Source organism: Streptomyces sp. NPDC060002, assembly GCF_042737245.1.
GTDB lineage: Bacteria > Actinomycetota > Actinomycetes > Streptomycetales > Streptomycetaceae > Streptomyces.
The window spans coordinates 30,096-81,232 of sequence record NZ_JBHWUW010000041.1; the positions used below are offsets into that span (position 1 = coordinate 30,096).

Sequence of the window (51,137 nt, forward strand, 5' to 3'; positions counted from 1 at the left end):
CCTGTGGGGTGGTTTGTTTTTTTTTTAAAATACACCCCGTTATTGGTTGTCGGCCGCCCGGGGGGGGGGGGCCCCCCCCCCCCCCCCCGCCCCCCTCGTGTCGTACCGCTCAGCGGAAGACCACCGTGCGGTTGCCGTGCACCATGACGCGGCTCTCGCTGTGCCACTTCACCGCGTGCGCGAGCACCTGCGCCTCCACGTCCCGGCCGACCGTGACCAGGTCGCCGGGGTCGAGCGAGTGGTCCACCCTGACCACGTCCTGCTCGATGATCTGCCCCTCGTCCAGGTCCGGGGTGACGTAGTGGGCCGTCGCGCCGACGAGCTTCACGCCACGGTCGTAGGCCTGGTCGTAGGGTCGCGCGCCCTTGAAGCTGGGGAGGAAGGAGTGGTGGATGTTGATGGCGTGACCCTCGAGCTGCTTGCAGAGGTCGTCGGAGAGGATCTGCATGTAGCGGGCCAGCACCACCAGGTCGACGTCCAGCTCCCTCACCAGCTCCAGCAGGCGCGCCTCGGCCTCGGCCTTGGTGTCCTTGGTGACGGGGATGTGGTGGAAGGGGATGCCGTACGTCTGCGCAAGACCCTCGAAGTCCCGGTGGTTGGACACGATCGCCGGGATCTCGATGTTGAGTGCGCCGGTGCTTCGGCGGAACAGCAGATCGTTGAGGCAGTGACCGAATCTGGACACCATGATCAGCGTCCGGGTCGGCGTCGACGCCTCACTCAGGGTCCAGGTGATGCGATACGCCTCGGCGACGGGACCGAACCGGTAACGCAGTGTTTTCACATTCGCGTCCGGATCGGAGACGTCGAAGTGAACCCTCATGAAGAAACGGCCCTGGAGCCGGTCGTCGAACTGCTGGCTTTCCAGGATGTTGCCCGAGTTCCTGACGAGGAAGCCGCTCACTGCGTGGACCAGTCCGGCACTGTCGGGACACGAGAGGGTGAGGACGTACTCGCGGTCGGGCTCCGGTCGAGGGTACTCAGGGGGCACAGCGACCTCCGTCGGTGCGTATTGCACAACATGGTGAGCGATACGCAACATGGTCGACTCGACGCCGCTCGGGGTCAAGGGCGGCCGCACAAGTACCCGCATGGCGAAATCGTCATCCGCCAACCCCTTGACGCAGGTCTGTGGCGTTCGTCAAGGTGTTCCACCACAAGCAATTGAATGCATGATGCGCAACGCATTTCGGCTGAAGGGCATTGGCGCGTGGCAGACCTGTATGTGGCTGGGGAATGGCGGGACCCGTCGGCCGGTGGGTCCCGGGAGATCCGCTGTCCCGCTGACGGCTCCCTCACCGCGACCGTCTCGGAGGGGACGCGTCCCGACACCGAGGCGGCGATCGCCGCCGCCCGCCGCGCCTTCGACGAGGGACCCTGGCCGCGCACCTCGGAGCGGGAGCGCGGCGCGCTGCTGCTGCGCACCGCCGACCTCGTCGAGCGCGATGCCAAGGAGTTCGCCCGCGCGGAGTCGCTGGACACCGGGAAACGCCTGGTGGAGAGCGAGTACGACATCGCCGACGTCGTCGCCTGCCTCCGCTACTACGGCGGGATCGGCGGCACCGACGCCGGCCGGGTGATCGACACCGGCCGCGACGACGCCGTCAGCCGCGTCGTCTACGAGCCGATCGGCGTGTGCGGGCTGATCACCCCCTGGAACTACCCGCTGCTGCAGGCGAGTTGGAAGGTCGCCCCGGCCCTCCTGGCCGGCAACACGATCGTCCTTAAGCCCAGTGAGCTCACCCCCTCCACCTCGATCCTGCTGATGAGGGCGCTGGCGGAGGCCGGGCTCCCGGCCGGCGCCGCCAACCTCGTGCTGGGCGCCGGGCCCGAGGTCGGCGCCGCGCTCTCCGAGGACCCGGCCGTCGACATGGTCTCCTTCACCGGTGGCCTGGAGACCGGCAGACGGATCATGGCCACCGCCGCGGCGACCGTGAAGAAGGTCGCGCTGGAACTCGGTGGCAAGAACCCCAACGTGATCTTCGCCGACGCCGACTTCGAGACGGCCGTGGACTTCGCTCTCACGGCCGTCTTCCTGCATTCCGGGCAGGTCTGCTCGGCCGGCGCCCGGCTGATCGTGGAGGACTCGCTGCACGACCGGCTCGTCGACGAGGTCGTCCGCCGCGCCCGGCGGATCCGCCTCGGCGGGCCCTTCGACCCCGAGGCCGAGACCGGGGCGCTGATCTCCGCCCAGCACCGGGAGAAGGTCGAGGAGTACGTCGCGGCGGGCCTCGCCGAGGGCGCCGTGCTGCGCTGCGGCGGTGAACGGCCCGACGACCCGGACCTCGCCGACGGCTTCTACTACCCGCCGACCGTCCTCGACGAGTGCCGGCAGGACATGCGCGTCGTGCACGAGGAGTCCTTCGGGCCCGTGCTCACCGTCGAGCGCTTCACCGACGAGGACGACGCCGTGCGGATCGCCAACGACACCGAGTACGGACTCGCCGGGGCCGTGTGGACGCAGGACGCCGGCAAGGCCCAGCGGGTGGCCCGTCGGCTGCGCCACGGCACGGTGTGGATCAACGACTACCACCCCTACGTGCCGCAGGCGGAATGGGGTGGCTTCGGGCATTCGGGCGTGGGCCGGGAGCTGGGACCGACCGGCCTGAACGAGTACCGAGAGCCCAAACACATCTGGCAGAACATCCAACCCCGGCCGCAACACTGGTTCCGCGGCTGAATGCCGAAGAGAGGTCGATCATGACCCCAACACAGACCGAGGTGCCGCAGCGGCCCGGCGCGCCCCAGGATTCGGACGGTACTCCGGTCATATCCGTGCGCCGGCTGTGGAAGGTGTTCGGGCCGAAGGCCGACCAGGTACCGGACTCGGAGGAGCTGTGCGGCCTCACCCGCCGTGAGCTGATGGACCGTACCGGCTGCACCGCAGCCGTACGCGACGTGAACTTCGACGTCCGCAAGGGCGAGGTGTTCGTCGTCATGGGGCTGTCCGGTTCCGGCAAGTCCACGCTGGTGCGATGTCTGACCCGGCTGATCGAACCCACCGCCGGTGAGCTCGTCTTCGAGGGCGAGGACATCCGCGAAGCGGACGCCAGACGCCTGCGCGACCTGCGGCGCCGCAAGTTCTCCATGGTCTTCCAGCACTTCGGGCTGCTGCCGCACCGCCGGGTCGTCGACAACGTGGCCTTCGGCCTGGAGATCCGCGGCATGAGCAGGGCCGAACGCGGCAAACGGGCCCTGGAGGTCGTCGAACTGGTCGGCCTCTCCGGCTACGAGAACTCCTACCCCGACCAGCTCTCGGGCGGTATGCAGCAACGCGTCGGCCTCGCCCGGGCCCTGGCCGGCAACCCGGACGTGCTCTTCTTCGACGAGCCCTTCTCTGCGCTCGACCCGATGATCCGCCGCGACATGCAGAACGAGGTCATCCGGCTGCACCACGAGGTCGGCAAGACCATGGTGTTCATCACCCACGACCTCTCCGAGGCGCTCAAGCTGGGCGACCGCATCCTGATCATGCGCGACGGCAAGATGGTCCAGTGCGGCACCGGCGACGAGCTGGTCGGCGCCCCGGCCGACGACTACGTAAGCGAGTTCGTCAAGGACGTGCCGCGCGGCGATGTGCTCACCCTGCGGTGGATCATGCGCCCGGCGGAGCCCGACGACGCCCTGGACGGTCCCGAGCTCGGCCCGGACGTCGTGGTGAAGGAGGCCACCCGGGCGGTGCTGGCCGCGGACAGGCCGGTCAAGGTCGTGGAGGACGGCAAGCTGCTCGGCATCGTGGGTGACGAGGAGATCCTCGCGGTGGTCGCCGGGCACGAGGGCGGGGCGTGATGGCCGTCGCCCTGGAGAAGTCGGCACCCCTGGCCGGTGTGCGCAAGGTCCGCCGGCGCACGGTGGTGGCCGCGATCCTGGTGGCATGGCTGCTCCTCTTCGTCGTCCTGCGCGGAAGGCAGACCCTGACCCTGGCGGCGGCGGACCTCACCGGCCTGCACCGGTGGTTCAACGACGTCAACGACTCGATCGGCGCGGACCGCAACTCCAACCCGCTGTTCCTCTACTTCTTCAACGAGATCCGCCTGGTCATCGACAACGTGGTGACCTTCATCCAGCACCTGATCTCACAGCCCTCCGCCGGCCGTCCCCTGCCGCAGATCGGATGGCTCGGCGTCGTCGGCATCGTGGGCTACGTCTCGTGGGCCGTGGGCAACTGGCGGGTCGCCCTGCTGGCCGTGGCGGGCTTCACCTTCCTGGGCCTGCAGGGTCTGTGGCAGGAGAGCATGGACACCCTGTCGCTCACCCTCTCCGCGGTCTTCGTGGCGCTGCTGTTCGCGATCCCGCTGGGCGTGTGGGCGGGGCTGTCCGACCGGGTCAACCGGATCGTGACGCCCTTCCTGGACTTCATGCAGACGATGCCGACCTTCGTCTACCTCGCCCCGCTGACCCTGTTCTTCCTGATCGGCGGGGCCTCGGCCACGATCGCCACCGTGATCTACGCGGCACCGCCCGCGATCCGGATCACCGCGCACGCCATCCGCTCCGTGCCGGAGACCACCGTCGAGGCCGCCGAATCGCTGGGCGCGACACGCGGGCAGGCCCTGCTGAAGGTCCTGCTGCCCATGTCCAAGCGGACCGTGGTGATGGGCGTCAATCAGTCGATCATGGCCGCCCTGGCCATGGTGACCATCGCGGCCCTGATCGACGCGCCCGGCCTCGGCAAGACCGTCGTACAGGCGCTCCAGTCGCTCGACGTGGGAACGGCCTTCAACGCGGGACTCGCCATCGTCGTCATGGCCATCGTCCTCGACCGGGTCACCACCGCGGCCAGTGCCCGCGCGGAGACGGCCCGGGGTTCGAAGAACCGCTTCCTCAAGTGGCGCAGGCCGCTGCTGGGCGCGGGCGCGGTGGCCGCGGCGGTCCTCGTCTATCTGTCGCACACCTATCTGTGGGCGGCGGAGTTCCCCGGCGACGGCGGCACCGGCAGCTCCATCGCGAGCGCGGCGGACACCGCGACCGGCTGGGCGCAGGACAACCTGTCGGGCCTCACCAACGCCTTCCGTGACGGCATCACCAACGGCCTGCTCAACCCGTTCCAGTCGCTGCTCACCGATTCCCCGTGGTGGCTCGTCGGCGCGGTGCTGATCGCGCTGGGGGCCGTGCTCGGCGGCTGGCGGGCCGGGGTCACCACGGCCGTCTGCCTGGTCCTGCTGGTCGGCACCGGCCTGTGGTCGGACGCCATGACGACGCTGGCGTCGACTCTGGTGGCGACAGTGCTGGTCATGCTGCTCGGCATCGTCCTCGGGGTGTGGATGGGGCGCAGCCCGCTTGTGGACCGGCTGCTGCGGCCCACCCTGGACGCGGCGCAGGTCATGCCGCCGTTCGTCTATCTCGTGCCGTTCCTGGCGCTGTTCGGCGCGACCCGCTTCACGGCGATCGTCGCCGCGATCGTCTACGCGGCGCCGGTCGCCATCAAGATCATCGCTGACGGGGTGCGGGCCGTGCCCGAGACCACCGTCGAGGCGGCCACGTCCGCCGGGTGCAACACCTGGCAGATCATCACCAAGGTTCAACTGCCGATGTCACGCGGTGCCCTGACGCTCGCGACCAACCAGGGCCTGATCTACGTGCTGTCGATGGTTGTTGTGGGCGGCCTGGTAGGAGCGGGCGCCCTCGGCTACGACGTCGTGGCCGGCTTCTCACAGGGGCAGCTGTACGGGAAGGGGCTCGCGGCGGGACTCGCCATCGTCCTTCTCGGAGTCATGTTCGACCGGATCACCCAGGCAGCGGCGCGACGCGCGAGCGCTTAAGGAGCACCAGCATGGCAACACAAGTACGACAGTGGAGAACCGGCGTGGCCGGCATAGCCGTCGTGACTGTCATCGGGCTGACCCTCACCGCCTGCGGCGGCGCGAAGGTCGGTGACGACTCCGCGGATTCGGGCGGCTCGGGCAATTGCGGCACCTTCAATCTCGCCGTCAACCCGTGGGTGGGCTACGAGGCGGACGCGGCGGTCGTCGCCTACGTCGCGCAGCACGACCTCGGCTGCACGGTCAACAAGAAGGACCTGAAGGAGGAGATCGCCTGGCAGGGCTTCGGGACGGGCGAGGTCGACGCCGTCCTGGAGAACTGGGGCCACGACGATCTGAAGAAGAAGTACATCACCGACCAGAAGACCGCCGTGGCGGCCGGCTCGACCGGCAACAAGGGCATCATCGGCTGGTACGTGCCGCCGTGGCTGGCCAAGGCGCACCCGGACATCACCGACTGGAAGAACCTCGACAAGTACGCGGCGGACTTCAAGACCTCCGAGTCGGGCGGCAAGGGCCAGTTGCTGGACGGGGACCCGTCGTACGTCACCAACGACGAGGCGCTGGTGAAGAACCTGAAGCTGGACTTCAAGGTGGTGTACGCGGGCAGCGAGACCGCGCTCATCCAGTCCTTCCGCAAGGCCGAGAAGAACAAGGAATGGGTGATCGGCTACTTCTACGAGCCGCAGTGGTTCCTGTCCGAGGTGCCGTTGGTGAAGGTTGATCTGCCCGCGTACACGACGGGATGCGACGCCGACGCGGCGAAGATCGCCTGCGACTATCCCGTGTACGACCTCGACAAGATCGTCAGTGCGAAGTTCGCCAAGTCCGGCAGCCCGGCCTACGACCTGGTCAAGAAGTTCAACTGGACGAACGACGACCAGAACACCGTGGCCAGGTACATCGCGGTGGACAAGCTGTCGCCCGACGCGGCGGCCAAGAAGTGGGTGGACGCCAACCGCGCCAAGGTCGACGCCTGGATCAAGTAACCCACGTCGACGGACGGTCCGAGATGCCCGGCGGGCGGTGTGCACCTGTGTGCGCCGCCCGCCGGGCATCGCCGCGTTTCGGGCGGTTTCCCGACGTCACCGGACCTCTTGACACCCCCTGTCCGCGACAGGCACATTGAGTTGCGCAACCTGAACCATGTTGCGCAGCAAGCAACTCGATTGGTTTTCGATCCGGAGGTGCGGCGATGGCGGGACCCCGAGTGGTGATCATCGGAGCGGGCGTCGTGGGAGCGGCACTCGCGGACGAGATCTCCGCACGCGGCTGGACCGAAGTGACCGTGGTCGACCAGGGCCCGCTCCCCGCGACCGGGGGCTCCACGTCGCACGCCCCGGGCCTGGTCTTCCAGACCAACTCCTCCAAGACCATGACCGAACTGGCCCGCTACACCGTCGAGAAGTTCTGCTCCCTCGACGTCGACGGCAAGCCCTGCTTCCTCCAGGTCGGCGGCCTCGAAGTGGCCACCACTCCCGAGCGCCTCGCGGAACTGCACCGCCGCCACGGCTGGATCACCGCCTGGGGCATCGAGGCGCGCCTGCTGAGCGCCGACGAGTGCGTCGAGCGGCACCCGCTGGTCAACCCGGACAGAGTCCTCGGCGGCCTCCTCATCCCGACGGACGGCATCGCCAAGGCCGTCCTCGCCGTCGAGGCGCAGATCCGCCGGGCCACCGAGCGCGGCGTCACCTTCCTGGCCCGTCACGAGGTGCTCGACGTCCGGCGGAGCGAGGGCCGGGTGACCGGCGTACTCACCGACCGCGGCGAGCTCGCGGCCGACATCGTGGTGTGCTGCGCCGGCATCTGGGGCCCGAAGATCGCCCGCATGGTCGGCATGAACCTCCCGCTGACCCCGCTCGCCCACCAGCTCGCCTGGACCGGACCGGTCCCGGCGCTCGCGGGCCAGACGGAGGAGGCGGTACGGCCGATCCTGCGTCACCAGGACGCCGACCTCTACTACCGCGACCGCTTCGACGGCATCGGCATCGGCTACTACGGCCACCGCCCGATGCCCCTCTCGGCCGACGACATCCTCTCCGTCGACGAGGCCGACGACATGCCGTCCGTCCTCAAGTTCACCGAGGACGACTTCGCCGACGCCTGGACCGAGACCAGGTCCCTGCTCCCCGCCACCCGGGAGGCCAAGGTCGAGGAGGGCATCAACGGCCTGTTCTCCTTCACCACCGACAACTTCCCGCTGCTGGGCGAGTCCCCGGACGTCAAGGGCTTCTGGGTGGCCGAAGCGGTCTGGGTCACCCACTCCGCGGGCGTCGGCCGCGCCATGGCCGAATGGCTCGTCGACGGCTTCTGCTCGTCCTTCGACCTGCACGAGTGCGACGTCAACCGCTTCGAACCGCACCAGCTGTCCCCGGAGTACGTCCTGGCCCGCGACTGCCGCAACTTCGTCGAGGTCTACGACATCCTCCACCCCCTCCAGCCGTCCGGTGACCCACGCCCGATCCGCACGAGCCCCTTCCACGCCCGCCAGCAGGAGCACGGCGCGTTCTTCCTGGAGGCGAACGGCTGGGAGCGCCCCCAGTGGTACGAGGCCAACGCGGGGCTGACCGAGGGCCGCAACATCCCCACCCCCAACGACTGGGCCGCGCAGTACTGGTCACCCATCGTCGGCGCCGAGGCACAGGCCACCCGCGAGACGGTCGCGATGTACGACATGACGGCCCTCAAGCGGCTCGAGGTCAGCGGCCGGGGCGCCGCGGACCTCCTGGAGGGGCTGACCACCGGCAAGGTCGCCAAGTCCGTCGGATCGGTGACCTACACCCTGCTCCTGGACCACGACGGCGGCATCCGCAGCGACGTCACCGTCGCCCGCCTGGCCCACGACCTCTTCCAGGTCGGCGCCAACGGCAACCTGGATCTCGACTGGTTCGCCCGCCGGCTCCCCGCCGACGGCACCGTCCAGGTGCGCGACCTCACCCCCGGCACCTGCTGCATCGGCCTGTGGGGCCCGTTGGCCCGCAAGGTCCTCCAGCCGCTGACCGACGAGGACTTCTCGGGCGACGGCCTCAAGTACTTCCGCGCCAAGCGCGCCCACATCGGTTCGGTGCCGGTCACCGCGATGCGGCTGTCGTACGTCGGTGAACTGGGCTGGGAGCTCTACACCACCGCCGACCAGGGCCTGAAACTGTGGGACACCCTGTGGCGGGCGGCGAAGCCGCTCGGCGGCGTCATCGCCGGCCGCGGCGCCTTCAACAGCCTTCGCCTGGAGAAGGGTTACCGCTCCTTCGGCACCGACATGACGTTCGAGCACGACCCCTACGAGGCCGGTGTCGGCTTCGCCGTCAAGCTCGACAAGGGCGACTTCCTCGGCAAGGCCGCCCTGGAGCGCCGCAAGGACGACGTCCGGCGCAAGCTGACCTGCCTCACCATCGACGACCCACGGTCGGTCGTCCTGGGCAAGGAGCCCGTCTACGACGGCGACCGCGCGGTCGGCTACGTCACCAGCGCGGCTTACGGTTACACGATCGGCAAGGGCATCGCCTACGCCTGGCTCCCCGCGGAACTCGCCGTCCCCGGGACAGCGGTCCATATCGGCTACTTCGACCGGCGCGTCGAGGCGGTCGTGACCGAGGAGCCGCTGTTCGACCCGACGATGTCCCGGCTTCGTGGCTGAGCGGGCCACGCGGCACAGCCGCGTACCCGTGCCCGGAGGCCGCGACCTGACCGCGCCGGCCCACCGGCCCGAGCCCGGCCTCGCCCCGCCCCGTGCCCGCACCCAGGCCCTCGCGGCCGAGCACCCGCTCTCCCCGCACCTCTCGCACGACGGAGACGTCCGATGAGCCCCAGCACCCCCGGCGCCGACCTCCCCGAACACCCCGACCGGCTCTGGCGCAACCCCGAGCCCAAGCGGTCGTACGACGTGATCGTCGTGGGGGGCGGCGGTCACGGCCTGGCCACCGCCCACTACCTGGCGAGGAACCACGGCATCACCAACGTCGCGGTCCTGGAGAAGGGCTGGCTGGGCGGCGGCAACATGGCCCGCAACACCACGATCATCCGCTCCAACTACCTGTGGGACGAGAGCGCCGGCATCTACGAGCACGCCCTCAAACTCTGGGAAGGGCTGGCGGAAGAGCTCGACTACCCGATCCTCTTCTCCCAGCGCGGCGTGCTGAACCTCGCCCACAGCCTCCAGGACGTCCGCGACAGCGTGCGCCGTGTCGAGGCCAACCGGCTCAACGGGGTCGACGCCGAGTGGCTCGACGCCGAGCAGGTCAAAGAGGTCTGCCCGATCGTCAACATCTCACCCGACGTGCGCTACCCGGTCCTCGGCGGCACCTATCAGCCGCGCGCCGGCATCGCCAAGCACGACTACGTCGCCTGGGGGTTCGCCCGTTCCGCGGACGCCGCCGGCATCGACATCATCCAGAACTGCGAGGTCACCGGCCTGGACGTGGCCGGCGGCAGGGTGGTCGGCGTACAGACCACGCGCGGACCCATCGCCGCGGGCAAGGTGGCCCTGTGCTCGGCCGGCCACACCTCGGTCCTCGCCGCCATGGCCGGCATCGAACTCCCCGTCCAGAGCCACCCGTTGCAGGCCCTGGTCTCCGAGCTCCTGGAGCCGGTCCACCCCACGGTGGTGATGTCCAACGCCGTCCACGTGTACGTCAGCCAGGCGCACAAGGGCGAGCTGGTGATGGGCGCCGGCATCGACGCGTACAACTCCTACACCCAGCGCGGCGCGTTCCACATCATCGAGGAGCAGATGTCCGCCGCCCTGGAACTCTTCCCGGTCTTCGCCCGCGCCCATGTGCTGCGCACCTGGGGCGGCATCGTCGACGTCAGCCCGGACGCCTCGCCGATCGTCGGCCTCAGTCCGGTCGGCAACCTCTACCTCAACTGCGGGTGGGGCACGGGCGGTTTCAAGGCCACCCCGGGTGTCGGCTGGGTCTACGCCCACACCATCGCCCACGACACCCCCCACTCCCTCAACGCCCCCTTCTCGCTCGACCGTTTCACCACCGGCGCGCTCGTCGACGAGCACGGCGCGGCCGCGGTGGCCCACTAGGGAGCCGAAGATGCTGCTCATTTCCTGCCCGTGGTGCGGGCCCCGCGACGAGGCCGAGTTCCACTACGGCGGCCAGGCGCACGTGCCCTACCCCGAGGACTGCGCCGCCCTCACCGACGAGGAGTGGGCGCGCTACCTCTTCTTCCGGGACAACCCCAAGGGCCCGTTCGCCGAACGCTGGAGCCACGCGGCGGGCTGCCGCAAGTGGTTCAACGCGGTGCGCGACACGTCGACGAACGAGATCCTGGCGGTGTACCGGCCGGGGGAGACCCGCCCGACCATCACGAAGCCCGACCCGGCTGTCCCACCCCGTCCGGCCGCTTCGGACCCCGGTCCGGCCATTCCAGCCCGTCCGGCGATTGAGGACGAGGCCCCTTCAGGGCCGAACGGGGGTCTGGGGGCGGAGCCCCCAGCAGCGGTCCAGGGGGCGGGCCCCATGGTCTCGGGAAGGGGCGGGGTGGGGGAGACCCCGTCGTTCCGGCTCACGACCGGTGGCCGGATCCACCGCGACGAACCCCTCACCTTCACCTTCGACGGCACCGCCTACCAGGGCTACCGAGGCGACACCCTCGCCTCGGCCCTCCTCGCCAACGGCGTCATCGCGGCAGCGACCAGCATCAGACGAGGCCGCCCCCGAGGCATCTTCTCCGCCGGCGTGGAGGAACCCAACGCCGTCATCCAGATCGAGGAGCCGTTCCCCGAGCCGATGCTCCCCGCGACGACGGTCGAGCTGTACGACGGCCTCGTCGCGACCAGCCTCCCCGGCCAGGGCCGCCTGGCCACCGAACCGGACCCCGCCCGCTACGACGCCGTACACGCCCACTGCGACCTGCTGGTCGTCGGCGCGGGCCCGGCCGGCCTCGCGGCCGCAGCGGCGGCAGCGCGGAGCGGCGCCCGCGTCATCCTCGCCGACGACCAGCCGGAACCCGGCGGGAGTCTGCTCGGCGCCGGCGAACACCTCGGCTGGGTGAAGGCGACGCGGGCACTGCTCGAAGCCGCCCCCGAGGTACGGGTCCTGGCGCGCACCACCGTCTTCGGCCACTACGACGACAACCACCTCCTCGCCGTCGAGCGCCGCACCAACCACCTCGGCGCGCGGGCCCCGGAACACGTCTCCCGCGAGCGCGTCTGGCGGATCCGCGCCCGGCGCGTGGTCCTCGCGACCGGCGCCCACGAGCGCTCGCTGGCGTTCGGCGACAACGACCGCCCCGGCGTGATGCTGGCCGGCTCGGCCCGTACGTACCTCCACCGGTACGCGGTGCTGCCCGGCCGGCGCGCGGTCGTGTTCACCACCAACGACAGCGCCTACGCCGCCGCGCTCGACCTGGCTGTGGCGGGAGCGGACATTGCGGCGATCGTCGACACCCGGTCCGAGCCGGGGGAGTGGGCCGAGCGCGCCCGGTCCGCCGGGATCGAGGTGCTGGCCGGACACGCGGTCACGGACACGGAGGGCGAGGCCCGCCTCACCTCCGTGACGGTCGCCCCGTACGCGGAGTCCGCAGGACACCAAGTAGGTGCCCGGCAAGGGGAGTTCGCTGTCGATCTCCTCCTGGTCTCCGGCGGCTGGAACCCCGTCGCGCATCTGTTCAGCCAGGCGGGCGGCAAGCTCCGCCACGACGACGCACTCGGCACGTTCGTCCCCGACAGCTGCCGTCAGGCGCTGGAGGTCGCGGGCGGTGCGAACGGGGCCTTCGATCTCGCCACGGCCCTCGCGCAGGGCGCGGCGGCCGGCGCCCGGGCGGCCGAGGCGGAAGGCTACCCCGCCGAATCGCCGGCCCTCCCGGCCGTCGCCACCACGCCGTACACCCCGCCCATGCGGGTGTTCGCCGTCCCCAGCTCCACCGGGGCCCCCCGGTTCGTCGACCTCCAGCGCGATGTCACGGTCGACGACCTGGCGCGGTCGACCGGGGCGGGCCTGCGTTCGGTGGAGCACACCAAGCGCTACACCACGGCCGGCACCGCCAACGACCAGGGCAAGACGGGTGGGGCGCTGGCGAGCGGGATCGTCGCCGAACTCCTCGGGGTGGACCTCTCGGCGCTCGGCCTGCCCACGTTCCGTCCGCCCTACACACCCGTCTCCTTCGCCGCCCTCGCCGGCCGCGACCGCGGCGCGCTGTCCGACCCGATCCGCACGACCGCCGTCCACCCGTGGCATGTCGCGCACGGTGCCCTGTTCGAGAACGTCGGCCAGTGGAAGCGGCCCTGGTACTACCCGCGAGGCGGCGAGGACATGGAGGCGGCCGTGCTGCGCGAGTGCGCCGCCGCCCGCGAGAGCGTCGCCTTCATGGACGCCTCCACCCTCGGCAAGATCGACGTCCAGGGCCCGGACGCCGCCGTCCTCCTCGACCGGCTCTACACCAACATGATGAGCACGCTGAAGGTCGGCATGATCCGTTACGGCGTCATGTGCCACCTGGACGGCATGATCTTCGACGACGGAACGGTGATCCGGCTCGCCCAGGACCGCTTCCTGGTCACCACCACCACGGGCAACGCGGCCGCCGTACTGGACTGGATGGAGGAGTGGCTCCAGACCGAGTGGCCCGAACTCCGCGTCCACTGCACCTCGGTCACCGAGCAGTGGGCCACCGTCGCCCTGGTCGGCCCGCGGTCCCGCGAGGTGCTCGGCTCGCTCGCACCCGAACTCGCCGTCGCCAACGAGGACTTCCCGTTCATGGCATGGCGGGACACGACGGTCGCGGGCATCGGGGCGAGGGTGTGCCGGATCAGCTTCTCCGGTGAACTCGCCTACGAGATCAACGTGTCACCGTGGCAGGCGCTCGACCTGTGGGAGGCGCTGTACGAGGCGGGCGCCCCGTACGGCATCACGCCCTACGGCACGGAGACCATGCACGTCCTGCGGGCCGAGAAGGGCTACCCGATCATCGGCCAGGACAGCGACGGCACCGTCACCCCGCAGGACCTCGGGATGGGCTGGGCGGTGTCGAAGAAGAAGCCCGACTTCATCGGCAAGCGCTCGTACGCCCGCGCCGACACCGTCCGCGCCGACCGCAAGCACCTGGTGGGTCTGCTGCCCGAGGATCCGGGGACCTTCCTGCCCGAGGGCACCCACCTGGTCGCCGACAGTGTGCTGCCCGCGCCGCCCGTCCCGACGCTCGGCCATGTCACCTCCAGCTACCGCAGCGCCGCCCTCGGCCGTACCTTCGCGCTCGCCCTGGTCAAGGGCGGCCGGGACCGTATCGGCGAACGTCTCTACGCCCCCGTGGGCGACCGGCTGGTTGCGGTGACGGTCGCAAGCCCCGTCCTCTACGACCCCGAGGGAGCCCGCCGCGATGGCTGACACCGCTCCGACCCAACGGCAGCGCAGCCCGCTGGGGCATGCCGCCGACCGCCTCGCCGCCGCGACGCGCTCCTGCGGGGGCGCGATCCGGCTGGCCGAAGTCCCTTTCCTGGCCCAGCTGAACGTCCGCCTCGACGCCAAGAGCCCGGCGGCGGACGCCCTGGGGCTCGCCCTGGGGCTGCAACTGCCCCTGGAGCCGGACACCGTCGTGCGCGCGGGGGATCTGCGCGCGGTGTGGCTCGGCCCCGACGAGTGGCTGGTGGTGGGCCTGCCCGGCGCCCAGCGGGACCTGGAGAGCCGGATCCGTTCGGCGGCCGGGGACGCGCCCGTCTCCGTCACCGACGTATCCGCCCAGCGCACCACCGTCCTGGTCGGCGGCCCGCGCGCCCGCGACCTGCTGTCCCACGGCTGCCGGTTGGATCTGCACCCGCGCGTCTTCGGCCCCGGCCGGTGCGCCCAGACGACGCTGGCCCGCACCCAGGTCGTCCTGGTGGCACGCGACCAGCCCCGGGCGGGGTTCTGGGTACTGGTGCGCTCCTCCTTCGCCGACCACCTGACGAACTGGCTGCTGGACGCGGCCGTGGAATACAGGTGAACGAGCAGGCGTGAACGCATACGGGTGAACGATCACGGGGGCTGAGCCACCCGGCACGGTGGAGCCGCCGTGCCGGGTCGTCATGCCCTCAGGCATCGGGTGCCTCGTGGACGCGTTCCTCTCCACGAAGGTCTGGAGGACCCGGGTGGCGGCGATCTCCTCGGGCGGCCCGGCGAACGGGTCCCGGTCGAGGACGACCAGGTCGGCGGCCTTGCCGACGCCGATGCTGCCGGTGAGGTCGTCGAGGCAGCTGCACCTCGCGGTCAGGTGACGTAACTTCGGGATTCCTGGATCTTTCTCGCCCTGGCCGACTGATCTGCGGTCTGGGCGAAGGTGAGGGGGCTCGGGTTGGTGGCGTTGGCGGTCGTACGGGAAGGTACGGCTTGCCGTGGCCTAACGAACTCCTTTGCAGGGTCCTACCTTTGAGTCATGGAAACTCGGTATCCCGGACCGCTGGCGGAAGTTGTGGCACCCGTGACAGCCGGATGGCGGCTGCTGTTCGTGCCCAACCGGGCCCGCGAGCTGGCCGTCGCGCTCGGCGCGAGCATCGTGGTCCCGTCGATGGTCGCGGCCCCACTTCTGCTGGCCGCTCTGGTGGGCGCCGTGATCTCGGGGAGCTCACTCCTCTGGGGCGGTTTCTGGGTCCTGCTGGCGCTCATGGTCGTCGCAGTGATCCTGCTCACCGTGGCCATGATGTACGTCACGGTCTCCATGACGGTGCGGTGGGTCGAGCTCCGCCCCCTGGGAACTCCGGCCCAGGTCGTGATCGCCCGATTTCTGCGTTCGTCGACCATGGCGATGGCTGATCTGCAGCGAGTCGTCGTCATCGAGCGACTCAGTCTGGGGCAGCGACAGTCGATCAAGGTGGTGTTGCATACCCGCAGCGAGACGGTGGAGTGCGAACCGGCGACGGCCGCACCGCTCTCTCGGGTCGACGCAGAGACGCTGACCGGCTGGTTGACCGAGCAACTCGGCCGGGTCCAGGTGGCGGTGGAGCGTCAGACGGAGGTCAAGCGGGACTTCCTGCGCCCGGACGAGTGGTGGACCCCGTCCCACGCCGCCGAGCTGTGGCGGGTACCCGTCGGCGAGGTCGACGGCATAGCCGCCCAGCGCGGCGTCGAAGGCTATCGGTACACGCCCCGGGCACACGCGATGTACAGCCCTGGCACTTCGGTCACCGTCTACGACCCGGGCCGGGCCTACGAGGTCGCCGAAGAACTCCGCGCGGAACGAGCCGCCGGCCAGGCCGCCGACAGCACGGCAGCCCCCGGCCCCGCCGAGGACGACGCAACGGATCCCCGCTGACTCGGTCGGGCCGGTACTGACCTGGTTCGGAGACTCTCAGTCGTCCAGGACGACGACGTGCTTGCCCGGCCTGGTGCCGGACTCGAGGTCGGCCTGGGCGGCACGGACCTGTTCCAGGCCGTGGTAGACCTTCGCGACCGGGACGTTGAGCCGTCCTGCGGCGATGGCCTGGAGCTGGTGGGCGAAGACGTCGGCCGGGAGGTCGGCGGCCTCACCGCCGTACGAGGTGAGGCGTACCCCGCCCGGGATCATGAACGGGGAGAAGTCGGGGATCGTCCACTGGCCCGCCAGGGCTCCGGTGAAACAGACGGTGCCGTGCCGGCGGACGGTGCGGAGGGTGTCGGCGAGGACCGAGCAGCCCACCAGTTCCAGTGCGGCGTCGACGCCGTCCGGCAGCAGTTCGCGCACCTGGTCGGCGAGGGTCCCGCTGTCGACGAGGGGATGGTCGACGCCCGCCGCCCGCAGTTCCCCGGCCCGGCCGGGGCTGCGGGTGGTGGACAGCACGGTCGCTCCGAGGTCCTTCGCGATCGTGGCCGCGCTCAGCCCGACCGTGGAGGTGCCGCCGCGGATCAGCAGCGTCTGCCCGGCCTTGAGGTCCAGGCCGCGGGTCAGGGATCCGTAGGCGGTCTGGAACATCTCGGGCAGTGCGCCGACCACGTCCCACGGCAGGGTGGTCTCGAACGGGATGACCTGCGCGACGGGGACGGTCACGTACTGGGCGTACGCGCCGTCGTAGGAGCGGCCCATGCCGCCCATCATCGTGGCCACCTGCTGTCCCGGCCGCAGCCCGCTGTCGTCGTCGGCGTCATCGACCACGCCGACGCCCTCGATGCCGGGAACGCGCGGGTAGGTGACCACCGCGTCCGACTCGCCCTTGCGGGTGAGGACCTCGGACTCATTGACGCCGAACGCCTTCACCTTGATCCGCACCCAGCCGTGCTTGCGTACGGGCACCGGCACATCCTTGATCTCCAGTGCGTCCAGGCCGCCGGGCCGGGTCACGACGACGGCCCGCATCGTCGCCGGTGCGGCGCCGCCGGCTGCTGCTGCTGTCGGTTGGCTCATGCCGAGTTCCTCACTCTGTTCACCCTCTGGTGCGCTGTTTCCGGATCGCCCGGTGACCGTCAGGGGCGGTCGATGCCTTCCCACAGGTCGAGGACCTGCTGGTAGTGGGCGGTGCCCTCGAAGGGAGAGTTGCCGATGGTTTCCGAGGTGGGTTTGTCCGTGACGGCGGGCCACAGGCGGGAGTGCTCACCGGTGGCGAAGTCGAGCACGGTGTCGCGGATACGGGTGTCACGCTCGGCCTGTTCGGCGCTGCGGCCCGGCTGTTCCTGGCCGACCAGGGCGTACATCTCCGTGCCGTGCACCGCGGGCGCGCCCTCGGCGGGCCCGATCATCAGGAGGTGGGCGTTGCCGCCGGCGGCGGCGTGGGCCAGGGCGCCGCGGGCGGCGGGGATCGCGAAGAGGTAGTCCGCCATGACTGCGGCGCGGACCTCGGCCGGGGTACGGCCGCCCTGGTCGTAGGCGTCGACGATCTTCTGGGCGCGGGAGCGGGAAATGCGCCACCCCGCGACCTCGTCGACGACGCGGTCGCGGGTGCCCGGGTCGAACCGGTCGAGGTCGTTCGCCACCCACCAGCCCATGTCGTCACTGGCCATGCTCAGCAGGATGTCGACGTCGCGGTGCGCGCCCGAGGCGAGGACGTCCATGGGGTGAGCGTGCACCACCGCGCCGGGCTGCCCGATGTCCAGGACGACGCCGGTGGCCTTGTTGTCCACCCCGCCGCGGACTCCGAGGTCCGTCGGGAGGACCTTGCGCAGGGCGTCCCGCAGGGAGAGCGGGTCGAGGTCGAGCAGCTTCTCCGGGTTGTCCGCGACGCCGAGTTCGGTAACGAACAGGTGTGCGAGTTCCTCGGCCCACCAGGCCGGGACGGAGCGCGCGGGCCCGCCGGAGAACCCGGCCAGGCGCCGGTACAGGCCGTCGGCAGAAGAGGCGCCGAGCAGTCCGAGGGAGGAGTAGGCGCCGCCGCTGTGGCCGTAGACGGTGACGTTGTCGGGGTCGCCGCCGAAGTGGGCGATGTTCCGCTGGATCCAGGTGAGCGCGGCGATGATGTCCTGGAGGAAGAGGTTGCTGGCCTCGGCGAGCTTCCCGCCGTATTGCGAGAGCGAGAGTGGGCCCAGGGCGCCGAGCCGGTAGTTGACGGACACGCCCACCACGCGCCCCGTCGCGGCGAGACCGGCGGCGTTCGAGGTGATCTGCGTGTTCGCGCCGTACTCGAATCCGCCGCCGTGGATGTACACGGTCACCGGGAGCGCCTTGTCGGCCGGCTGATCGGGAGTCCACACGTTCAGGTTCAGGCAGTCCTCGCCCATCCCGTTGTCCGCTTCGAGCCAGTCGCCGCTGTCGGGCTGGATCGAGACGACGCCCTTGCGGTCGTAGGGGAGGTCCGGATCGAAGTCCGCGACCACGGGGCGGCGGTACCGCTCGGCGGTGGCGTACGGGATTCCCCACCAGGACCGCACTCCGGGTGAGGTCGGAGCCTTGGGAGGGGTGGAGGTCATGACATGTCCTTCCGGCGCGGTTCGGATGTTCCGCGCGGGTGTGCCGACGGTTGGTCGCTCGTGTTGACGCGCTCCCATCGTTCCCTGGGAGCCGACAAATCGCCCGGCGGGTAGCGGTCACCCGATAGTCACCAGGCGACACTTCTCCACTCCTCTCCTTCTCGTAACCCAGGACACAGCGGCAGGCCGACGGCCTACGGTCGTCGCCCCTGGACCCTCGGGGGCACGCCTTCACCGGGCTCGCCCGGTCCACCGGTCAATTCGCCGATATCCGCGCCGCTGTACACCGGCGCCCATACCGTCCAGCCCGAACACTGGGAACGGGGGCGTATGAAAGGGGCTGCGGAGTGGGGCGGGATCCGGGTGCCGACGGCGGGCAGATCTCCATCAGCCCCGACACCTACGGCTGAGCGTGTCGCCCGGCTCGGCTCAGAACGCGTAGCGCACGCGCAGCCAGGGGGCGCGGGCGGCGATCAGCGCACGAAGCCGGTCCACTGCCCGCGCCTTGACGGGGCTCGCGTAGCGGACGTTCAGCGCGCCGTTCTCGGAGCGTTTGGTCTCCTGGAGGTCCGGTCGCCACAGGGCGTCCTCGGCGCGAGGGTGCCAGCCGAGGTTGACCTCGTGCAGTTCCCGGTTGTGCGTCAGCATGATCACCTCGGCTGCGGCCTGCCGCTTCACCCGGTCGGGCAGGACGTCGTCGAGATGCTCGAGGAGTTCCGTCCAGGCCGCTTCCCAGCCGGGGCGGACGACGACGGGGGAGAGGTTGAAGTGCACCTCGTAACCCGCGTCCAGGAAGTCCGCGGCGGCGGCGATCCGCTCGGCGACCGGTGAGGTGCGCACGTCCAGCAGCCGCGAGTCGTCCGGGGGCATGACGGAGAAGCGGATGCGGGTCCGGCCGCGCGGGTCCAGTGCCAGCAGGTCCGGGTTGACGAATTTGGTCGCGAAGGACGCCTTGGCCGTCGGCCACTGCCGGAAGGCGTGGACGAGATCCGCGGTGTTGTCGCAGATCAGAGCGTCCACCGAGCAGTCGCCGTTCTCTCCGATGTCGTACACCCAGGCCTTGGGGTCGCACTGGTTCGGCTCGGGCTTCGGGCCCTGCCGGGCGATGTGCCGGCCGATGTGGGCGATGATCCGGTCGATGTTGGTGAAGACGGTGACCGGGTTGGCGTAACCCTTGCGGCGCGGCACGTAGCAGTAGGCGCAGGCCATCGCGCAGCCGTTGGAGGCGCCCGGAGCGATCCAGTCGGCGGACCGGCCGTTGGGACGCGTCCTCGGCGACTTCCGCTCCCCGAGGACGAGCGTCTCGCCCTTGACGCGCACCCAGCGCGCGACGTTGCCCTCGTTGCCGTGCAGCCCCGGGATGCCCCAGTGGGACTCGACCTCGACCAGCCGCGCCTCGGGAAACCGGGCGATGATCTGCCTGCCGCGCGGGGAGGCGGCGGCCGCGGGTTCGGCGTGGATCTCCCGTACGGGCAGCAGTCGCCGCGCGGCGTCGGAGTCACGGAAGGACGGCCGGCCGGTGTTCGGAGCGGCGGGCCCGGGGTCGAGGGCGTCGAGCCCGAACAGGGCGTCGGAGCCGTCGTCCGGGGCGGCGGACGGGGAGTGCATGTACGTTCCGGTTCGGCTGGAGCGGGACTGAACGGATCAAACGGGTGAATCCTCACCGCCCACCTTACGGCGCACGTCAGCGAGGCGCCGTCCCCCGGGCGTAGGCCGCGAGGCGGTCCGCGAGCGCGACGACGAGGTCCCGCAGTTCGTCGGGGCGCTCGACGGTGAACGGCCGGTCGAGGGAGGCGAGTACCGGCGGCAGCCAGTCGAGTCGTTCCGCCCGCAGTTCGACGAGCAGCCAGCGCTCGGTCGCCGGATCCGCGCCCGCCCCGGACGCGGGATCCTCCACGCTCGCGACGCTCGCGGGAAGCCGGGCGCGGATCTGCTCGACCGTGCCGTGGATCCGCAAGGTCACCTCATGCCGGTACGCCGCCGTGGCGAACCCGGACAGGACACGCTGTGCCGGATCGGGTCCGGCGGGTGCCTCGAACGAGCCGGGCAGCGTCCTCGCGTCGGCGATGCGGTCGAGCCGGAGGGTCCGCTCCTCCCCGATCCCGGGGTCCGTGCCGGTGACGTACCAACGGCCCGCGTGGGCCACCACCCCGTACGGGTGCAGCGTGCGGTCGCTGCGACGGCCGTCGCGGTCGGTGTACCTGATCGAGACCGGCCGGCGATGACGTACCGCGTCGGCGACGGTGAGCAGCACCCCGGCGTCAGGGGTGGCGAACTCGCCGGGCGGTTCCGTGAAGGCGAGGGATTCCAGGACCGTGTCGAGCCGGCGGGCGAGGCGCTCGGGCAGCACGCGCCGGATCTTGGCCGCCGCCGTCTCGCTCGCGGTCGCTGTCGTAGTCAGCCCCGTTCGGCGGCCGGCGACGAGGCCGAGCAGTACGGCGATCGCCTCGTCGTCGCCGAGCATGAGCGGAGGCAGGCGGTGGCCGGGGGCGAGGCGGTAGCCGCCGTAGCGGCCGCGTACCGACTCGACGGGCACGTCGAGGTCGATCAGCTGGTCCACGTACCGCCGCACGGTGCGGCCGTCCACGCCGAGCCGGTCGGCGAGTTCGCGCATGGTCCGGGTGCCGCCCGACTGGAGCAGTTCCAGGAGGGTGAGCACGCGGCCGGTGGGTCGGGACATGTTCCGAGCCTAGCGCGGATAGTGGACCGATTCTGTCCACAATTTGTTCTAGCGTGCGAAGCGCAACGGCTCGGCACACCGCCGCCGCTCCACGCACCAGGGAGAACACCATGGACTTCGTCTCGATCCGGATCATCACCGGTGACGTCGCACGCCTCGTCGAGTTCTACGAGAGGGCCACCGGGGTGCCCGCCACGTGGTTCACCGAGGACTTCGCCGAACTCGAGACCCCCGGCGCCACCCTCGCCATCGCCGGCACCCGTACGGTCCCGCTGTTCGCGCCGGGCTCGTCCCGTCCGGCCGACAACCACAGTGTGATCCTCGAGTTCCTGGTCGACGACGTGGACCGTGTGCACGGGAACCTGACCGGCTTCGTGACCGACTTCGTCAACGAGCCCACCACCATGCCCTGGGGCAACCGGGCGCTGCTGTTCCGCGACCCCGACGGCAACCTCGTCAACTTCTTCACCCCGGTCACCCCGGCGGCGGTCGCGAAGTTCGCCCGGGCCGACCGGGTGGCACGGACCTCGTGAGACGCGCGCCTCGGGGGCGGGGAGGCCCCGGAGCGTCACGCGGTTCCCCGTCTCCCGCAAGCGACCGGACCGTCTCCCGCAAGCGCCGTCTCCCGCAAGCGACCGCGGCCCGCTATTCGGCCGTGACGAACCGCAGCCGGCGGCGGACACGAGGCGGGGCGTTCCTGCGGGCGCGGATCTCCTGGACGACGGCGACGATGACGATCACCGCCCAGGCCACCGTGAACACCCCGGTCTGCTCGTCCGAACCGAGGGCCAGCCAGCCGACTCCCAGGCCGCCCAGCGTCAGGCCGGCGGCCGCCGCGAGGGGCGAGGGGCGTCGGCGGCTCAACGCGCGGACGAGGCAGAGCACGGCGAGGGCGAGGGCCGGAACGGCGAGGATCTCGACGTTGTCGTGCACGGTGTAGTCGTGGCTCACCTCGGCCTGCGCGGGGTCGTACCCGCCGCTGTAGTCGTCCTCGAAGAGCCGGTAGCCGGAGGAGTCGGCCGGCAGCTGGTAGTAGGCGCCGTAGGAGGAGTCGTAGTAGTAGAGGGTGCTGAAGTTGCTCTCCGTGACCGAGGTGTAGCCGTAGTCTTCTACGCCCGCGCCGATCGCGACGCTCGCCATGACCAGGGCCCCGGCCCCCCACCACAGGACGGTCGAGGCGAGCGGAAGCCAGCGGAACAGGGCCAGTCCGAGCACGACGGCGAGCACCCACACACCGACGAGCCCGTCGGACGAGTCACCGTACGTGTCCTGACAGCCGATGCTGACGACACCGGAGGCGACGATCCCCAGCAGGGCGACGATCCTGCCGGACGTGATGGTGAACCGCCGTTCGCCCGGCGCGGGCGACGGACCGCCGCTCGTCGGCGCGGCAGGCGGCGTCCGGGCACCGTCCACCACGCCGGGCACGGCCGAGCCGACCGGACCGCCGGGAGGCGGGACGGCGGGCCTGGGCGGCGTCAGCGCGGTACGCGTCTCCTGCTGTGCCAGCGCCGTGTGCCCGGGACCCACTCTCGAGTCGGCTTTGGCGCGCGCGGGCGGCACGGTGGGCGCGGGCGGCGCGCCGCCCGGGGCCGGGGCGGCGGTCCGTGGGGCCGGCGCGCTCAGCGCGATGAGGGTCGCCGCCAACGCGTCCCGCAGCTCCGCCGCGCTGCCCGGCCGCTGCTCACGGTCCTTCGCCAGGGTCCGCAGCACGAGGTGGTCCACCACGGCCGGGATCTGCGGGCGCAGCCGGGAGGGCGGGACCGGTTCCTCGCTGATGTGCTGGTGCATCACCGCGAAGGGGGAGTCACCGAGGAACGGCGGGCGTCCGGTGAGCAGTTCGTAGAGCAGGCAGCCCGCGGAGTACTGGTCGGAGCGGCCGTCCACCGGCCGGCCCGTGAGCTGCTCGGGGGAGAGGTAGGCGGGGGTGCCCACCGTCATGCCCGTCGCGGTGAGGCGGGTGGTGGTCTCCGCGACGACCTTCGCGATCCCGAAGTCCAGGACCTTGATGCCGCCTTCGGACGTCAGCATGACGTTGGACGGCTTGATGTCGCGGTGGATCAGGCCCTGGGCGTGGCTGTGGGCGAGGGCGTCGGCGATGTCCCTGGCGACCGCCAGCGCCCTGACGACCGTGAACGCGCCGTCCGTCAGAGCGGCGGTCAGAGTGCGCCCCTCGATGAACTCCATGACCAGGAACGGAGTCGTCTCGCCGTCGGTGGCGTCCTCGCCGACGTCGTGCAGCACGGCGACGTTCCGGTGGTTGAGCGAGGCCACGGTGCGCGCCTCCCGGCGGAACCGGACGCGGAACTCCTCGTGCCGGGTGAGCTCCGGCGGCAACACCTTCACCGCGACGGTGCGGCCGAGTTCCCGGTCGGTGGCGCGCCAGACTTCACCCATTCCCCCGCGTCCGACCGCCTCGACCAGTTCGTATCGGTCCGCGAGTACCCGCATGGCTCTGCCCCCCTGGTGGCACAGGGCAGCGCGACAAAAGCTCGGCCGCCCGAAGTTCCGGAACAGCGGCAGACGAAAGGGCGGCACATCCGGAACTCCCCGGTGGCGGCGTGTCCTTCGCTCGACCGCCCGCTCACCCTACTGGCGAAAATCCGCCTATGGGATGTTCGGTACCATCCAGTACAAATGTGCGAAGTGGTTCGTCGGCGAGCCTGTGCCGGGGGCGAGTCGAGGCGGGTGCGTAGCGTCGCGGATCGGGCTCTGTCCTGGCCGACGGTGGCGAGGCCTATGACGTCCCTCGGTCGGCCGCCCGCAGCAGCGGCTTTCCCGTGCACGTGCGCCCGCCCATGAGCCGGTGCGCCTCGGCCGCGTCCGCCAACGGGAACTCGGCGGTGACCGGAAGGCTCACGGTGCCGTCGGAGACCGTGCGGAAGGCGCGCTCGGTGAGGGTGCGCAGTGCCTCGGGGGCGGACTGTGCGAGCGCCAGGATGGAGAAGCCGCCGACCGAACGGCCCTGCGGGTACAGCTCGGGCTGCCCCACGTGCCACGGTGTGAGTCGGCCGAAGTCGCGGGACGTTGGCCGGCCGGATGGAAGCACCACCGAGTCCGCATCCTGGCTCCCGAGCCCCCCGAGCCCCCCGAGCCCCCCGAGCCCCCCGAGCCCCCCGAGCCCCCCGAGCCCTCAGGATTCGATAGGGTGTTCCATTTATGGGGATGGCAGGTTAGGGTCATTCCGAACGATCTTGCACGGAGGTGCCCCGGATGGAGAACACCGCGTCCGCCCGCCGGGGCCGTCCCCCGGGGCCCCGGACCGCAGAGGGAGAGCTGACGAGTCGCCAGTCGGCCATCGTCCGCTACATCACGGAGTCGGTCGAACGGCAGGGTTACCCGCCGTCGATGCGGGAGATCGGCCAGGCCGTGGAGCTCGCCAGCACGTCCTCGGTCGCCCATCAGCTGATGGCCCTCGAGCGCAAGGGCGTGCTCTACCGGGACCCGCAACGCCCCCGCGCCTACCGGGTCCGGCCCTCGTGGGCGCCCGACCTGGGCGGCAGGAGCGAGTCGCGGGTGGATGTGCCGCTCGTCGGGCGGATCGCGGCCGGCGCTCCGCTGCTCGCCGAGGAGATGGTCGAGGACGTCTACGCCCTGCCCCGCCAAGTCGTGGGCGACGGCGACCTGTTCGCCCTGACGGTCTCCGGCGACTCCATGATCGGCGCGGCGATCTGCGACGGCGACATCGTGACCGTGCGACGCCAGGACAGCGCCGATCACGGAGACGTCGTCGCCGCGCTCCTGGACGACGAGGCCACCGTCAAGGTGCTGCGCCGGCAGGACGGACAGGTGTGGCTCATGCCCCGCAACCCGGCCTACGCGCCGATCCGCGGCGACCAGGCGCAGATCCTCGGGAAGGTCGTCGGCGTTCTGCGCCTGCTCTAGCTAGAGCGGGTACGTCACCCGCCGGTACGGGAGGCCGCCGGGCGGGCGCAGCGCTCAGGTCGGCTCGGACCGGATTGAGGTGCCCAGGAGGCGGGTGTGCGCCGGTTTGCCGCAACTGCGCGCGGGCGGGCGTCCGTTGCACGGTGACCGGGGCGCGGGGGCGCACTCGGTCGATGGGCTGTGTGCTGGTCAGTGGCCGAGGGCTTTGGTCAGTTCCTGTTTGTTCATCGATGAACGGCCCTCGATCCCGCGCTTCTTCGCCTCCGCGTAGAGCTGGTCCTTCGTCGGCCCCTGGGACCCGCTGTGGGAGCGCTCGCCGCCGCGCTGCGAGGCGGACTTCCTGTCCTCTGTGGACGTCCTGCTCGCCGTCCTCGACTCGCCGGCACGGGCCCGTTCCTTGTTCACCGTGCGTGCCGCGATCTCCTTGGCGCGGTCCGTGGAGGTGCCACGATTCTCGGCGCTCTCCTTGATGTGCTCGTACTGACGCTCACGCTTCGAGCTGGAACCCCGCGGCATGACGAACTCCTCCCGGAACCGGTGCGGGCGACTGCACCGCCCACGCTCTCCGACGCTCTCTGATCGACCGTCCGCGTACCCCCCGGCCGGCTTCTCACCCTTGACCCGGATCGATCTCGGCACAACGCTCCCGGGTTCCATTCGAAGTGAGCTTCGCATCGGTGGTGCGGATGCGCTTCCGTCGTCGTGGTCCCGCCGTCGTGGGCACCTCGGGGGTCTTCGCGACGGCACAGTCGGCGGTGTCGGTCGCTGCCGGAACCCAGAGGTCGCGGGTTGTGCAGCCGCTCAGCTGTGATTTGCTCACGTCGCATACGCAATGTGTGCTTATAAATCCGCGTTCTGGTGACTCGGAGTCCCTCACCTGCCGCCGTGTGCGCCGGTGGGGGACCCTTCGCCTGCGGCGAACAGCCGCTCCGCATCACCCCGAGGAGTGACCGTGAGCGTTCGTATCGGAGTGGAGGAGGAGTTCCACGTCCTGGAGGTGGAGAGCGGGCTACTCGTGCCACGCGCCAATTCGCTCCTGCGACGCCTCCCGCGGCATACCTTCACCACCGAACTGCACCAGTCGACCGTGGAGTCGAACAGCCAGGTGCACACGTCCCTCGACGATCTGTACGCCGACCTCACCGAGACGAGACGGCAGCTCGACGCGGCCGCGTCCTCGCTGGGACTCGCTGCGGTGGCCGCCGGCTCGGCGCCACTCGCACCCGCGGCAGCCGCGCACCCCACCGCCGGAGCGCGCTATCGCCGCATGGTCGAGGACTACCGCACGGTCGCCGACGAGCAGCTCATCTGCGGTGCCCAGGTCCATGTGGACGTACCCGACCGCGACACGGCGGTGCGAGTGATGTGCGCCGTCTCTCCCTGGCTGCCCGTGCTTCTCGCGCTCTCCGCCAGTTCGCCGTTCTGGCAGGGGGCCGACACCGGGTACGCGAGCTGGCGCACCATGCTCTGGCAGCGCTGGCCCACCGCGGGCCCGGTCGGCTGCTTCGCGAGCGCGGCCGAGTACGACGCCACGGTGCGCGACCTCGTCCGGGCCGGGATCATCAGCGACGCGGGGATGATCTACTACGACGTACGCCCCTCCTCGCACCTCCAGACGCTGGAACTGCGCATCTGCGATTCCTGCCCGCGCGCGGAGACCGTAGTGCTCGTCGCCGGTCTGTTCCGCGCCCTGGTCACCGAGGCCCGCGAGAGGCTTCGGACGGACGGTGCCCCGGGCTGCGACGGCCGGCACGAGTGGCTGCGCGGAGCCTCCTGGCGGGCGGCCCGGTCCGGACTCGAAGGAGGCCTGGTGGACCCCGAGACCCACCAGGAGGCGCCCGCAGGGCGGGTCGTGCACAGGCTGCTCGCCCGGCTGCGCCCCGCCCTGGAGGCACACGGCGACTGGGAGACCGTCCTCGCGTTGGCGCAGGAGGCCATCGCCGACGGCAGTGCGGCTCGCCGCATGCGCCACAGCGCCGAGGAAGAGGATCTGCTGGCCTGCGTCGACATGCTGATCGCCGAGACCCGCGGCGAACGCGCGTCCGGCAGGGCGGCGGCCACCCGCCGCAGGAACCTTCCGCCCGCCGCGGGGGTGACAGACCCCTCCCGCCGGTTCGCACGGCCGCTGACCCGCAGGTGAATCACCATGGACACGGACGACCCATCGTCCTGCGCCGACCGTCCGGCACCCATGTTCCGGCGCTCGGCGCACACTGAACGAAACGGAGGCGGCACGTCATGTGCGGTCTGAGCGGGGAGATCCGCTTCGACGGTCACCGACCCGATCTCGCGGCCGTCGAGCGCATGAGCGAGCGGCTCGCCGCCCGTGGTCCCGACGGCCGGGGAATCTGGACGCGGGGCGCGGTTGCGCTGGGACATCGGCGACTGAAGATCATCGACCTGTCGGACCTCGCGGCGCAGCCGATGACCGACTCCCACGCCGGGATCACCGGAGTCTTCAACGGCTGCGTGTACAACTACCGGGAGCTGCGCGAAGAGCTGCGGCGTCTGGGACACCGGTTCACGACGACGTCCGACACCGAGGTGGTGCTGAAGGCCTACCGGCAGTGGGGCACCGCCTGCGTGGAGCGCTTCCACGGCATGTTCGCCTTCGTCCTCGTCGAGCACCGGTCAGGGCGCGTGGTACTGGGGCGCGACCGGCTCGGTATCAAGCCCCTGTACCTGGCACGCACGCCGGGGCGGCTGCGGTTCGCGTCCTCCCTGCCCGCCCTTCTCGCCGCCGGCGATGTTGACACCTCACTCGACCCGGTGGCCGTCCACCAGTACCTGAGCTGGCACGCCACGGTCGCCGCGCCGCGCACCGTCCTCCGCGGTGTGCGCAAGCTCCCGCCGGCCACCGTGCGGGTCGTCGAACCGGACGGCACCCAGCACGACCACTGCTACTGGCAGCCGTCGTACACGCGCCGGGCCGAGTACGCGGCCATGGGTGCGCACGACTGGCGTGACGCGATGCTGGACGCGCTGCGCACGGCCGTACGCCGGCGCATGGTCTCCGACGTCCAGGTCGGCGTCCTGCTCTCCGGCGGCCTGGACTCCAGTCTGATCGTCGCCCTGCTGGCCCAGGAGGGGCAGCGGGACCTGATGACGTTCAGCGTGGGGTTCGAGTCCGAGGGCGGGGAAGAGGGCGACGAGTTCCGGTACTCGGATCTGGTGGCCCGGGAGTTCGGCACCGACCACCGTCGGCTGATGGTGCCCTCCGACCGGGTGTCGACGGCCCTGGACGGTGCCGTCGCGGCCATGAGCGAGCCGATGACCAGCCACGACGTGGTCGCCTTCTATCTGCTGTCCGAGCAGGTGTCGAAGGAGGTGAAGGTCGTGCAGAGCGGGCAGGGCGCCGACGAGGTGCTCGCCGGCTACCACTGGTACCCGCGGCTCGCCGAGGCCGCCCGCGCGGACGCGGCCGAGCGGTACGCCGACACGTACTTCGACCGGCCGCATGCCGACCTCAGCCGGGTCCTGGAACCCGCCATGCTGCCCGACGACGACGTCTCGGGCCGTTTCGTCCGGGACCACATGGCGGTCCCCGGAGCCGAGACGGCCCTGGACGCGGCCCTGCGCCTGGACACGCACGTGATGCTCGTCGACGACCCGGTCAAGCGGGTCGACAACATGACCATGGCCTGGGGGCTGGAGGCCCGCGTGCCGTTCCTCGACCACGAACTGGTCGAGCTGGCCGCGGCCTGCCCGCCGGAACTCAAGCTGGCCGACGGCGGCAAGGGCGTACTGAAGGCGGCCGGACGTCAGCTGCTGCCCCGGGACATCGTCGACCGGCCCAAGGGCTACTTCCCGGTCCCCGCGATCAGGCACATGGCGGGCCCCGTGCTGAAACGGGTACGCGAAGCGCTCGAGGCACCCGAGGCGAGGCGGCGCGGCCTCTTCCAGGAGCCCTACGTGTCCCAGCTCCTGGAGGCGCCCGACGAGCACCGCACCAAACGGGGAGCGAACGCCCTGTGGCAGGTAGCGTTGCTGGAGATATGGCTTCAGACGCACGGCATCACGTGAGTGACGGGCGGAGCACACCGACGGCCCGGAGCGACGACCCGGTCGCTCCGCCGCCCCCCGTCACCCGGTCGGCGGAAGCGCGTAGCGCCACCCCCGCCGCCCCGGCCCCGGCGCCGGTTCTCCTGCCCGAGACGAGCGGTCCGCGGGACGCCGTGACGCGGCTGCGCTCCCACGGCTGCTGGTATCCCTCCGCCCACCCCGACGGCTCCGAGGCGGCCTTCATCTGCGACCGGGGCGGTGTTCCGCAACTGTGGGCCGGGCCAGTGGACGGGGGCGAGGTGCACCTGCTCGACTCCTTCCCGGACCCCGTCAAAGAGGTGTCCTGGTCACCGGACGGCCGCTGGATCGCCTACACCACGGCCCCGGGCGGCGGCGAGCACTCCCGGGTGCTGTGCGTACGACCCGACGGCACCGGCCGCCGCGTCCTGGCCGGGGCCGACCCGGGCCACACCGCCCACCTGGGCTGCTGGGCGCACGACGGCTCGGCCGTCGCCGTCACGCTCGCCGCCCCGGACACCCGCGGCGTCACGAACGGTGCGGGACCGACCCGGGCGGACGGCGTTCTGCCCACGAACTGGGCCGACCGGGGCGGCCGGGCGACACTCCTCGGCGGAACTCCGTACGACACCGCACGGGGGACGGGCCAGACCGTGACGGTGGTCGACGCCACGGAGCCCCCGGTACCGGCGGTCCGTCCCGACGGCGGGCTGTCGGCCTACCTGATCGATCCCGACGGTCTGGCGTCCCCCGTACTGCTCGCCACGGAGACGCACGCCGCCACCCTGCGGGTGTGCGACATCAGCCGCGACGGCAGGCTCGTGCTGCTGCGCCGGGGGCCGCGAGGACGGCGGGAGGCGGTCGTCCGACGCACGACCGACTCCGAAACGACGTGCACCGTGCCGGTCGCCGACGGCGATCCGTGGATCGGACGGTTCTCGCCCGACGGGCGGACACTGTGGCTGCGCAGCGACGCCGAACGCGAGTACGCGGCCCTTCTCGCCGTCGCCCTCGGCACCGACGGCCGACCGCGCGGCAGATCCGTCGTGGCGGAACGGCCGGACAGCGACCTCGACCTCCTGGCTGTGTCGCACGACGGCCACACCGCCGCGCTGTCCTGGAACGAACGGGGCGCGAGCCGGCTGGAACTCGTCGAGATCCTCCCGGCCCGCCGCGCACCGTACGCCCCGCTGCCGACGACGCACGTTCCCCTGCCCCACGAGGTCGTCACCCGCGTCGAGGCGGCCGGCCCGCGGGGACTGCTGTCGGCCCTGTCCGGGTCCCAGCGCCGGCCCGGGGTGTGGTCGTCCTTCGAGGGCGTGTCCCTGCTGCGCACCCCCTGGTCGTCCCGTGACGAGGACGCCGCAGGGCCCGCACGTCCGCCGGTGCGCCCGATCCTCCTGCGCCTCACAGCGCGCGACGGGCTACCCCTCAGCGGCTGGTACTACCGGGCCCCGGGCCGGCCGCCGGCGGACCCCGCCCCCTGTGTGATCCACCTGCACGGTGGTCCTGAGGAGCAGGAACGCCCGGTCTTCAGCCCGCTCTACCACGAACTGACCGGACGGGGACTGGACGTCTTCGCCCCCGACGTCCGAGGCTCCTCCGGGCACGGCAGATCGTTCGTCGACGCGGACCTGGGCGCCGGACGCTTCGCCGCGCTGGACGATGTCGCGGACTGCGCGGCCCACGCGGTGCCCGCGGGCCCCGCCGACCCGACCCGCCTGGCGGTCATGGGGCGCTCGTACGGCGGCTACCTCACCTTCGCCTCCCTCGTACGGCATCCGGACCTGTTCCGCACCGGCGTCGCCGTCTGCGGCATGTCGGACTTCGCCACCTTCTTCGCCGGCACGGAGCCCTGGCTCGCCGAGTCGGCGGCCCACAAGTACGGCCACCCCGAGCGTGACCGCGAACTGCTGCGCGAACTCTCGCCGATGACCCGCGTCGACGCCCTGCGCGTCCCGGTGCTGGCCGTCCACGGCGAACACGACACCAACGTGCCGCCGGTGGAGTCCGAGCAGTTCGTACGGGCGGCGCGCGACCGGGGCATCCCGGCCGAGCTGCTCACTCTGCGCGACGAGGGGCACGACTTCCTGCGCGCGGACAACCGGCGGCTGTTCCGGCGGGCCGCCGCGGACTGGCTGGAACGCCACCTGACCGGCTGAACAGCCTCGTCGCCGGTCGCGCGGACCACGGTGGCAGCTCCCCCGGAGAGGTGATCACCGAGGCCCGGCCGGGCCGCCGTCGCTCGTCACGGCAGGAGGCGAGGGGCGGCACGGCTCACAGCCCGGCGACCTTGGCGCTTGCCGACAGCTCGTAGACCAGGGTGACGGTGCGTCGGCCGCCGGGTGGCAGGGCCAGGCTCCAGCCGGCGATCCCCTCGGCGTCGATCGTGTCGGGGGCGGGAGAGCAGGCCTCCTTGCGCAGCCGTACCTCCACCGCCGCCACCTCGGAGACCGGGATCCGTTCGCGCAGGACGATCACCCGGTCGCCGTGTTCGCCGGGTGAGGAGAACCGGGACACGTGGAGGCGGACGGTGCGGGTGACCACGGTCCGTTGGGTGAGCGCGGCGGTCTCCCTGGTCTCCTCGGTGTGCCGGACGACCCGGTGGTCGTCGCGGCTGCCGTAGGCGAGTTCGACGGGGGCGTGGGGAGCGGTGAAGTCCAGGGTGCCGCGACCGGTGAATCCGCTGCCCCGGATGAGGTCGACGGGTCCGGCGAGCAGCGCGTGGCCGGACCGGTTGTCGAACCGCGCCACCTGGGTGACCAGCGGGGACAGCTCGGGTGCGCAGGCGTACTCGATGCTCGCGGTCGTGGTGAAGGAGGAGAGCGGCACGCGGTGGGCGCGGCCGTCCGAGGGCACGGAGACCGGTGCGGGGGCGTCCAGCACCCGTACCTCGTCGCCGTCGTCCACTCCCGGCAGACCGAGCACCGGTGCCGGACCGAGGTCCGCGATCACCTCCTCGCGCAGCTCGACGTCGACGGTGCGGCGCTCGGCGGAGGTGCGGTCCTGGAGCGTCAGCCGGTCCTCGCCCAGCCGGGGTGGCTCGGTGGACTGCGCCGAGCGGGCCGTCGACAGCGTCAGCCGTACGTCGGACCAGTCCTCGCCGGTGCGCTGCCAGACCATCGCGTCGGTCTCCAGCGTGAGGGAGTCGCCGTCGAGTACGGCCCGGTAGGCGGGCCGCCACAGCGCACACGGTGTGAGGTGGCCGAGGCGCAGCCCGGCCGGCCCGGCGACCGGGGCCTCGACGGTCAGTTCGATGTACCCGACGAGTTCGGCAGGTTGCTCCTCGGCGAGGTTCAGGGCCCGCCAGGTCTCGGCGAGTTCGGAACCGAGGGCGGCCAGCCGGGCTTCCACGGTGCGCAGTTGCTCGCCGTAGGAGTCGCGCTCCTCGTCCACCCGGTCCAGTTCACGGGTCCAGCGGAGCGCCTCGCTCTCTCCTGAGCCGGCGCCTTCGCCGATCTCGCGCAGCAGATCGGCGGCGAGACGGCCCAGCGCGTCGAGTCGGGCGTGCAGCCGGTCGCGGCGGCGCCCCAGGGCGAGCGACTCCTCTTCGAGCGTGTGCACACGGTGGCGCAGGGCGGAGTCGCCGTCGGCGGGCCGCGGCCCGCGCGGCGTCCAGTCGCGGACGATCCGCACGTCGAGCACGGTCGCCGGGTGTTCGGCGGTCAGCTCGGCGTGGAGCGTACGGTCGACGGCCAGCGCGCTGACGGGTCCGAGGCGCAGCCGTTGGACTCCCGCCTCGAGGCCGAGCACGGTGGTCCGCTCGACGTGGGCGCGGTCCTCCAGGCAGGTGACGGCGGTGACGGGAAGGGGAATCGGCTCCGGTGCCATGGACATGGGATGTGTCAGCTCCTGCGGTTGCCGCCGGCCAGCGTCTTGGCGGACGCGATGCGGATCTCGTAGCCGCCGTCGAGGGCGGTGGTGGCGCCTGCGGGCAGGTCCACCCGCCATACGCGGGTGCCAGGTGCGTGCTGCTCCGGGCCCGTGCCGTCGCGGGGCGCCGTCCAGTCGGCGCGCTCCTCGATCCGGATGTCCGCGTCGGAGGTGACCGGGACCCGATCGCGGACCTCGACGGTGACAGGCTCGGCGAGCTGGTTGGCCAGCTCCACATGGACGCGGTGGTCGAGCACGGTGGTGCTGTTGCGCAGCCCCGAGGTCGACTCGTACAGGTTCGTACGGCGGGTGACCCGGACGCCCTGGGCCGGCCCGAGCCCCACCCGGCACTCACCGCCGGGAGCCAGCGTGGGCAGGGCGGTGGTCAGCAGGTGGTCGTCGCCGGCGGTGACCTCCACCGGGCCGGCCAGCAGAGCCTGGTCGGTGGAGTTGGAGAGCACCAGCGTCGCGTACACGGTCTGCTCCACGGACGGCACGCAGAGGTACTCGGTGCGCAGACCGACCGGGATCTCGCCGACGGTGACGGTGTGCCAGGTGCCGTCCGAGGGAATGTCGGCGCGGGCGGCAGCGTCGAAGCGGTGGTCGAATGAGCCGGCCGACTCGCGAGGCCGCACGGCGTGTCCGGGCAGCGGCAGCGTGGTCACCGCCTCGGCGCGGCGGCGGTACTCGGCCGCCACCGGGTCGAAGGGAGAGTCCGGGAACAGCAGGCCCCGGCGACCGCCCTGCTCGTCGGGGCCGCACAACGCGAGGGCGGTGTAGTCGAGTTCGGCGCCGCTCGGCCGTGGCGGACCGGCGGCCGGCGCCGCAGCCTGCGCTGGTGCGGCCCCGCCGGGGACAGCGGGTGCCGGGGACGCCGCCGCGAAAGCAGGAGCCGGGGGAGCCATGGCGGCGGGCGCCGCCGGGGGCATGCTGCGGGCCCGCCCCCGGCCCCCACCGCCCGGCCGTGACGGGACCGGCTGCGCGAACTCGCTCGTTCCGCTGCCGAAGGACTCCGGGTAGGCGCTGCCCGCGCTGCCCGGCGGGGGCAGCGGGGACGGCGCGCCGTAGCTCGGCGGCGCCGCGGCGAGCGACTCGCCGTAACCCTGCGGTGCCGGCTGCATCGGCGGAACGGGACCGGGAACGGGACCGGGAACAGGAACGGGACCGGACGCGAAGCCGGCCGCCACGGGCCCGCCCCCGGGCGTCAGGGGAGTGACGGTCGCGGCCGGCCGAGGGGGCGCCACGTCGTACCCGGCGAACAGGTCGGCCAGGCCCGACGGCGGCTCGCGCCAGCCGGACGCCAGGGGCGCGGGCTGGCGGCGTCCGATCCGGAGGGAGCGGAGCCTGGGCAGATCGGTACGGCGCCGTAGGTCGGCGGTGGCCAGGGCGATGCGGACACCGGTCCAGTCCTCGCCGGTGCGCTGGGCGACCGAGGCGCGCAGCACCAGACGGCCGCTGCTGTCGCCCTGCCGGTGGGTGAGCCGGTAGGCCGGTACCCAGATCGCGCCCGGCACGCCGTACTCGAGCTCCACTTCCGCGTCACCGGCGCCGTCGAGAGTCAGAACCGCCGAGACCGTGGTCTCCACGTGCGCCGCCGGTGCGTCGGTGGAGGCGCGGGCGAGCCGGTCGGCGGCCACGGAGAGCACGTGCTCGGCGTGACCCAGTGCCTCCTCCAGCTCGACGAGACGGGTGTGCAGCCTGGTCATCCGCTCGTCGACGAATTCGGCGAGCTCCAGCCACGCGTCGACCGGAGTGCGGCGGTGCGGGTCGTCACGCCTGCGGGCCGGCGGGACCGGGCGCAGAGCCTTGACCTCCTCGATCAGGCTCATTTGCCGGTCTCGGCGCCCCTGAGCCGCCGCGCACTCGTCCCGCAGCCGCTCCACCTCGCGCCGCAGCGCGTCGGGGACGGCCCCGGCGAGCGGCTCGGCCTCGACCTCCACCCGTGCTTCGGTGACTCTTACACCGGGGGTGCCGGTGACACGGGCCCGCAGGGACCCCGGGTCCAGCGAGCGGGGCAGTCCCGTCACCCGCACCCGGCCGTCCGGCGGCACGCTGCCCCGGGCCAGGCGGCGGCAGACCGCGCCCTGCGCGTACACCACCACCGAATCGAGGGCCGAGCCCCACCTCGTTGCCGTCCGAGCCGTCATGTGCCCCGCCCCCCGCCGAGTCCGTGCTGAGCGAAGCCTACGCCCGGGCAGTTCGGCCGCTGGAGCCGGAGGGAAGGTCGGCCCACTCTCACGCGGATGCGGATGTTGATGCCGACACCGAGTGCGAGGCGGCGGCAGCGCCCCGACGGCTCGGCACGGTCACCCGGTGCCTGGCAGCCCCGGCTCGGCCCGCCGTGCGCGCCCGGCCGTTCCTTCGGCGTCGTGTTCCGCGCCCCCCTTCCGCGCGATCAAGGAGTCGTTGTCCTCCGAGAACGACGGTGCGTCCGGCGGAGAACTGCCCCCGCTGTCCTGACCGCACCACCGTCACGGCCGGACAGGCCCCAGCGGGTCCCGGAGGGAGAGCACCGGCTCGCCCGGCCGATTCCGCGAAGCCGCGGACGCTCGCGGCGACGTTCAACGTGCCGGCCACGGCGGCGGGTTCGAGTTCGAGTCGTCGGTGGTCACCGAGCCGGTCCCGTACGTTCGGGTTCGGGTTCGGGTTCGGGTTCGCGTTCGGGCAGGACTTCGCCCGGGTTCGGTCCACACCCGCTGACGGTCACAGCCCGGGCGCCGGCGGCCGTGACCATCAGGGGGCGTGACCAGCAACACGGCCGTCTATCCGCGCTCCGCACTCGGCTCGGCAGTGCCGCCCGAGGGCGTTCTGGCTTTCGTGTGGAGGACCTCCCGGGCCTGCTCCGCGGCGCGGGTTATGCCCTCGGCGACGAAGTCGACGAAGCGGGCGATGTTCTCCAGGCGTGCGGCGGCAGGGGTGTCGGAGCCGAGGACGCCGACGCCCTGCCGCGCGGCTTCGGCGAGTTGGGCGCTGGAGCGGGCACTGGCGATCGTCGACTGATAGAAGACGTCGTCGTCGACGAGGTAGCGCTCGCGGCGGCGTTCGTCCCGTTCCCGGCGGATGAGGCCCTGGCTCTCGAGGAACGCGACCGCCTTGGAGACGGACGCCGGGCTGACCTCGAGGCGCTGGACGAGCTCGGACGCGGTCAGGCTGCCCGCGTCGGTGGTGTAGAGGCAGGTCAGCACCCGGGACATCATCTTGGGCAGGCCCTGTCCCATGAGGAGGGTGGTGAACATCTCCTCGTACTCGCGCACGGCCTCGGCGTCGCGTCCGTGGGTCGGCGCGGGCGCCTGCGTCCCTCGGGGCGGGGTCTGCCTGCGCTGGCGGGTGCGGCGTTCGGTGGCGCGGTGGGCCAGGTCGGCGCGGTAGGCGGTGGGGCCGCCGTTGCGCATCACCTCACGCGTGACCGTCGAGGTCGGACGATCGAGACGCCTGGCGATCTCCGCGTAGGCGAGCCCGTCGGCCAGTCCCAGCGCGATCTGCTGGCGTTCCTGCTGGGTGAGTCTGCCTCCCGGCATGGCGATCTCCTTCGTGCTGCTCGGAGCCTCCAGCATAGCGTTCACTTCCCATTCATTGCAACGGAGTGCAATCTTTCGTTGCGTTAGATTCAAAGCCGTTGCAACGATTTGTTGGCGGTGAACTGCAGTTATGCAAATCGGATGCAACGAGTGTGTTGAGTGATTCTTGAATGCAACGTAGCTTTTCCGTTGTCGGAAATAGTAAGCCGAAGGAGAGCACGATGCAGAAGTTCGATACCCCCGCCCCGATCGCCGCCGTCCTCGACATCCCCGCGGGGCGCATCCGGTTCATCGCCGCCGACCGGGCCGACACCACGGTCGAGGTCCTGCCCGCGGACGCCTCCAACGGCCGCGACGTGAAGGCGGCCGAGCAGGCCAGGGTCGAATTCGGCGGCGGGGTCCTGCGCGTCGAGGCTCCCGTCCAGAATCGGATCCTCGGCAACTCCGGAGCCATCGAGGTGACCGTCCGACTGCCCGCCGACTCCTGGGTCGAGGCGAAGGCGGCCAGCGCCGAATTCCGGGGCGTCGGACGGCTCGGTGACGTCGTCTTCGAGGGCTCGCACGGATCGATCAAGCTCGACGAGGCCGCGAGCGCCCGCCTCACCCTGCTCGCCGGTGACGTCGCGGTCGGCCGCCTCAACGGCCCCGCGGAGATCAGCACCAAGAAGGGCGACATCCGGATCGCCGAAGCCGTGCGCGGCACGGTCAGGCTGCGCACCGATGCCGGTGAGGTGTCGGTCGGCGCGGCCCGCGGCGTCTCCGCCTCCCTGGACGCCGGCACCACCTACGGCCGGATCCACAACGCGCTGAAGAACACCGAAGGCGCCACCGGCCTGAACATCCACGCGACCACCGCCTACGGCGACATCGTCGCCCGCAGCCTCTGAGCTTGCCGTTTAACGTTCCGCTTCGAACAGGCGGGCCTGGGGGTGGCATGATCGGCTCCGGTTCGAATCGGCGGTGGGGTGGTGCGACGTGGGCGATTGGCGGACTGATCCGACGTTCGCGATGTGCCGGGCGTTGGCGGACGGGGCGGATCTGTCCTCTTTCGCGGGCGGGCCGTTCGACGTGCGGGTGGCGGTGGCCGACATCCGGTCCGAGACCAAGGATGGATTTCTGCTCGGCCAAGTCCCCTGGGAGCGCTTCCCGCAGGGGGAACACGTCAGGGAGGCCGTTCACCTGCTGCACACCGACGGCTCCCGTCGTTCCGGAGCGGGCGTGGTGAGCGGCATGTGCGCCAACGACATGCGGGCCGCCGCCGTTCTCGCCGTACCGTTCCTGATCCGTATCGCCGCCGACACCCGCCATCCCTGTCGTGCCGACGCTCTCGCCGTGGCCGCCTGCCCGGCCCGCGCCCTCCACTTCGGCGTCGCCTCCCGCGAGGAACTGCTGCTCCACCGCGCCGACTTCCAGGACGGCGATCTGTACGACGACTACGACGACTACGGTGTCGAGGTGACCGGCTACCCTGCTGGCTGGTCGGTCGCCGCTGCCCGGGGCGCGATCACCGCCGACACCGCCCTCCTGCACCCCCTTCTCGGCGACCCCGACCCGTCGATACGTATCGACGCCGCCTACACACTGGCCACCGCCGCAGACCCCGACCGCGCCGTCCGCTCCTCCTTCCGTGCCCGGCTCGTCACCGAGCAGGATCCGAAAGTCAGCGCCGCCCTGGTCCTCGCCACCGCCGAAGCCACCCGCACCCACCCCCACGCGCCGACCACCACATGGATGCGGGAACAGTGGCGGGACCAAATACAAGCACCCGAGGTCCGCCTGGCCGCCGCGATCGGCTGGCTCTGCCTCACCGACGAACCCGCCCCCGACGACTTGCGGACCGCCGTCGACGACCTCGCCACCGACGAACGCGCCCACACCATGGACGACCTGCGCTGGATGGCCAACGCCGGGGGATCCCACGAGACCGGACTGCAACGCTGCGTCCGAACGATGCTCCACCCCGACCAGCCCGATCCCGAGGATTGCGACGACCTGTGGGCCTCGCTCCGCTGACCGTGAGAGCAAGCCACCAGCGCTCAGTCTTCGTTCATGGACTCAGCGAGGCATAAAGAAACTCACTGGATGTCTCGCGGTTGTCTGCCTGGTCTCGAACGTAGTTCACGCGTGCGTGGGGTTTGTTCAGATCAGGCACGTGGGAACGGCCTTCCGCTGATGCTGTGCTCCGTCACAGGTACACCGCTCAGCAGAACGGAGACCACCCGTCCGCCGTCCCGCACCGCGGCGACGGCCCGCGGCAGGCCCGCCGTCTCCGGCAGAGCGTCCACGGCGCCGGAGGGAAGCCCCGACGCGTCCTCTCCCACCACCACGCGAGCCGCGCCCAGCGCACGGGCCCGCTCGATGTCCCCGGCCGTCCGGACGTGGGCCACCACGGTCAGTCCGCGTAGCCGGGCGAGCTGCACCGCGAGCCCGCCGACCGAGCCGACGGCACCGGTGACCAGCAGCGTGGCGCCTTCGGGAAGAGCGAGGGCGTCGAGTGCCTGCCAGGCGGTGAGACCGGCCGGCGGCAGTCCCGCGGCGGCGGTCAGCGGGACGGACACGGGTGCCGGGGCCACGATGCCGGCGGGCAGGGCGACGGTCTCGGCGTAGGTCCCGCGGCCGGTGGCCACCTGGGCGGACATCGCCACGACCCGGTCGCCGACGCTGAGCCCGGTGACCTGGTCGCCCAGCCTTCGGTGGCCGGAGCCGGGGCCACGCTGACCGCAGCGGCCGTGCTGCTCGCGGCTGCCTGCCCCGGACGGCGGAACAGCCCCGCGGCCACCCCCGCACCCGCGGCCCGAGCGGCGGACACGACCACCGCGCCCACCGGCGCCGGCCGGACGACCGGCTGAGTACCGAAGGCCGACCGAGCGTCGAGCGCCTGCCCGATCACGCCACTTCGGTGATCCCCGCCCTCGGCCGCGCTCCGGACCTGCCCGCACCGGTGACATGGGGGTGAAGCGGGCGGTGGTGTGGTGCCGGGCCGCTCGATCGCCGTCCTGGCACGATGGCGGTATGGAACGTGTGCTTGGAATCGGTGGGTACTTCATGCGGGCTGCCGACCCGTCGGCCCTGAGCGCCTGGTATCGCGACTGCCTGGGCCTGGACGCCGATGAGAACGGCCTGTGGCGTCAGGGAGCCGGGCCGACGGTGTTCGCGACGTTCGAGTCCGAGACCGACTACTTCGGGTCCCGCGCGCAGCGAACCATGCTCAACTTCCGGGTGCGCGACCTGGATGCGATGCTCGCGCAACTGCGCGCCGAGGGAGCGGACGTGGCCGAAGAGACGCAGGACATGGAGGGCGTCGGCCGGTTCGGCTGGGTCACCGACCCCGAGGGCAATCGGGTCGAGCTGTGGCAACCCGCCTGACCGCGACCTGACCCGAGCGGTGTCGCTCCTGCAGCCGGACAGGTGCGGCACGACCAGGCGGAGCGGGACGCCGTGCCCGGCGGTGAGGGGACCGCCGTTGTGGTGGGTGCGCAGGTATGGGCTTCCGGTCGTCGAGCGGTTTCATGGCCGGACGTCTTCACACGGTGGGGCGGTGCCGGGCGGCCCGTCCCGAGGCCGCCACCCCGCTCCGGCTGTCGGTGCTGAGCGGGCGCATAGGATCGACGGCATGGCGCTGCGACCTGTGCAGGTGAACATCAAGGCTCTCGACGCCTCGGCTGTCGGCCGGTTCTGGGCGGAGGCGCTCGGCTGGAGTGCCTACAGCCCCGGCGTGACCACCTACGTCGGACCCGGCGGCGGCCTCGTCTGGCCGGACCCGGTCGCCGTCTGCCTCGACGTCGTTCCCGTCCCGGAACCCAAGACGACGACGAAGAACCGTATGCACCTCGATCTCGCCACCACCTCTGCGGCCCATCAGGCGGAGTTGGTCGCGCGCCTCCAGACTGCCGGCGCGACGCCCGCCCACGTGGGCCAGGGCAAAGTGCCGTGGACGGTCCTCGCCGACCCGGAGGGCAACGAGTTCTGTGTGCTGGAGCCCCGGGAGGTCTACCGGGACACCGGGCCGATCGCCGCGGTGGTGGTCGACTGCGCGGATCCGCGGGCCATGGCCCGGTTCTGGGGTGAGGCGACGGACTGGACCCTGCACGAAGTCGCCGACGACCATGCGGTGCTGCGCTCCGCCAGGGGTGTCGGCCCGTATCTCGAGTTCCTCCGCACGCCCGGCGTGAAGACCGTGCCGGACCGCCTCCATCTTGACCTGCTGCCGTACCCAGGCGACGACAAGGAAGCGGAGGTGGCCCGGCTGCGGGCGCTCGGCGCCACCGACCTCGACCTGGGCCAGGGCGAGGTCCCGTGGACCTGCCTGGCCGACCCGGAGGACCACGAGTTCTGCGTCCTCGGGAACGGGTGACGGGCCCGACTGTCACATCCCCACGGCAGCCTAGGCGTTGTCACAGGGCCCCGCCGATATCCCACCCGCGTGGCCGTCGCCCGTCCCGGCCGTGGCACGATGCCCTTTTTGGCACCACCGTCCAGGGGGGACAACCATGCGCACCCGCGCAACCATCGCCACCGGGGCCCTGCTCCTCGCCGCGCTCACCGCCTGCTCCTCGTCCGACGACGCCCCGGCCGCGAGCGACAGCGGGACACCCGCCGCCGAACCCACCGTCAGCGTTCCCGCCGAGCACGAAGGCGACGACCTCAAGGCCGCCGTCGCCGTCTACACCGCCGCCTATTTCGCCGCCGACACCGACACCGCGTACGCCATGCTGTCCGCGCGCTGCGCGAAGGAGATCACCAAGGACGCGTACACCGGCGTCGTACAGCAGGCGAAGGCGGACTACGGGCCCGACCACCCGGCGACCGACGTGCAGGCCGACGTGGCGGGCGACCTCGGCCGCGCCACCTACAAGGTGCAGGGCCTGCCCAAGTTCGACCGGTCGAAGCAGCCGTGGACGCTGGAGGGCGACGCCTGGAAGTACGACGCCTGCTGAGACGTCCGCGTGAGCGTCGTCGTCCTCGTGCTCGCGTTCGCACGGTCCGTCGCCGCCCTCGTACGAGTCTGTCCGCTGATCACCCGAGACGCGTGCCGTTGCGGGCCCCGATGTGGCCGGGCGGTTCGATGCCCGTCGGGAGCAGGGGGTCGGTTTCGGGTTCGCCCCAGGTCGAGATCAGGGGAAGGACTCCAGCCCAGCTCCCGAGGGCGGCGTCGGGTCCGTCACCGTCGTCCGGCCCGCCGGTGCGTACCTTGACCGACGCCTCCTCGAGCGAGAGGGCGAGCAGGACCGTCGCGGCCAGTTCCTTGCGGTTCGGCCGGCGTGCGTAGTCCCACTGTCCCGGCGCGGCCTGCTCGGTCAGCCGGCGCAGCCCCTCGAGCTTCTCCTCCGGATCGGTGACCGGGCGTGGGACGCCGTAGATCATCGCGCTGCGGTAGTTCACGCCGTGTTCGAACACCGACCGCGCGAGGACGAGGCCGTCGATGTGCGTCACCGTGACGCACACCGTCGCCTCGGGCGAGGCGACCAGGCTTCGGCTGGCCACTGATCCGTGGAAATAGAGGCTGCGTCCGTCGCTCCCGTAGACCGTGGGGACGACCATCGGGTGCCCGTCGACGACCACCCCGAGATGGCAGGTGAAGCCCGCGTCCAGGATCGCTTCGAGTTCGGCACGGTCCTGGCTTCCCTGGTCCCGCAGGCGCCGGTGACGGGTGCGGTCGGTGTCCGGCAGCGTCCGGGGGAGTGGGCTGTGGTTCACGTCGGTCCTTTCGTCACGTACACAGCCAGAAGCTACCGATATCGTTGCAGGATGGCTAGTCGTCGACTGGATCGGTTTCCATGAACCGTGAGGACGACTAAAAGCGAAGCACGGGCCGGTAGTGCTGTTCGCGGCGGCCGCTGTGGTCTCTCTCTATACCTGCGGGGGCGCCGCAGGCGATGACGTCGCGCCCTCTGCATCGCTCTGGCAGGCGCATCCCGACGCGGACTTGGCCTCGGTGACGGTCAGTGAGGCGGCTACGACGGACTCGGCCGGGGTGCAGCAGGCGTTGACTCCGCAGCACGCACCCTCCGACTCCGCTGCCTCGGTGGGAATCCCGGCGGCCGCCGGCTTGGTGGCGCGGACGATCGCGGAGTGCATTCCGTCCGAGACCGAGTGGGTCGGGGTGATCTCGACATCGGTGAACCCGGCTGCCTCCAGGCCGACGCGGTACTCGGCGAAGGACAGCGCGCCCGCGATGCATCCGACGTAGTCACCGCGCTCCGCCCGCTGGTCGGGGGTCAGGGCGTCGTCGGCGACGACGTCGGAGACGCCGATCCGGCCGCCGGGCCTGAGCACGCGGAAGGTCTCGGCGAACACGGCCGGCTTGTCGACGGACAGGTTGATCACACAGTTCGAGATCACCACGTCGATGGTGTTCGCCGGGAGCGGGATGGCCTCGATGGTGCCCTTGAGGAACTCCACGTTCGTCGCGCCCGCCTTCTGCGTGTTGGCCAAGGCCAGGGCGAGCATCTCCTCGGTCATGTCCAGCCCGTACGCCTTGCCGGCCGGCCCGACCCGGCGGGCGGAGAGCAGGACGTCGATGCCGCCGCCGGAACCGAGGTCGAGGACGCGCTCGCCTTCGCGCAGCTCGGCGACGGCGGTGGGGTTGCCGCAGCCGAGGGAGGCGGCCACGGCCTCCGCGGGGAGGGTGTCGCGCTCGTCGGCGGCGTACAGGGTGGAGCCGAAGTTCTCGTCGACCTCGATCGGCTGGGGGCCGCAGCAGGAGGTGCCGCCCTCGGTGACGCTCACGGCGGCCGCGGCGTATCGCCGACGAACGGTTTCGCGCAGGTCTGTGGTCTGTTCGCTCATGACGCACTCCTGGGTGACGGGGCATGGGGTGCCCCGGAACGGCCTGTATTGATGTTCGTTGATGCAACTCAACCTTGCGCCTTGAATCGAAAAACGTCAACATAGAGGAATGTCGAAACAAGAGCTCGAGGTGATCGGCCAGGACGCCGCCTGCTGCGAGGGTCTCGCCGCCGCACCCCTCGACGAGGAGCGCGCCGGGGAGCTGGCCAAGGTGTTCAAGGCGCTGGGGGACCCCGTACGGCTGAGGCTGCTGTCGATGATCGCCTCGCGCGGTGAGGGTGGCGAGGTCTGCGTCTGCGAGCTGACCCCGGCCTTCGAGCTGTCCCAGCCGACGATCTCCCACCACCTCAAGCTGCTGCGCCAGGCCGGTCTCATCGACTGCCAGCGGCGCGGCACGTGGGTGTACTACTGGGTGCTGCCCGGCGTCCTGGACCGGCTCGCCGCCTTCCTGGCCACGCCGCAGACCCACCAGGTGCCCGCGTGAGCGCGCCGCTCGGCCGCCGTACCGCCGCGGAAGCCATGGGGACGGGCCTGCTGGTGACGGTCGTGGTCGGCTCGGGCATCCAGGCCACCGAGCTGTCGCACGACGTCGGCGTGCAGCTGCTCGCCAACTCGCTCGCCACCGTGTTCGGCCTGGCCGTGCTGATCACACTGCTCGGGCCGGTCTCCGGCGCGCACTTCAACCCCGCCGTCACCCTCGCCGCGTACGTCACCGGCCGCCGCACTCACACCGGTCCCAGCCTGCGGGAGGTCGCGGCGTACGTCCCCGCGCAGGTCGTCGGGGCGATCGGCGGCGCGGTCCTGGCCGACGCCATGTTCGCCGAACCGCTGGTCAAGTTCTCCACCCACGACCGGTCGTCCGGGCACCTCTGGCTGGGCGAGGTCGTCGCCACGGCCGGGCTGATCCTGCTCGTCTTCGGCCTGGAGCGCGTCGGCCGTACCGCCCTGGCCCCGGCCACCGTGGCCTCCTACATCGGGGCCGCCTACTGGTTCACCTCCTCGACCTCCTTCGCGAACCCCGCGGTGACCGTCGGCCGCGCCTTCACCGACACCTTCGCCGGGATCGCCCCTGCCTCCCTCGCCCCGTTCATCGCGGCCCAGCTGATCGGCGCCGCGCTCGGGCTGGGCGCGGTCGCGGTCGTGTACGGACGTCCCGCTCGGGCGGCGGACGTCGTCGTCCCGCACAGCGAACCCGAGCTCGCCCCCTCCTGAATGCCGCTCCCACCTGCAAGGACTCACGCCATGAGCACCGCCGTTCCGCGTCCCTCCGTGCTGTTCGTCTGCGTCCACAACGCCGGTCGTTCCCAGATGGCCGCCGCCTTCCTCACCCACTTCGGCGGCGACCGGGTCGAGGTCCGTTCCGCCGGCTCCGCACCTGCCGACACCGTCAACGCAGCCGTGGTCGAGGCGATGAAGGAGGTCGGCATCGACATCTCCGCCCAGACCCCGAAGGTCCTCACCACCGAGGCCGTACACGCCTCGGACGTGGTGATCACAATGGGCTGCGGCGACACCTGCCCCGTCTTCCCCGGCAAGCGGTACCTGGACTGGCAGCTCGACGACCCCGCCGGCCAGGGCGTCCATGCCGTCCGGCCGATCCGCGACGAGATCGAACAGCGGGTACGCGGCCTGCTGAGCGAACTCGGGACCCCGACGACTGTCGTGCTGCCGTAGGGACGCAGCCCGGATGCGACGGCCGACTCGGCCCCGACGCCGGTTCACGCGCTTCACCGCTCGAACCGGCAGAGCTGCCTCAGGACAGCGCGCCGTACGTCTGCCAGCCGGAGGCGAGGGTGTAGGTGGCGCTGAACGTGCCGTCGCCCCAGCCCTTGTTCCGCAGCAGTCTGCCGTCGGTCGTCCGGGAGACGAGGTCCGGGAAGCCGTCGCCGGTCACGTCGCCGACCGCGGTGATCGCGTTGCGGCCGGCGCCCCAGTCCCGGAACACCAGTGTCCGCGGCTTGAAGCCGCCCGTGCCGTTGCCGTCGGTGACCGGTGGACCCGCCGACATGTCCGGATTCGGCGGGCATCGCGGACACTGGACAGCAGGAGAGGGGAGGCCGACCGTGCTGACCGTAGTCCGTGAACAGATGGGCCGGGCCCTGTTCCGCCGCGTCGCCGGGCCCGACGGACCGGCGGCGCGTGCCCGCATCCACGACACTCCCGGCCCGCGCTGGTTCGGACCGGACCGTCCGATCCGCACCGTCCACGGTGACGCCTCGATGTTCATCGGTGGGCTGAGCGCGCTGCTGTTGCAGTCCCTGCATCCGCTGGCCATGGCGGCGGTGGCCGGGCATTCCGGATATCGCGGCGACCCGTGGGGCCGACTGCAGCGCACCAGCACCTTCCTGGCCGTGACGACCTACGGCACGGCCGCGGACGCTCGCCGGGCGGTCGACATCGTCCGCGGCATCCACGAGCGGATCCGTGGGACGACGGCCGAGGGCGTGCCGTACCACGCGGCCGATCCGCACCTCCTCGGCTGGGTGCACGCAGCCGAGACGGACAGTTTCCTGCGCGCCCACGAACGCTTCGGAGCCCGCCCGCTGGACGCCGCCGGCTACGACGGCTACGTCGCCGACACCGCGCGGGTCGCCGAGGCGCTGGGGGTGAGCGATCCACCGCGCGACCGCCGCGAGCTGTCCGAACGCCTGACCGCCTACCGGCACGAACTCGGGGCCACGTCCGAGGCCCGCGCCGCCGCCCGCTTCCTGCTGTTCCGGCCTCCGCTGCCCCTTGCGCTACGGCCCTTCTACGGCGGGCTGGCTGCGAACGCCGTCGTGCTGCTCCCGCCCTGGGCCCGTGGCATGCTGTGGCTGCCCCGGGTGCCGGTCGTCGAGACCCTCGCCGTAGGCCCCACCGGACATGCCCTGACCCGGACCATCCGCTGGGCCATGACACCGCAGCGCCAGTCCCGCCCGACGTGATCGCGGGCGACCCCATGCGCTATCGCTGACGTGAGTCACCCTCGTTCGCCTCGGTGCCGGTGAGGTGAGGCTGTTCGGTGGCGGCCCAGGTGGCCAGGAGCCGCAGGGCGTCGTGGTCGGGTGTGCCGGGGGCGGCGCTGTAGGCGGTGAGGGTCAGGCCGGGCTGGGCGGGCAGCTCCATGGCGTCGAAATCGAGGGTGATCACGCCGACGGTGGGGTGGTGGAAGGACTTGCGGCCGGTGTGGTGCAGGCGCACGTTGTGCTTGGCCCAGGCGGTGCGGAACTCCTCGCTGAGGGTGACGAGTTCGCCGACCAGCCCGGTCAGGTCGCTGTCGTGCGGGGCCCGCCCGGCTTCGGTGCGCAGCAGGGCGACGGTGGTGTTCACGGACCCCTCCCAGTCAGGAAAGAAGGCGCGGCCGCGAGGGTCGAGGAACTGGAAGCGGGCGATGTTGACCGGCCGGGCGGCGTCGTGGGTGAACAACGGGGAGTACAGGGCGCGGCCGAGGCCGTTGACGGCGAGGATGTCCAAGCGGCCGTTGCGGATGAAGGCCGGGGAGTCGGTCATGGAGTTCAGCACGCGCAGGACGCTGTCCGGGAGCGGGCCGCGGGCGCGCCTGCTACGGCGGGCAGGACGTCCGGCGGCGGCGCGGGCCAGGTCGTAGAGGTGGGCACGCTCGGCGTCGTCCAGCTGGAGGGCGTTCGCCACGGCGTCGAGGACTTCCTCCGAGGCGCCGGCGAGGTGACCGCGCTCGAGGCGGACGTAGTAGTCGATGCTGACCCCGGCGAGCAGGGCGACTTCCTCGCGACGCAGGCCCGGTACGCGCCGATTGCCGCCGTAGGCGGGCAGGCCGGCCTGCCGAGGGGTGATCTTGGCGCGGCGGGAGGCCAGGAAGGCGCGGATGTCGCTCTCGGTGCTCACGCACTCCAGGCTAGGCCGGGCGGTACACCTGTGGGGGGCCCTGTCGGTACCTGTAACGGCAGACCCTTCCGCACCTCCTTGAGCTCGGGTTTCCTCGGTCCTGGCAGCGGTCGGAGTTCCGGCGCCCGCCGGGGCACAGGTTCCGTGCCGCTGCGCGAAGGCCGTCCCCACCGGACAGTGGGATGGACGGTTTCACCCCGTTTGATCAAGGAGTCCTTCGTATGCCGAAGCAGTCCGCACCCCAGGAGCTGGCCGGGATCGCGCCGAAGCTCGTCGAGGTCACCGACGAGGTCCTGTTCGGTGATGTGTGGGAGCGCCCCGGGCTGTCGCCGCGCGACCGCAGTCTGGTCACGGTGAGCGTGCTGGCCGCTCTCTACCGCACCGAGCAGCTCGGGTACCACCTGGGCGTGGCCCTGGACAACGGGCTGAGCGTCGAGGAACTGTCCGAGGCGATCACCCACCTGGCCTTCTACGCGGGCTGGCCCAATGCCATGACCGCGATCACCCGGCTCAAGAAGACCGCCGAAGAGCGAGGCGCCTGAGCAGCAGAGCAGCATCGCCACCGTCCCGGCACCGCCCCTCTCCCCGCGACAAGGATTCCGGTCATGGAACACATCACCGAGACCCCCACCCTCAAGGCCCCGGCCGAGCGCTTCACCGGCGACGTCTACCTCAACATGATCTCGACCCCCGCCGAGCCGGCCCGCCTGGCCGCCGCTCTGGTGCGCTTCACCCCCGGCGCCCGCACCCACTGGCATGCGCACGCCCTGGGGCAGGTCCTGCACATCACCGACGGCGTCGGCCTGGTGGGCACCCGCGACGGCAAGGTCGTCCGCGTCAGCGCGGGTGAGACCGTCAAGTGCCCGGCTGCCGAGGAGCATTGGCACGGCGCCACCGACACCACCCTCATGGCCCACCTCGCCCTGGTGGTCGGTGACGCCACCGGTGACGGCACCACCTGGCTGGAGCCGGTCACCGACGACCAGTACACCACCGCCCTCGACCCGGTCACCGGCTGACGGCCGAGTTACCCGGTTGGCCCGTCAACCACCGCTCACTTGCGTGGTGCGTGGTGCGTGGTGCGTGGTGGATGGGGGAGGTGCCGGTCTCGGAGGCGGACCAGGAGGCGGTCCAGGAGGCGAGCAGGCGCAGGGTTTCCTCCCGTGCGCCTCTCGGCCGGGCGCGCCCGGTGCGCTCATCTCCTCACCCCGCGCGATGGTGCCGCCGTCCGATGTCAGCGGCGGTCGGACGTCTCACGGCCGGCCCGGTACAGCTCCTGCGAGGTGACGATCAGTTCCCGTCGCTCCTTCTTCGAACCCACCATCGGCTGGGAACCGTGGAGGGACACCTGGGCGCTCTCGGGCAGGAAGCGGACCGTGAACAGTCCGATGGCGCCGGCGGCCATGAGGTAGAACGCGGGCATCATGTCGTTTCCGGTGATGCTCACCAGCGCCTCCGTGACCAGAGGGGTGGTACCGCCGAACGCGGCCACCGCGAAGTTGAAGCCGATGCCCATGGCCGCGTAGCGGACGGCCGTCGGGAACAGCGCGGGCAGCGTCGCGGCGCTCGGCGCGGCGAAGCACGCCAGCAGGGTGGACAGGATCAGCACACCGAAGACCGGCGGCCAGGTTCCGTCCATCTTGATCAACAGGAAGGAGGGGATGGCGAGCACGATCATGCCCGCCGCCGCGTAGCCGTAGAGGGGGCGTCGGCCGACGTGGTCGCTGAGCCTGCCGAGGAAGGTGATGAGCAGCACGATCCACACCATGCCCACGAGCACGAGGACGTCCGCGGAACTGCTGGAGCGGCCGAGGGTCTCGGTCTGGTAGGTGGGCAGGAATCCCGTGACCATGTAGTTGGTGACGTTGTAGAGCAGTACCAGTCCCATGCAGACGAGCAGGGCCCGCCAGTGGTCCTTGACGATGGTCCTGAACTCGGTGCCCGCCGATTCCTTGGCGAGGCTCTCCTCGTGTTCGTCGAGCTGCTGCTGGAAAGCGGGCGACTCCTCGAGCTTGAGACGCATGTAGAGGCCGATCACCCCGAGCGGGCCCGCGATCAGGAACGGGATCCGCCAGCCCCACGAGAGCATCTGAGCGTCGCTCAGGGCCAGATTCAGCGTGGTGACCAGGGCGGAGCCCAGCGCGTAGCCGACGAAGGTGCCGAAGTCGAGCCAGCTGGAGAGGAAGCCGCGACGCCGGTCGGGCGAGTACTCGGCGACGAAGGTCGTGGCGCCGCCGTACTCGCCGCCGGTGGAGAAGCCCTGCACCATGCGGGACAGCAACAGCAGGATCGGGGCGGCGATACCGATCGTGGCGTAACTGGGGATGAGGCCGATGGCGAACGTGCCGACCGCCATCATGATCATGGTGGTGGCGAGTACCTTCTGCCGACCGAGGCGGTCTCCGAGCGGCCCGAAGACGAGGCCGCCGAGCGGGCGCACGACGAACGCGGCCGCGAAGGTGGCGAAGGACGAGATCACCTGGGCGGCGGGTGACGCTCCGGGAAAGAAGACCTTGCCGATGGTGGCGGCGAGGTAGCTGTAGACGCCGAAGTCGAACCATTCCATGCAGTTGCCGAGTGCCGAGGCACTCACCGCGCGCCGGAGCAGCGGTGGTTCGACGACCTGGACGTCCTCGTCGCTGAAGGGACGCTTGTTCCGCCTCAACCTGCGCGTCAGGTCCTGACGGACCTGTGCGGGCAGGCCGGCGATATCGGTCGGCCCGGACCGCGCTGGGTCGGGCTGCCCGTCGGTCAGAAGGTCAGCCACTGAAGTTCCTTACGTCTTGCGTGAGATGACCTGTGTGCACAGTGAGGCACCAGGTGTTTGCGGTGCTGATAGTGGCTTCTGCCCTCTTTCGCACGGCTCACGCAAGGACCACGGACGCTGACCTCCCCACGTACGGCAGAGGGAGGGGGCGGCGCAGACCTCCCCAGGCAGAGCCGCCCCCGGCATCACAGCTGCCACACCCCCTGTGCCCGCGAAACCGCCCCGCACACCTGCCTCATATGTTGGCTCGGAGAACAGTTGAAGGTGCAGAGGGGGCTCGTGAGGGCGGAGGCTCGTGAGTCATGAGCTGCCCACGGCCAGTCCCGAGCCCGTGAGCCGCACGCGGATGCCGTCCTTCTCCACGCGGACGTACCGCAGCCGCACGTCCCCGAGCTTCGGCTCCGGCAGCTCGAAGGCCAGGGACAGCCGGTCGGCGAGGGCCGGGCGGGTGAGCCGGGACAGGGCGTTCAGGAGGTCGGGGTCGAGGCCCAGGCCGCGGAGCACCTCGGGGTTGTCCAGGTCCAGGTCGATGAGGTTGAGGGTCCGGGCCTGGCGGGCGAAGCGTGCGGAGCCGGTCAGTTCGGCGAGCTTGCCGTCATCGCTCAGGGCCGCGCGCACGGTCTCCTCGGGCACGCCCAGTCGCTCCACGATCGCCGGTACCGACAGCAGGGCCTTCGCCTTGCGGGTCTCCCGGGCGAGGCCGGCGGACGCCTTCGGGGTGAGGTGCAGACCGTCGGAGGCCCGCGTGCCGGGGCGGTAGGTGGCCAGGTCCCCGATGTCCAGGCGGATGCCGCCCGTCTGCGTGCCGATGCCCCGCTCGCCCTGCCGCTGGATCGTGGCCTCGGCGCGCAGTCGCAGGTCGTGCCCGGCAACCGGCAGGGTGCCACGGGCCTGGACCCGGTCATGGCCGTCACCGGTGAACTTCACCTGGGACGCGCCGAGCTCGCGGTTGAGGTCGGCGAAGGACAGCAGGACGTCGCCGTCGAGCCGGGGGACACGGGCACCGCGTACGGAGGTGAGCCCGTCGGTGTCCAGCTGGACGTCATGGGCTGTGGCCGACACCTTAATCGGCCTGCTCGTGTCCGGCCGGTCGGCTCTGCGCGCCGAGGCCCTTGGCCGCTGCTGGTCGCGGGGCCGCCTGCCGGCGTGGCCGGCAGACGCGTAGCGCGAGTAGCCGGACTCGGTGGGCAGAGACCCCCCCGGGCCAGT

At 71.4% G+C, this 51,137-nt stretch carries 43 protein-coding genes and 3 pseudogenes; 26 read left to right on the forward strand and 20 right to left on the reverse strand.

Annotated elements, in window-relative coordinates; translation table 11 throughout:
- Nucleotides 1-109: 109 nt before the first annotated feature.
- Nucleotides 110-991, reverse strand: coding sequence for a formyltetrahydrofolate deformylase (purU, locus tag ACFWBD_RS29425; RefSeq protein ID WP_385673117.1), 882 nt, complete (start codon nt 989-991; stop codon nt 110-112).
- 219 nt (nt 992-1,210) lie between these two features.
- On the opposite strand from purU, the gene ACFWBD_RS29430 reads away from it, so the two are divergent.
- The 9 genes from ACFWBD_RS29430 (at nt 1,211) to ACFWBD_RS29470 (ending at nt 14,687) form a co-directional block, all read left to right on the forward strand.
- A complete protein-coding gene (locus ACFWBD_RS29430; RefSeq protein WP_385673120.1) occupies nt 1,211-2,680 on the forward strand; it encodes an aldehyde dehydrogenase family protein in 1,470 nt (489 codons plus the stop codon).
- A 20-nt stretch (nt 2,681-2,700) separates the two neighbouring features.
- Entirely contained in the window at nt 2,701-3,789 is a 1,089-nt protein-coding gene (locus ACFWBD_RS29435; RefSeq protein WP_385673123.1) for a glycine betaine/L-proline ABC transporter ATP-binding protein, read from the forward strand.
- Nucleotides 3,789-5,762, forward strand: coding sequence for an ABC transporter permease (locus ACFWBD_RS29440; protein WP_385673125.1), 1,974 nt, complete (start codon nt 3,789-3,791; stop codon nt 5,760-5,762). Before ACFWBD_RS29435 ends, ACFWBD_RS29440 begins: the two co-directional genes overlap by 1 nt.
- A gap of 11 nt (nt 5,763-5,773) precedes the next feature.
- On the forward strand, nt 5,774-6,751 hold the full coding sequence (locus ACFWBD_RS29445) for an ABC transporter substrate-binding protein (RefSeq protein WP_385673128.1): 978 nt from the start codon (nt 5,774-5,776) through the stop codon (nt 6,749-6,751).
- Nucleotides 6,752-6,957: 206 nt separating this feature from the next.
- Nucleotides 6,958-9,396: an FAD-dependent oxidoreductase gene (locus tag ACFWBD_RS29450; protein ID WP_385673131.1), complete on the forward strand. Its 2,439-nt coding sequence runs from the start codon at nt 6,958-6,960 to the stop codon at nt 9,394-9,396.
- Between the two features lie 28 nt (nt 9,397-9,424).
- Nucleotides 9,425-9,562, forward strand: a complete 138-nt coding sequence (locus ACFWBD_RS29455) for a hypothetical protein (RefSeq protein WP_385673134.1) — start codon at nt 9,425-9,427, stop codon at nt 9,560-9,562.
- Nucleotides 9,559-10,791 carry a sarcosine oxidase subunit beta family protein gene (locus ACFWBD_RS29460; protein ID WP_385673136.1) on the forward strand — a complete coding sequence of 411 codons (1,233 nt, stop codon included), beginning with the start codon at nt 9,559-9,561 and terminating at the stop codon, nt 10,789-10,791. The genes ACFWBD_RS29455 and ACFWBD_RS29460 overlap by 4 nt, the downstream gene beginning before the upstream one ends.
- A 10-nt stretch (nt 10,792-10,801) precedes the next feature.
- The gene (locus ACFWBD_RS29465; RefSeq protein WP_385673139.1) at nt 10,802-14,092 is read left to right on the forward strand and encodes a sarcosine oxidase subunit delta family protein; all 3,291 of its coding nucleotides are present in this window, start codon (nt 10,802-10,804) and stop codon (nt 14,090-14,092) included.
- The gene (locus ACFWBD_RS29470; protein ID WP_385673142.1) at nt 14,085-14,687 is read left to right on the forward strand and encodes a sarcosine oxidase subunit gamma; all 603 of its coding nucleotides are present in this window, start codon (nt 14,085-14,087) and stop codon (nt 14,685-14,687) included. Before ACFWBD_RS29465 ends, ACFWBD_RS29470 begins: the two co-directional genes overlap by 8 nt.
- An 88-nt stretch (nt 14,688-14,775) precedes the next feature.
- Here ACFWBD_RS29470 and ACFWBD_RS29475 read toward each other — a convergent pair.
- Nucleotides 14,776-14,939, reverse strand: a pseudogene (locus ACFWBD_RS29475) (amidohydrolase family protein); the annotation flags it as partial.
- A 177-nt stretch (nt 14,940-15,116) separates the two neighbouring features.
- Between ACFWBD_RS29475 and ACFWBD_RS29480 the strand changes: the two are divergent.
- Nucleotides 15,117-15,992, forward strand: a complete 876-nt coding sequence (locus tag ACFWBD_RS29480; RefSeq protein ID WP_385673145.1) for a hypothetical protein — start codon at nt 15,117-15,119, stop codon at nt 15,990-15,992.
- Nucleotides 15,993-16,028: 36 nt separating this feature from the next.
- Here the strand turns inward: ACFWBD_RS29480 and ACFWBD_RS29485 are convergent, their stop codons facing one another.
- The 4 genes from ACFWBD_RS29485 to ACFWBD_RS29500 all read right to left on the reverse strand — a co-directional run bounded on the left by ACFWBD_RS29485 (nt 16,029) and on the right by ACFWBD_RS29500 (nt 21,233).
- The gene (locus tag ACFWBD_RS29485) at nt 16,029-17,057 is read right to left on the reverse strand and encodes an alcohol dehydrogenase catalytic domain-containing protein (RefSeq protein WP_385673148.1); all 1,029 of its coding nucleotides are present in this window, start codon (nt 17,055-17,057) and stop codon (nt 16,029-16,031) included.
- Nucleotides 17,058-17,116: 59 nt separating this feature from the next.
- Nucleotides 17,117-18,553: a carboxylesterase family protein gene (locus tag ACFWBD_RS29490; protein WP_385673151.1), complete on the reverse strand. Its 1,437-nt coding sequence runs from the start codon at nt 18,551-18,553 to the stop codon at nt 17,117-17,119.
- A 429-nt stretch (nt 18,554-18,982) separates the two neighbouring features.
- Nucleotides 18,983-20,161, reverse strand: coding sequence for a spore photoproduct lyase family protein (locus ACFWBD_RS29495; RefSeq protein WP_385673154.1), 1,179 nt, complete (start codon nt 20,159-20,161; stop codon nt 18,983-18,985).
- 76 nt (nt 20,162-20,237) lie between these two features.
- Nucleotides 20,238-21,233, reverse strand: coding sequence for a helix-turn-helix transcriptional regulator (locus ACFWBD_RS29500; RefSeq protein ID WP_385673157.1), 996 nt, complete (start codon nt 21,231-21,233; stop codon nt 20,238-20,240).
- A 110-nt stretch (nt 21,234-21,343) separates the two neighbouring features.
- Here ACFWBD_RS29500 and ACFWBD_RS29505 point away from each other — a divergent pair, with 110 nt between their 5' ends.
- Nucleotides 21,344-21,766, forward strand: coding sequence for a VOC family protein (locus ACFWBD_RS29505; RefSeq protein WP_385673159.1), 423 nt, complete (start codon nt 21,344-21,346; stop codon nt 21,764-21,766).
- Between the two features lie 112 nt (nt 21,767-21,878).
- Here the strand turns inward: ACFWBD_RS29505 and ACFWBD_RS29510 are convergent, their stop codons facing one another.
- Together ACFWBD_RS29510 and ACFWBD_RS29515 are read right to left on the reverse strand one after the other, a co-directional pair.
- A complete protein-coding gene (locus tag ACFWBD_RS29510) occupies nt 21,879-23,684 on the reverse strand; it encodes a serine/threonine-protein kinase (protein WP_385673161.1) in 1,806 nt (601 codons plus the stop codon).
- A gap of 286 nt (nt 23,685-23,970) precedes the next feature.
- Nucleotides 23,971-24,306: pseudogene (locus tag ACFWBD_RS29515) on the reverse strand (zinc-binding dehydrogenase); the annotation flags it as partial.
- A gap of 140 nt (nt 24,307-24,446) precedes the next feature.
- Between ACFWBD_RS29515 and lexA the strand changes: the two are divergent.
- Nucleotides 24,447-25,118, forward strand: coding sequence for a transcriptional repressor LexA (lexA, locus tag ACFWBD_RS29520; RefSeq protein WP_385673164.1), 672 nt, complete (start codon nt 24,447-24,449; stop codon nt 25,116-25,118).
- A 189-nt stretch (nt 25,119-25,307) separates the two neighbouring features.
- Here the strand turns inward: lexA and ACFWBD_RS29525 are convergent, their stop codons facing one another.
- A complete protein-coding gene (locus ACFWBD_RS29525; protein WP_385673167.1) occupies nt 25,308-25,634 on the reverse strand; it encodes a plasmid stabilization protein in 327 nt (108 codons plus the stop codon).
- A gap of 436 nt (nt 25,635-26,070) precedes the next feature.
- Between ACFWBD_RS29525 and ACFWBD_RS29530 the strand changes: the two genes are divergently transcribed.
- The 3 genes from ACFWBD_RS29530 (at nt 26,071) to ACFWBD_RS29540 (ending at nt 31,300) form a co-directional block, all read left to right on the forward strand.
- A complete protein-coding gene (locus ACFWBD_RS29530) occupies nt 26,071-27,258 on the forward strand; it encodes a glutamate--cysteine ligase (protein WP_385673169.1) in 1,188 nt (395 codons plus the stop codon).
- 98 nt (nt 27,259-27,356) lie between these two features.
- Nucleotides 27,357-29,141, forward strand: a complete 1,785-nt coding sequence (locus tag ACFWBD_RS29535) for an N-acetylglutaminylglutamine amidotransferase (RefSeq protein ID WP_385673172.1) — start codon at nt 27,357-27,359, stop codon at nt 29,139-29,141.
- On the forward strand, nt 29,114-31,300 hold the full coding sequence (locus ACFWBD_RS29540) for a S9 family peptidase (RefSeq protein WP_385673175.1): 2,187 nt from the start codon (nt 29,114-29,116) through the stop codon (nt 31,298-31,300). The genes ACFWBD_RS29535 and ACFWBD_RS29540 overlap by 28 nt, the downstream gene beginning before the upstream one ends.
- A 115-nt stretch (nt 31,301-31,415) precedes the next feature.
- Here the strand turns inward: ACFWBD_RS29540 and ACFWBD_RS29545 are convergent, their stop codons facing one another.
- The 3 genes from ACFWBD_RS29545 to ACFWBD_RS29555 form a co-directional block, all read right to left on the reverse strand.
- Nucleotides 31,416-32,975 (reverse strand): DUF4139 domain-containing protein, encoded by a 1,560-nt coding sequence (locus ACFWBD_RS29545; RefSeq protein ID WP_385673178.1) that lies wholly within the window; start codon nt 32,973-32,975, stop codon nt 31,416-31,418.
- 8 nt (nt 32,976-32,983) lie between these two features.
- On the reverse strand, nt 32,984-35,158 hold the full coding sequence (locus tag ACFWBD_RS29550) for a DUF4139 domain-containing protein (protein WP_385673181.1): 2,175 nt from the start codon (nt 35,156-35,158) through the stop codon (nt 32,984-32,986).
- A 615-nt stretch (nt 35,159-35,773) separates the two neighbouring features.
- A complete protein-coding gene (locus ACFWBD_RS29555) occupies nt 35,774-36,529 on the reverse strand; it encodes a helix-turn-helix domain-containing protein (protein ID WP_385673184.1) in 756 nt (251 codons plus the stop codon).
- A gap of 221 nt (nt 36,530-36,750) precedes the next feature.
- Here ACFWBD_RS29555 and ACFWBD_RS29560 point away from each other — a divergent pair, with 221 nt between their 5' ends.
- Nucleotides 36,751-37,416: a DUF4097 family beta strand repeat-containing protein gene (locus ACFWBD_RS29560; RefSeq protein WP_385673186.1), complete on the forward strand. Its 666-nt coding sequence runs from the start codon at nt 36,751-36,753 to the stop codon at nt 37,414-37,416.
- 88 nt (nt 37,417-37,504) lie between these two features.
- A complete protein-coding gene (locus tag ACFWBD_RS29565) occupies nt 37,505-38,542 on the forward strand; it encodes a hypothetical protein (protein WP_385673189.1) in 1,038 nt (345 codons plus the stop codon).
- A gap of 131 nt (nt 38,543-38,673) precedes the next feature.
- Here the strand turns inward: ACFWBD_RS29565 and ACFWBD_RS29570 are convergent, their stop codons facing one another.
- Nucleotides 38,674-39,168, reverse strand: a complete 495-nt coding sequence (locus tag ACFWBD_RS29570) for a hypothetical protein (RefSeq protein ID WP_385673191.1) — start codon at nt 39,166-39,168, stop codon at nt 38,674-38,676.
- Between the two features lie 373 nt (nt 39,169-39,541).
- On the opposite strand from ACFWBD_RS29570, the gene ACFWBD_RS29575 reads away from it, so the two are divergent.
- A complete protein-coding gene (locus tag ACFWBD_RS29575) occupies nt 39,542-39,895 on the forward strand; it encodes a VOC family protein (RefSeq protein WP_385673194.1) in 354 nt (117 codons plus the stop codon).
- A 36-nt stretch (nt 39,896-39,931) separates the two neighbouring features.
- Here the strand turns inward: ACFWBD_RS29575 and ACFWBD_RS29580 are convergent.
- Nucleotides 39,932-40,009 (reverse strand): annotated as a pseudogene (locus tag ACFWBD_RS29580) (molybdopterin-dependent oxidoreductase); the annotation flags it as partial.
- 133 nt (nt 40,010-40,142) lie between these two features.
- Here ACFWBD_RS29580 and ACFWBD_RS29585 point away from each other — a divergent pair.
- On the forward strand, nt 40,143-40,883 hold the full coding sequence (locus ACFWBD_RS29585; RefSeq protein ID WP_385673197.1) for a VOC family protein: 741 nt from the start codon (nt 40,143-40,145) through the stop codon (nt 40,881-40,883).
- A 136-nt stretch (nt 40,884-41,019) separates the two neighbouring features.
- Nucleotides 41,020-41,466 (forward strand): hypothetical protein, encoded by a 447-nt coding sequence (locus ACFWBD_RS29590; protein WP_385673200.1) that lies wholly within the window; start codon nt 41,020-41,022, stop codon nt 41,464-41,466.
- Nucleotides 41,467-41,545: 79 nt separating this feature from the next.
- Here ACFWBD_RS29590 and ACFWBD_RS29595 read toward each other — a convergent pair whose 3' ends face one another.
- Nucleotides 41,546-42,226 carry a pyridoxamine 5'-phosphate oxidase family protein gene (locus ACFWBD_RS29595; RefSeq protein ID WP_385673203.1) on the reverse strand — a complete coding sequence of 227 codons (681 nt, stop codon included), beginning with the start codon at nt 42,224-42,226 and terminating at the stop codon, nt 41,546-41,548.
- A 153-nt stretch (nt 42,227-42,379) separates the two neighbouring features.
- Nucleotides 42,380-43,318, reverse strand: coding sequence for an arsenite methyltransferase (gene arsM, locus ACFWBD_RS29600; RefSeq protein WP_385673206.1), 939 nt, complete (start codon nt 43,316-43,318; stop codon nt 42,380-42,382).
- A gap of 109 nt (nt 43,319-43,427) precedes the next feature.
- On the opposite strand from arsM, the gene ACFWBD_RS29605 reads away from it, so the two are divergent.
- The 3 genes from ACFWBD_RS29605 to ACFWBD_RS29615 are packed head-to-tail and all read left to right on the forward strand — an operon-like array spanning nt 43,428 to nt 44,992.
- Entirely contained in the window at nt 43,428-43,802 is a 375-nt protein-coding gene (locus ACFWBD_RS29605) for an ArsR/SmtB family transcription factor (protein WP_385673209.1), read from the forward strand.
- Entirely contained in the window at nt 43,799-44,530 is a 732-nt protein-coding gene (locus ACFWBD_RS29610; RefSeq protein ID WP_385673212.1) for an aquaporin, read from the forward strand. The genes ACFWBD_RS29605 and ACFWBD_RS29610 overlap by 4 nt, the downstream gene beginning before the upstream one ends.
- A gap of 30 nt (nt 44,531-44,560) precedes the next feature.
- Nucleotides 44,561-44,992, forward strand: a complete 432-nt coding sequence (locus ACFWBD_RS29615; protein WP_385673215.1) for an arsenate reductase ArsC — start codon at nt 44,561-44,563, stop codon at nt 44,990-44,992.
- A gap of 79 nt (nt 44,993-45,071) precedes the next feature.
- On the opposite strand, the gene ACFWBD_RS29620 is transcribed toward ACFWBD_RS29615, so the two are convergent.
- Entirely contained in the window at nt 45,072-45,326 is a 255-nt protein-coding gene (locus tag ACFWBD_RS29620) for an FG-GAP repeat domain-containing protein (protein WP_385673219.1), read from the reverse strand.
- A gap of 55 nt (nt 45,327-45,381) precedes the next feature.
- Between ACFWBD_RS29620 and ACFWBD_RS29625 the strand changes: the two genes are divergently transcribed.
- Complete coding sequence (locus ACFWBD_RS29625; protein ID WP_385673222.1) at nt 45,382-46,242, forward strand: oxygenase MpaB family protein; 861 nt, start codon at nt 45,382-45,384, stop codon at nt 46,240-46,242.
- Between the two features lie 19 nt (nt 46,243-46,261).
- Here ACFWBD_RS29625 and ACFWBD_RS29630 read toward each other — a convergent pair whose 3' ends face one another.
- Nucleotides 46,262-47,161: a helix-turn-helix transcriptional regulator gene (locus ACFWBD_RS29630; RefSeq protein ID WP_385673225.1), complete on the reverse strand. Its 900-nt coding sequence runs from the start codon at nt 47,159-47,161 to the stop codon at nt 46,262-46,264.
- A gap of 221 nt (nt 47,162-47,382) precedes the next feature.
- Between ACFWBD_RS29630 and ACFWBD_RS29635 the strand changes: the two genes are divergently transcribed.
- On the forward strand, nt 47,383-47,703 hold the full coding sequence (locus ACFWBD_RS29635) for a carboxymuconolactone decarboxylase family protein (protein ID WP_385673228.1): 321 nt from the start codon (nt 47,383-47,385) through the stop codon (nt 47,701-47,703).
- Nucleotides 47,704-47,766: 63 nt separating this feature from the next.
- Nucleotides 47,767-48,180, forward strand: coding sequence for a cupin domain-containing protein (locus ACFWBD_RS29640; RefSeq protein WP_385673231.1), 414 nt, complete (start codon nt 47,767-47,769; stop codon nt 48,178-48,180).
- A gap of 215 nt (nt 48,181-48,395) precedes the next feature.
- Here ACFWBD_RS29640 and ACFWBD_RS29645 read toward each other — a convergent pair whose 3' ends face one another.
- Both ACFWBD_RS29645 and ACFWBD_RS29650 read right to left on the reverse strand, forming a co-directional pair.
- A complete protein-coding gene (locus ACFWBD_RS29645) occupies nt 48,396-49,928 on the reverse strand; it encodes an MFS transporter (protein WP_385673234.1) in 1,533 nt (510 codons plus the stop codon).
- A gap of 300 nt (nt 49,929-50,228) precedes the next feature.
- A partial coding sequence (locus ACFWBD_RS29650) for an LmeA family phospholipid-binding protein (RefSeq protein WP_385673237.1) occupies nt 50,229-51,137 on the reverse strand: 909 nt, incomplete at its 5' end.

Excerpts from the sequence above, each read along its gene's own strand:
- ACFWBD_RS29545 (WP_385673178.1), bottom strand. The coding sequence starts at position 32,975 with ATGTCCATGGCACCGGAGCCGATTCCCCTTCCCGTCACCGCCGTCACC.
- lexA (WP_385673164.1), top strand. The coding sequence starts at position 24,447 with ATGGAGAACACCGCGTCCGCCCGCCGGGGCCGTCCCCCGGGGCCCCGG.
- ACFWBD_RS29490 (WP_385673151.1), bottom strand. The coding sequence starts at position 18,553 with ATGACCTCCACCCCTCCCAAGGCTCCGACCTCACCCGGAGTGCGGTCC.
- ACFWBD_RS29540 (WP_385673175.1), top strand. The coding sequence starts at position 29,114 with ATGGCTTCAGACGCACGGCATCACGTGAGTGACGGGCGGAGCACACCG.
- ACFWBD_RS29570 (WP_385673191.1), bottom strand. The coding sequence starts at position 39,168 with ATGTCCGCCCAGGTGGCCACCGGCCGCGGGACCTACGCCGAGACCGTC.
- ACFWBD_RS29470 (WP_385673142.1), top strand. The coding sequence starts at position 14,085 with ATGGCTGACACCGCTCCGACCCAACGGCAGCGCAGCCCGCTGGGGCAT.
- ACFWBD_RS29510 (WP_385673161.1), bottom strand. The coding sequence starts at position 23,684 with ATGCGGGTACTCGCGGACCGATACGAACTGGTCGAGGCGGTCGGACGC.
- ACFWBD_RS29560 (WP_385673186.1), top strand. The coding sequence starts at position 36,751 with ATGCAGAAGTTCGATACCCCCGCCCCGATCGCCGCCGTCCTCGACATC.
- ACFWBD_RS29590 (WP_385673200.1), top strand. The coding sequence starts at position 41,020 with ATGCGCACCCGCGCAACCATCGCCACCGGGGCCCTGCTCCTCGCCGCG.
- ACFWBD_RS29585 (WP_385673197.1), top strand. The coding sequence starts at position 40,143 with ATGGCGCTGCGACCTGTGCAGGTGAACATCAAGGCTCTCGACGCCTCG.
- ACFWBD_RS29480 (WP_385673145.1), top strand. The coding sequence starts at position 15,117 with ATGGAAACTCGGTATCCCGGACCGCTGGCGGAAGTTGTGGCACCCGTG.
- ACFWBD_RS29615 (WP_385673215.1), top strand. The coding sequence starts at position 44,561 with ATGAGCACCGCCGTTCCGCGTCCCTCCGTGCTGTTCGTCTGCGTCCAC.
- ACFWBD_RS29500 (WP_385673157.1), bottom strand. The coding sequence starts at position 21,233 with ATGTCCCGACCCACCGGCCGCGTGCTCACCCTCCTGGAACTGCTCCAG.
- ACFWBD_RS29605 (WP_385673209.1), top strand. The coding sequence starts at position 43,428 with ATGTCGAAACAAGAGCTCGAGGTGATCGGCCAGGACGCCGCCTGCTGC.
- ACFWBD_RS29535 (WP_385673172.1), top strand. The coding sequence starts at position 27,357 with ATGTGCGGTCTGAGCGGGGAGATCCGCTTCGACGGTCACCGACCCGAT.
- ACFWBD_RS29485 (WP_385673148.1), bottom strand. The coding sequence starts at position 17,057 with ATGAGCCAACCGACAGCAGCAGCAGCCGGCGGCGCCGCACCGGCGACG.
- arsM (WP_385673206.1), bottom strand. The coding sequence starts at position 43,318 with ATGAGCGAACAGACCACAGACCTGCGCGAAACCGTTCGTCGGCGATAC.
- ACFWBD_RS29555 (WP_385673184.1), bottom strand. The coding sequence starts at position 36,529 with ATGCCGGGAGGCAGACTCACCCAGCAGGAACGCCAGCAGATCGCGCTG.
- ACFWBD_RS29435 (WP_385673123.1), top strand. The coding sequence starts at position 2,701 with ATGACCCCAACACAGACCGAGGTGCCGCAGCGGCCCGGCGCGCCCCAG.
- ACFWBD_RS29450 (WP_385673131.1), top strand. The coding sequence starts at position 6,958 with ATGGCGGGACCCCGAGTGGTGATCATCGGAGCGGGCGTCGTGGGAGCG.
- ACFWBD_RS29620 (WP_385673219.1), bottom strand. The coding sequence starts at position 45,326 with ATGTCGGCGGGTCCACCGGTCACCGACGGCAACGGCACGGGCGGCTTC.
- ACFWBD_RS29440 (WP_385673125.1), top strand. The coding sequence starts at position 3,789 with ATGGCCGTCGCCCTGGAGAAGTCGGCACCCCTGGCCGGTGTGCGCAAG.
- ACFWBD_RS29550 (WP_385673181.1), bottom strand. The coding sequence starts at position 35,158 with ATGACGGCTCGGACGGCAACGAGGTGGGGCTCGGCCCTCGATTCGGTG.
- ACFWBD_RS29445 (WP_385673128.1), top strand. The coding sequence starts at position 5,774 with ATGGCAACACAAGTACGACAGTGGAGAACCGGCGTGGCCGGCATAGCC.
- ACFWBD_RS29525 (WP_385673167.1), bottom strand. The coding sequence starts at position 25,634 with ATGCCGCGGGGTTCCAGCTCGAAGCGTGAGCGTCAGTACGAGCACATC.
- ACFWBD_RS29465 (WP_385673139.1), top strand. The coding sequence starts at position 10,802 with ATGCTGCTCATTTCCTGCCCGTGGTGCGGGCCCCGCGACGAGGCCGAG.
- ACFWBD_RS29635 (WP_385673228.1), top strand. The coding sequence starts at position 47,383 with ATGCCGAAGCAGTCCGCACCCCAGGAGCTGGCCGGGATCGCGCCGAAG.
- ACFWBD_RS29460 (WP_385673136.1), top strand. The coding sequence starts at position 9,559 with ATGAGCCCCAGCACCCCCGGCGCCGACCTCCCCGAACACCCCGACCGG.
- ACFWBD_RS29495 (WP_385673154.1), bottom strand. The coding sequence starts at position 20,161 with ATGCACTCCCCGTCCGCCGCCCCGGACGACGGCTCCGACGCCCTGTTC.
- ACFWBD_RS29575 (WP_385673194.1), top strand. The coding sequence starts at position 39,542 with ATGGAACGTGTGCTTGGAATCGGTGGGTACTTCATGCGGGCTGCCGAC.
- ACFWBD_RS29505 (WP_385673159.1), top strand. The coding sequence starts at position 21,344 with ATGGACTTCGTCTCGATCCGGATCATCACCGGTGACGTCGCACGCCTC.
- ACFWBD_RS29640 (WP_385673231.1), top strand. The coding sequence starts at position 47,767 with ATGGAACACATCACCGAGACCCCCACCCTCAAGGCCCCGGCCGAGCGC.